Annotated in this window: 40 protein-coding genes, 3 tRNA genes and 1 other RNA gene (1 of these 44 cut by a window edge); 19 read left to right on the forward strand and 25 right to left on the reverse strand. The window is 62.8% G+C overall.

Features of this window, described 5'->3' with window-relative positions; genetic code table 11:
* The 9 genes from AB1781_09000 to AB1781_09040 all read right to left on the reverse strand — a co-directional run.
* A protein-coding gene (locus AB1781_09000) for a UDP-N-acetylmuramoyl-L-alanyl-D-glutamate--2,6-diaminopimelate ligase (protein ID MEW5704705.1) crosses the window boundary here: on the reverse strand, positions 1-398 show its 5' end (the start). Its footprint begins 1,036 nt before the window's first position; only the first 398 of its 1,434 coding nucleotides appear in the window; the start codon lies at positions 396-398; its stop codon lies off the left edge, out of view.
* A 28-nt stretch (positions 399-426) separates the two neighbouring features.
* Positions 427-2,121, reverse strand: a complete 1,695-nt coding sequence (locus AB1781_09005) for a penicillin-binding protein 2 (GenBank protein ID MEW5704706.1) — start codon at positions 2,119-2,121, stop codon at positions 427-429.
* A complete protein-coding gene (locus tag AB1781_09010) occupies positions 2,118-2,435 on the reverse strand; it encodes a hypothetical protein (GenBank protein MEW5704707.1) in 318 nt (105 codons plus the stop codon). The genes AB1781_09005 and AB1781_09010 overlap by 4 nt, the downstream gene beginning before the upstream one ends.
* Positions 2,432-3,418, reverse strand: a complete 987-nt coding sequence (rsmH, locus tag AB1781_09015; GenBank protein MEW5704708.1) for a 16S rRNA (cytosine(1402)-N(4))-methyltransferase RsmH — start codon at positions 3,416-3,418, stop codon at positions 2,432-2,434. Before rsmH ends, AB1781_09010 begins: the two co-directional genes overlap by 4 nt.
* Position 3,419: 1 nt before the next feature.
* Entirely contained in the window at positions 3,420-3,890 is a 471-nt protein-coding gene (gene mraZ / locus AB1781_09020) for a division/cell wall cluster transcriptional repressor MraZ (GenBank protein MEW5704709.1), read from the reverse strand.
* Between the two features lie 327 nt (positions 3,891-4,217).
* Positions 4,218-4,592: RNase P RNA component class A (rnpB, locus tag AB1781_09025), an RNA gene on the reverse strand.
* Positions 4,593-4,624: 32 nt separating this feature from the next.
* Positions 4,625-5,332, reverse strand: a complete 708-nt coding sequence (locus AB1781_09030) for an N-acetylmuramoyl-L-alanine amidase (GenBank protein MEW5704710.1) — start codon at positions 5,330-5,332, stop codon at positions 4,625-4,627.
* A gap of 1 nt (position 5,333) precedes the next feature.
* Positions 5,334-6,200, reverse strand: a complete 867-nt coding sequence (locus AB1781_09035; GenBank protein ID MEW5704711.1) for an EamA family transporter — start codon at positions 6,198-6,200, stop codon at positions 5,334-5,336.
* Positions 6,201-6,202: 2 nt separating this feature from the next.
* The gene (locus AB1781_09040; GenBank protein MEW5704712.1) at positions 6,203-7,195 is read right to left on the reverse strand and encodes a TerB family tellurite resistance protein; all 993 of its coding nucleotides are present in this window, start codon (positions 7,193-7,195) and stop codon (positions 6,203-6,205) included.
* Between AB1781_09040 and AB1781_09045 the strand changes: the two genes are divergently transcribed.
* Entirely contained in the window at positions 7,176-8,339 is a 1,164-nt protein-coding gene (locus AB1781_09045; protein MEW5704713.1) for a site-2 protease family protein, read from the forward strand. The two genes, AB1781_09040 and AB1781_09045, sit on opposite strands and share 20 nt — an antisense overlap.
* A 308-nt stretch (positions 8,340-8,647) precedes the next feature.
* Here AB1781_09045 and AB1781_09050 read toward each other — a convergent pair whose 3' ends face one another.
* From AB1781_09050 to AB1781_09065, 4 genes are all read right to left on the reverse strand, one after another.
* Entirely contained in the window at positions 8,648-10,099 is a 1,452-nt protein-coding gene (locus tag AB1781_09050; protein MEW5704714.1) for a HAMP domain-containing sensor histidine kinase, read from the reverse strand.
* Positions 10,092-10,769, reverse strand: coding sequence for a response regulator transcription factor (locus AB1781_09055; GenBank protein MEW5704715.1), 678 nt, complete (start codon positions 10,767-10,769; stop codon positions 10,092-10,094). Before AB1781_09055 ends, AB1781_09050 begins: the two co-directional genes overlap by 8 nt.
* A 140-nt stretch (positions 10,770-10,909) precedes the next feature.
* Positions 10,910-11,740, reverse strand: coding sequence for a substrate-binding domain-containing protein (locus AB1781_09060; protein ID MEW5704716.1), 831 nt, complete (start codon positions 11,738-11,740; stop codon positions 10,910-10,912).
* A gap of 21 nt (positions 11,741-11,761) precedes the next feature.
* Positions 11,762-11,835, reverse strand: a tRNA-Gly gene (locus AB1781_09065).
* Between the two features lie 309 nt (positions 11,836-12,144).
* On the opposite strand from AB1781_09065, the gene AB1781_09070 reads away from it, so the two are divergent.
* From AB1781_09070 to moaA, 4 genes are all read left to right on the forward strand, one after another.
* Positions 12,145-13,026, forward strand: coding sequence for a class I SAM-dependent methyltransferase (locus tag AB1781_09070; protein ID MEW5704717.1), 882 nt, complete (start codon positions 12,145-12,147; stop codon positions 13,024-13,026).
* A gap of 103 nt (positions 13,027-13,129) precedes the next feature.
* A complete protein-coding gene (locus AB1781_09075) occupies positions 13,130-13,837 on the forward strand; it encodes an ABC transporter permease (protein MEW5704718.1) in 708 nt (235 codons plus the stop codon).
* Positions 13,834-14,568, forward strand: a complete 735-nt coding sequence (locus AB1781_09080) for a phosphate ABC transporter ATP-binding protein (protein MEW5704719.1) — start codon at positions 13,834-13,836, stop codon at positions 14,566-14,568. The genes AB1781_09075 and AB1781_09080 overlap by 4 nt, the downstream gene beginning before the upstream one ends.
* Positions 14,569-14,684: 116 nt before the next feature.
* A complete protein-coding gene (gene moaA, locus AB1781_09085) occupies positions 14,685-15,674 on the forward strand; it encodes a GTP 3',8-cyclase MoaA (GenBank protein MEW5704720.1) in 990 nt (329 codons plus the stop codon).
* Here moaA and AB1781_09090 read toward each other — a convergent pair.
* From AB1781_09090 to AB1781_09115, 6 genes are all read right to left on the reverse strand, one after another.
* Positions 15,671-15,991: a hypothetical protein gene (locus AB1781_09090; GenBank protein MEW5704721.1), complete on the reverse strand. Its 321-nt coding sequence runs from the start codon at positions 15,989-15,991 to the stop codon at positions 15,671-15,673. The two genes, moaA and AB1781_09090, sit on opposite strands and share 4 nt — an antisense overlap.
* On the reverse strand, positions 15,988-16,239 hold the full coding sequence (locus tag AB1781_09095; protein ID MEW5704722.1) for a MoaD/ThiS family protein: 252 nt from the start codon (positions 16,237-16,239) through the stop codon (positions 15,988-15,990). The genes AB1781_09090 and AB1781_09095 overlap by 4 nt, the downstream gene beginning before the upstream one ends.
* A complete protein-coding gene (locus AB1781_09100; protein MEW5704723.1) occupies positions 16,236-17,501 on the reverse strand; it encodes an FAD-dependent oxidoreductase in 1,266 nt (421 codons plus the stop codon). The genes AB1781_09095 and AB1781_09100 overlap by 4 nt, the downstream gene beginning before the upstream one ends.
* A gap of 110 nt (positions 17,502-17,611) precedes the next feature.
* On the reverse strand, positions 17,612-19,459 hold the full coding sequence (locus AB1781_09105) for an aldehyde ferredoxin oxidoreductase family protein (GenBank protein ID MEW5704724.1): 1,848 nt from the start codon (positions 19,457-19,459) through the stop codon (positions 17,612-17,614).
* Between the two features lie 17 nt (positions 19,460-19,476).
* Positions 19,477-19,980 carry a 4Fe-4S dicluster domain-containing protein gene (locus AB1781_09110; protein MEW5704725.1) on the reverse strand — a complete coding sequence of 168 codons (504 nt, stop codon included), beginning with the start codon at positions 19,978-19,980 and terminating at the stop codon, positions 19,477-19,479.
* Positions 19,981-20,285: 305 nt separating this feature from the next.
* Positions 20,286-20,492 (reverse strand): hypothetical protein, encoded by a 207-nt coding sequence (locus AB1781_09115; GenBank protein ID MEW5704726.1) that lies wholly within the window; start codon positions 20,490-20,492, stop codon positions 20,286-20,288.
* A 167-nt stretch (positions 20,493-20,659) separates the two neighbouring features.
* Between AB1781_09115 and AB1781_09120 the strand changes: the two genes are divergently transcribed.
* On the forward strand, positions 20,660-21,814 hold the full coding sequence (locus AB1781_09120; protein ID MEW5704727.1) for a DUF2336 domain-containing protein: 1,155 nt from the start codon (positions 20,660-20,662) through the stop codon (positions 21,812-21,814).
* Positions 21,815-21,828: 14 nt separating this feature from the next.
* Here AB1781_09120 and AB1781_09125 read toward each other — a convergent pair whose 3' ends face one another.
* The 4 genes from AB1781_09125 to AB1781_09140 form a co-directional block, all read right to left on the reverse strand.
* Positions 21,829-23,775 (reverse strand): tetratricopeptide repeat protein, encoded by a 1,947-nt coding sequence (locus AB1781_09125; protein ID MEW5704728.1) that lies wholly within the window; start codon positions 23,773-23,775, stop codon positions 21,829-21,831.
* Between the two features lie 132 nt (positions 23,776-23,907).
* Positions 23,908-24,588: a hypothetical protein gene (locus AB1781_09130; GenBank protein ID MEW5704729.1), complete on the reverse strand. Its 681-nt coding sequence runs from the start codon at positions 24,586-24,588 to the stop codon at positions 23,908-23,910.
* Positions 24,589-24,738: 150 nt separating this feature from the next.
* Positions 24,739-24,815 (reverse strand) — tRNA-Pro (locus AB1781_09135).
* A gap of 61 nt (positions 24,816-24,876) precedes the next feature.
* On the reverse strand, positions 24,877-25,872 hold the full coding sequence (locus tag AB1781_09140; GenBank protein ID MEW5704730.1) for a polyprenyl synthetase family protein: 996 nt from the start codon (positions 25,870-25,872) through the stop codon (positions 24,877-24,879).
* 108 nt (positions 25,873-25,980) lie between these two features.
* Between AB1781_09140 and AB1781_09145 the strand changes: the two genes are divergently transcribed.
* From AB1781_09145 to ppdK, 6 genes are read left to right on the forward strand one after another with little or no spacing between them, the layout of a single operon-like run.
* A complete protein-coding gene (locus AB1781_09145) occupies positions 25,981-26,190 on the forward strand; it encodes a DUF2007 domain-containing protein (protein ID MEW5704731.1) in 210 nt (69 codons plus the stop codon).
* A complete protein-coding gene (locus tag AB1781_09150) occupies positions 26,190-26,957 on the forward strand; it encodes a methyltransferase (protein ID MEW5704732.1) in 768 nt (255 codons plus the stop codon). The genes AB1781_09145 and AB1781_09150 overlap by 1 nt, the downstream gene beginning before the upstream one ends.
* A gap of 44 nt (positions 26,958-27,001) precedes the next feature.
* A complete protein-coding gene (locus AB1781_09155; GenBank protein ID MEW5704733.1) occupies positions 27,002-27,208 on the forward strand; it encodes a hypothetical protein in 207 nt (68 codons plus the stop codon).
* Between the two features lie 8 nt (positions 27,209-27,216).
* Positions 27,217-28,092 carry a glycine--tRNA ligase subunit alpha gene (locus tag AB1781_09160; protein MEW5704734.1) on the forward strand — a complete coding sequence of 292 codons (876 nt, stop codon included), beginning with the start codon at positions 27,217-27,219 and terminating at the stop codon, positions 28,090-28,092.
* Positions 28,093-28,095: 3 nt separating this feature from the next.
* Positions 28,096-30,153 carry a glycine--tRNA ligase subunit beta gene (gene glyS / locus AB1781_09165; protein ID MEW5704735.1) on the forward strand — a complete coding sequence of 686 codons (2,058 nt, stop codon included), beginning with the start codon at positions 28,096-28,098 and terminating at the stop codon, positions 30,151-30,153.
* Entirely contained in the window at positions 30,150-32,834 is a 2,685-nt protein-coding gene (ppdK, locus tag AB1781_09170) for a pyruvate, phosphate dikinase (protein ID MEW5704736.1), read from the forward strand. The genes glyS and ppdK overlap by 4 nt, the downstream gene beginning before the upstream one ends.
* On the opposite strand, the gene AB1781_09175 is transcribed toward ppdK, so the two are convergent.
* On the reverse strand, positions 32,831-33,739 hold the full coding sequence (locus tag AB1781_09175; protein ID MEW5704737.1) for a folate-binding protein: 909 nt from the start codon (positions 33,737-33,739) through the stop codon (positions 32,831-32,833). The two genes, ppdK and AB1781_09175, sit on opposite strands and share 4 nt — an antisense overlap.
* Before the next feature lie 80 nt (positions 33,740-33,819).
* Here AB1781_09175 and AB1781_09180 point away from each other — a divergent pair, with 80 nt between their 5' ends.
* From AB1781_09180 to AB1781_09210, 7 genes are all read left to right on the forward strand, one after another.
* Positions 33,820-34,845 (forward strand): glycosyltransferase, encoded by a 1,026-nt coding sequence (locus tag AB1781_09180; protein MEW5704738.1) that lies wholly within the window; start codon positions 33,820-33,822, stop codon positions 34,843-34,845.
* The gene (gene asnB / locus AB1781_09185) at positions 34,845-36,608 is read left to right on the forward strand and encodes an asparagine synthase (glutamine-hydrolyzing) (GenBank protein ID MEW5704739.1); all 1,764 of its coding nucleotides are present in this window, start codon (positions 34,845-34,847) and stop codon (positions 36,606-36,608) included. Before AB1781_09180 ends, asnB begins: the two co-directional genes overlap by 1 nt.
* A 132-nt stretch (positions 36,609-36,740) precedes the next feature.
* On the forward strand, positions 36,741-38,366 hold the full coding sequence (locus AB1781_09190; GenBank protein ID MEW5704740.1) for an ATP-binding protein: 1,626 nt from the start codon (positions 36,741-36,743) through the stop codon (positions 38,364-38,366).
* Positions 38,367-38,462: 96 nt separating this feature from the next.
* Complete coding sequence (locus AB1781_09195) at positions 38,463-39,797, forward strand: dihydroorotase (protein ID MEW5704741.1); 1,335 nt, start codon at positions 38,463-38,465, stop codon at positions 39,795-39,797.
* Complete coding sequence (locus tag AB1781_09200) at positions 39,794-40,813, forward strand: MDR family oxidoreductase (GenBank protein MEW5704742.1); 1,020 nt, start codon at positions 39,794-39,796, stop codon at positions 40,811-40,813. Before AB1781_09195 ends, AB1781_09200 begins: the two co-directional genes overlap by 4 nt.
* Before the next feature lie 215 nt (positions 40,814-41,028).
* Entirely contained in the window at positions 41,029-41,619 is a 591-nt protein-coding gene (locus tag AB1781_09205; GenBank protein MEW5704743.1) for a tetratricopeptide repeat protein, read from the forward strand.
* A 778-nt stretch (positions 41,620-42,397) separates the two neighbouring features.
* A complete protein-coding gene (locus tag AB1781_09210; protein MEW5704744.1) occupies positions 42,398-43,741 on the forward strand; it encodes an SLC13 family permease in 1,344 nt (447 codons plus the stop codon).
* Positions 43,742-43,753: 12 nt separating this feature from the next.
* On the opposite strand, the gene AB1781_09215 is transcribed toward AB1781_09210, so the two are convergent.
* Positions 43,754-43,828 (reverse strand) — tRNA-Thr (locus tag AB1781_09215).
* Between the last annotated feature and the right edge of the window lie 229 nt (positions 43,829-44,057).

Raw genomic sequence — 44,057 nt, forward strand, 5'->3', positions numbered from 1 at the left:
GCAAGCGCCGGCTCCAGGCCAAGCGTTCCGAGGCTTGCCGCGGGCAGGCCGAGGCCTTCCCAGATCTGGCGGGCGAAACCGGCGACCGAGCTTTTCCCGTTGGTGCCGGTGACGGCGGCGACCGTCTCGGGCTGGGCGGCGTAGAAACGGGCGGCCAGCGTGGCGAAGGCCCGGCGCGGGTTTTCCGCGACGAGGAGGGCGGCGTTCTTCGGTGGCGCTTCTTTCAGTTTTGGCGCGCCGAGGATGGCGACAGCGCCCCGTCGCAAGGCTTCCGGGATGAACCGCGCACCGTCGGTTTGCGTGCCGGGAAGGGCGGCGAACAAAAAGCCGGGCGCGACGTGGCGGGAGTCGGCCGCAAGGCCGGTAATTGCCACGTCTTTTCCCATTCCTTCCAACATTTTCATTCCTTCTTGGCCGCCCAGGAGGTCAGTAAGACGCAAGCGCGTGTCCTCCTCGATAGGTTGCCTCGGCCGACGGCAGGTTATCCGTCGCCGGCGCCTCGTCGTTTGCAGGCGGAATGCCGACCAGCGGCGCCATGCGGGTGATCACGCGGCTCACCACCGGGGCGGCGACCCAGCCGCCGGTGGCGTAGCCAAACGTCTTTTCGTCCCCCTTCGGCTCGTCCAAGAGGACGAGAACGACGTAGCGCGGCGCCTCGATTGGAAAAACGCCGACGAAGGAGGACAAGAGCGTCTTCGATTCGTAACCGCTGAGATTGCTCTTTTCGGCGGTGCCGGTCTTGCCGCCCACGCGGTAACCCGTGGCCGCGCCATGCCCGCCAGTGCCCTCTTCGACGATGAGGCGGAGCAGCCACCGCATCTTCTCCGACGTCGATTCCGAAAGGACGCGTTCGCCGCCGGCCGGCCCGTCCGGCCGCCGCAAAAGCGTGGCGGGGTAGGCGACGCCGCCGTTTACGACCGTGGCAACGGCGCTCGCGAGCTGGAGGGGCGATACCGCAAGGCCGTGGCCATAGGAGATCGTCATCAGGTTGATTTCCCGCCACGGGTCCGGCAGAAGTGGCGCGCCGATCTCCGGCAATTCGATGGCCGGACGGTCAAGCAACCCAAACTTCGCAAGGTATGTTCGCTGGCGGCTGACGCCGACTTGCATCGCCATTTTCGCGGCGCCGATGTTCGATGAGTATTTGAGGATTTCCGGCACCGATAGCCAGCGGTTTTTTGGCTTGTAGTCCTCGATGAGAAAACGCGAAATGTGAATCGGCGTGGAGGCGTCGTACGTACTGTTCAGCGTTGCCGTGCCGCTATCCAGCGCCATCGCCGCCGTGAAAATCTTGAAGGTCGAACCCATTTCATAGGTGCCGAGCGTCGCCTGGTTGAAGGCGGCCTTGGACGATGTCTTGCCGGGGCGATTCGGATCGAAGTCGGGCAAGGAGACAAGGCCGATCACCTCGCCGTTCGTTACATCCATCACCACTCCGCTGGCGCCGGTCGCGCGGAAGCGCCGCATCGCCTTTGCCACCTCGTCGACGAGCAGGTGCTGAACCCGGAGGTCAATGGAAAGCCGAAGCGGCCCGTCTCCGGCGCGCAGCGCCGCATCGAAGGATTTCTCGATGCCGACCAGACCGCGGTTGTCGGTGCCGGTGAACCCGACGACATGGGCGGCAAGATGCCCCTGGGGATAGACCCGGCGTTCTTCTTGCTGAAAGTAAAGCCCGGGGATGCCGAGGCGGTTGACGGCGTATTGCTGCTGCGGCGTCAGGTGTCGGCGAATCCAAACGAACCGGCGCTTCGCGGTCAATCGCACAAGCGTATCGTCGCGGTTCAGATCCGGCAGGCTGCGCGCCAGGCGGCTGGCTGCCGCCTTGGGGTCCGACACCTGCGTCGGGTCGGCGTAAAGCGAGGCGGTGCGCAGGCTGGTCGCCAGGATCTCGCCGTTGCGGTCCAGGATTTCGGCGCGTTCGGTCTGCCAGGCGGCGGGCGGCGCGGTCTCGGCAAGCCGGGGCTCGCCCGCCTCTTGCAGCACCATGAGGTCGACGAGCCGGGCGCCGACGGCTAAGAAGGCGAGCAGGGCGAGCGTACCCATCAGGGCAAGCCGCGTGCGCCCGGTTTCGATGGCCTGACGGTGGGCGCGGGCGGCCTGGTGGCGGTGCTGCGGGTTCATTCTGATCCCCCAAGGCGGGCCGATTCCCCAAGACGGACAAAGCTGGGGGGAAGTTCCTGGGCCGTGCCGATATGTTCCACCGCCACGGGGCGAAGATCGAGAAGGCGCTCGCTCAAACTCTGGATGCGTTCCGGGCGGCTTAGGTAGGCCCATTCCGCCTGGAGCACGTGAATCTCTTCCTGGCGTGCGAGGATTATTCGGTTGAGGGACGCGAGCTCGGCCTCCAGTGTCTGCACTTCGTACTTCGCGAGGAAAAGGCCGAAGCAGACGCTGGCGGCGATCGGGAGCCAGAGGAAAGTAAGGCCGCGTTTCATGCGGGCATCTCCCACGGCGGGGCGGCCGTGCGTTCCGCTGCCCGCAGGCGCGCCGACCGCGCGCGCGGATTGGCGGCGAGCTCGGCCGCCGTCGGACGGATTGCCCGCCGGCTGAGCAGGCGAAAGCTTGGCGCTTGTGCCGTCTCGTGCCGAACGGGAAGGTGGCGGGAAGGGTGCCTGCCTTCCTCGCTTCGCAAGCGGAAGAAGGTTTTCACGGGGCGGTCTTCCAGCGAGTGAAAGGCGACGACGGCTATGCGCGCGGCCGGCTTCAGCAGGACCTCCGCCGCGCGAAGCCCGCGTTCGATCTCGCCCAACTCGTCGTTCACATAGATGCGGAGCGCCTGAAAGGTGCGTGTCGCCGGGTTGGTCCCATTCGGGGTCGGTTTCACGACGCTGGCGACAAGCTCGGCCAATTCGCGCGTCCGGGTGATGGGCTGGCGCACCCGCGCCTCGACGATGCGGCGGGCGATCCGGCGCGCTTTTCGTTCCTCGCCGTATTTCAGGAGGATGGCGACGAGTGTCTGTTCGTCCTCCTGGTTTACGACGTCGGCGGCGGAACGGCCCGCCTTCTCCATCCGCATGTCAAGCGGGCCATCCTCGCGAAAGGAAAAGCCGCGATCGGGTTGGTCGAGTTGCATCGAGGAAACGCCGAGGTCGAGCGCGATTCCGTCCACCCGGGTGACGCCTTTCTCCCGGAGAAGGGCTGCCATCTCTCCGAAGCGGCCCTGAAGAAGGTGCAAGCGCCGGCCGAAGGATTGGGCCAGCACGGCGCCGCTGGCGATCGCTTCCGGGTCGCGGTCAATTCCCCATACCGTGCAATTGGCCGTTTCCAGCAGTGCCTTCGCATAGCCGCCGCCGCCGAAGGTGCCGTCGATATAGGTTGCCCCATCCACCGGAGCGAGGGCGTCGAGCGTTTCGTCTAGAAGGACGGGTCGATGGCCCCCGCGCGCCTGCTTTTCTTGTGGCCGCGTCCGGGAAGGCATGTCAGTCGCCTCCCGGTGCGTCGGTGGGGCCCAAGCGAAGTGTCATGCCGCGGTCGAGGGCGCGCTTGCGCGCTTGCGCTTGATGGGCTTGGAAGGCTTGCGGCTCCCAAATCTGAAACGTCGTCCCCCGCCCGACGAAGGCGGCCTCCCCGCCGATCTTCGCATGCTCCGCCAATTCCTTGGACAGCAGGATGCGGCCTTCGCCATCGAAGGGAAGAGGCCGCGAATCGGCGAAGATCGTCGCAGCGAGATCGTCCTGGATGTCGGAGAAGAGGTCGAGAGCGTCGAGCCCGGCGCTCAGGCGTTCCATGCGGTCGATCGAGAACGCCTCAATCGCCGGCACCCGGTAGGAACGAAAAGCGACGATGCCGTGAAAATTCCGCCCGCCGACCGCGGCCCGAAAGGATGCCGGCACCGACACGCGGCCTTTTTTGTCGACCTTGTTCGTATATGTCGAAAGAAACAATGCCATGCCGGCCCCCCGTTCGCCGGTTCCCCTGGGCTGGTCGGCGCCCCTGGGCGGCGGGGAAATCCGGCACGGCCCGAATCGGGCATGGGCGCCCGATATGGGAAATTATGGGATAACATGGGTCTACATGGGTGTCAACGATATGGCGCAGTAAGACCTTCGTTCAAAAGGAAAAATCAAGATCACGCGGAAGTAGAGCGAAGTCGCTGTCAAAAGATTTGGACGGCGCTCTAGTTATGAGTACTGGATGAATGAAAAAACCGCCCGATTTTTAGAACATAAAGTGAACAAACTTTGTTTTCTGGCGAAGAAAGAAAAAGAAAAAGAAAAAATGCCAGACGGCCTATAAGCCGGGTTCTGTCCGCACTTGCGTGGGGATGACCATTCCTCTGGGGCGCCGGTTACCCGACGCCTCTAGCGACCGACCCGGGCGACGGCGCGGAAACTCGCCTGCTTTTCAGCGTGCCGCCCCTATTTGGTCTTGCTCCCGGTGGGGTTTACCCTGCCGTCTCCGTTACCGGAGACGCGGTGCGCTCTTACCGCACCCTTTCACCCTTACCGGCGGAAAACCACCGGCGGTTTGCTTTCTGTGGTACTTTCCCTGGGGTCGCCCCCGCCGGGCGTTAGCCGGCACCGTGTTTCCGTGGAGCCCGGACTTTCCTCCCCGTCCCTCGAAAGGAGCGAGGCGGTCATCCGGCCGTCTGGCCCTCTCTAGCTAGGCGCAAGGGCAGGGTCGGTCAAGGCTTCGCTTCCAGAAGGGCATAGAGGCGGGCGCAGGTTTCAGGATCGGCGACGCCGTCCACGCGGGTAGGGCGAAAGTGGCGCTGGAAAGCCAGGATCACGGCCTTTGTCTCCGGGTCCGCCCGCCCGGAAAGCGGGACGTCATAGCCGAAGCGGCGCAAAAGCCGTTGAATTTCGTCCATGGCAAGAGGGGGGGGCGTCTCCAAAGCCTCCGGCCAGCGCCCGATCCCGGCTCGCGCCAGTCGCGCCCAATCGAAGCGCTCGCCCGGGTCCTGCTTGCGGCCGGGTGCTATGTCGGAATGGCCGAGCACGCGTTCGGACGGGATCGGATGGCGGGCGAGGACGGCCTTCGCCAGCGCCTCGAGGGCCGCCATCTGGACTTCTGGGAAGGGGCGGTAGCCGAATTCGTGACCGGGGTTGACGAGTTCGATCCCGATCGAACGGTCGTTCAGGTTCCGCGCGCTCTGCCAGCAGGCTTCGCCCGCGTGCCAGGCCCGACGGTCTTCCGGCACCAGGGCGTAAGTGGCGCCGTCCTCATCGATCACGTAATGGGCGCTCACCTTGGCTTGCGGGGCGCAAAGCCGATCGAGCGCCTCTTGCGCCGTCTTCATGCCGGTGTAGTGGAAGATAAGGGTATCGATTGCGATCCCTTCCGGTCTCGGTTCGTGATTGGGCGACGGACACGGGCGGATCGCGATCGGCATGCTAAACCCCGGCCTCGACAACGTCTGGACGACGCAGAACGATAATAGCGACCCCGGCAAGCGTGGCAATCCCGCCCACGATCGTCCGCAGGCTTAAGGTTTCGTCCAACACGAGCACACCCGCCACGACGCCGAAGACCGGCATGAGCAGCGTAAAGGGCATCACCTGGTTGACCGGGTAGAGACTTATCAGGCGGTACCACAAGGCGAAGGTGCCGACGGTAACGACCCCAGCCAGGAAGAAAAGCGCCACCCACGCCCGCCAGTCGGCCGCCTGGACGGCCGCCATCTGGCCGGACTCCAGGAAGAAGGAGACGAGAAAAATCTGCGGAGTCATGAAGACGGCAATCCAGCCGTTGATCATGCTGCCGTCCATCAGCTTGAAATGCCGGATCTGCACGTTGCCGGCCGCCCAGAAGAAGATTCCGGTCAGGATAAGCAGCATGGGAAGAATTTCCGCTCGCATGTCGGGCTCGCCGATAATCAGCAGGATGCCGAAGAAGGCAATGACAAGACCCAAAATGCGCCGCCAACCGATCCGTTCGCCCAGAAACACGACGGCCAGCAGGACGGCGAAGGGGGCTTGCATCATGACGAGGATAATCGCCAGCGACGCGTCGACGTTTTGCAGGCCGACGAAGACCAGAGAATAATGCAGCGTGCCTATCCCAACCGACAGCAGCAGCAATTGACGAATATGTCCGCGGGGGATGTGCAGAAAGGGCAACAGGAACAGCGCGACGAGGGTGGAGCGCAGACCCGTGAAGAAGATGGGCGGGATTTGATTGACGCCGATCTTGCCGGCGACGAAGGCGAAACCCCAAACCGTCATGATGACAAGCGCAAGTATGAAATGCGCGGGTTTCATGCTTACGCCTGCCCGCGCCGTTTCTGGATCGCTGCGTAGGCGTCGTTGATGCGGGCCATTTTTTCATTCGCCACCGCGATGAATTCCGGCGGCATGCCTTGGGCGATCAGGCGGTCGGGGTGGTTCTCGCGGATGAGGCGGCGGTAGGCCTTCTTCAAGTCCTCGTTCGAGATATCGGCAGGGACGCCAAGAATTTCGTAAGGATCGCCTGTGGTGTCGTCGAGATGGCCGGCGGCGATCCGTTCGAAGGCGCTGCCTGCGAACCCGAAAATCTGCGCCACCTTTTTCAGATAGGCGATCTCTTCCGGGCTTACCCGGCCGTCGGCACGCGCGATATGGAAAAGGCCGTCGAGCAAATCCTCAAGCACGACCCGGTTGTGCGCAAAAAGAACGGCGATCTGATGGGCATAGGGTTCGAACCCGGCCGTTTCTTCCCGCGCCTGGTTGAAGAGTTTCCCGATATCCACCTCCGCTTCCTTCGGGACAGGAAAGATTTGACGGAAGGCGTGTATCTCGTCCTTCGTGACAACACCGTCCGCCTTTGCCATCTTCGCGGCCAGCACGACAACGGCAGTGGTGAAGGCGGCCTGGCGGGCGGCGATCGTATCCGTGAAACCCCGGCGGTAAGGTCCGCCGTGGCCATCCGCCTTCGAGCGGTCATAGGCGTGGCCGGCGATCGTGCCGAGGATGGCACCCAGCGGGCCGCCGAGGGCGAAACCGGCGGCTCCCCCGATCAATTTTCCCCAGATTCCCATGGCGGCTTTCTTGAAAAAATCGTGGCGGCGAACATAGACCGGATTGTTCACCCGCACCAGTGCAAGCAAGACGGCCAGGCCGCCGGCTTGCGCGTCGTCGCGTCCGTAACATTTTTCCCGGATGGGTGGAAAGGGCCCTTCGGCGGCGGCTTCGGAAAGAAAGCTTAAGGTAACCTCTTGGTATCGGGTAGGCTTGCGTGGAGGGGGGAGGAGCGCACCCATGTTTGGTCGGCAGATCACGCTTTTTCGCTTGCTTGGCTTCCGGGTCGGCATCGACTGGAGCTGGCTTGTTCTCGCCATTCTCATCACCTGGACGCTGGCGGTGGGATTCTTTCCCACCCTCTTTCCAGATCTCGAGGCGACCACCTATTGGTCGATGGGAATCGTCGGCGCGCTCGGTCTTTTCTTTTCGATCGTCTTTCACGAGCTTTCTCACTCGCTGGTGTCGCGTCGCTTCGACATGCCCATCCGCGGGATCACGCTTTTCATCTTCGGGGGTGTGGCCGAAATGGAAGGCGAACCAACAAGCCCGAAAGCGGAATTCCTGATGGCGATCGCAGGTCCGATCGCGAGCATGGTTCTCTCTGGTGGTTTCTTATTGGTGGGCTTGCTGGGCGATCGCATTGGCTGGCCGGTCGCCGTCGTCGGGGTGCTGTCTTATCTGTACTGGGTCAACGGCCTTCTCGCGCTTTTCAATCTGGTGCCCGCCTTTCCCCTGGATGGAGGGCGGGTTCTGCGCGCCGCGCTTTGGGGCTGGAAAAAGGATTACCGCTGGGCAACCAAGATCGCGTCGAACACCGGTAGTTTTTTCGGCCTCCTTCTGATCGCCCTCGGCATCGTAAGTTTCGTGACCGGCAATTTCGTGGGCGGGTTCTGGTGGTTTCTGCTTGGACTTTTCGTCCGCTTTGCGGCGAGTTCCTCTTATCACCAGGTCATCGTTCGGGAATCCTTAAGCGGCGTTCCGATCTCGGCCGTCATGACGTCGAATCCAATCGTCGTTCCGCCGTCGCTGACGGTGGCGGAGCTCGTCGAGGAGTATTTTTATCGCTACCATCACAAGATGTTTCCGGTGATGGAGAACGGCCGCTTCATGGGTGTGGTCAACCTGCGTAACGTGCAGGGATTGCCGCGCGCGTCTTGGGCGACGGCGCGGACCGCCGAAGTCCTGGAACCCCCTTCGGAAAAGACGGTTGTTTCTCTGCGGCTCGACGCGATGACGGTTCTTTCCTGGATGCAGAAGACGGGAAACGGCCGGCTTTGCGTCACCGACGGCGACCGTTTGGCCGGCGTCGTTACGCGCAAGGACGTGTTGGATCTGCTTGCGCTCAGGCTTGCCCTGGAGGAGGAAACGCACGGCCCGGCCCCCGGCTGGGGCCGGTCTTGAGGCCGAAACCACCGGTAAATTCGTAGCAACTGTTTGATACGAAACAATTTTTAACATTACAAAGAATTCATCTTCCAGCCATCCCCCTGCAAGGTGGGGAGATATAAAAACTACGCTGAAGAACAGGTCCTCTACATCGAAGCGGTCCCTAAGCGCTTTCGATGGCAAGCCCCCTGCGGATGCAACAGCGCCTGCGGAGGTTCCGGGCCCTAAGCTTCGGCTCCCTTTGACCGGCCGTGGGGTCGACAGAAGGCTCGGATGGGCGGCCCGTGAACTCCCTCACGGGCCGCCCTCGTTTTTCTTTGGCTTTATTCGGCGGCTTCGCGAGCCGACTCGTCTTGCGCGGCGCGGCGGAAGGCGAGCGTGATGCGCAGGCCCGGCGCCTCACCCCCCGGCTCGCTATCGCCAAGTTCGCTATCGCAAAGCTCCAAGGTCGCCCGATGCAGTTTCGCCACCGCCGCAACGAGGCTTAAGCCCAAGCCGGTGCCGGGCGTGTCCGCGTCTTTCTCCAGCCGGACGAAACGCTGCAGCACGCGCTCGCGGTCCGCCGTCGGAATGCCGGGGCCGTTGTCTTCGATGATAAAAAGAACGCGTTCTTCGTTCGCCGTCACCTGGAGGCGGATTCGCCCGCCCCGAGGGGTATATTTGATGGTGTTGTCGAAAAGGTTGGTCAGCGCCTGGGCGAGGGTCTGGCGGTTTGCCAGCACGGGCGCGGTGGGGGCGAGCGTCGCTTCGAAGCGAAGGTCGCGCTCGTGCGCCACCGGCTCGTAAAGCTCAAGCAGCTCGGCGGCCAGTTCCGTTAAATCCAGCGGCCTCATCTCGAAGCGCAGACCGCCAGCCTCGGCGCGCGCGATGTTGATCAGCGCATCGAACGTCGAACGGATGTGGTCCGTTTCGTTGATCGCCTGCCGCAAGGTTGAACGGTAAGTTTCCATATCCGGCTTTCCGCGCAGCGTCATCTCGATCCGGTTTTTCAGGCGCGTCAGCGGCGCGCCCAGGTCGTGGGCCACGCTGTCGGTGACCGCCCGCATGCCAACGAGCAGGCGCTCGATCTGGTCCAGCATTTCGTTGAAATTTTCCGAAACCCGGTCGAACTCGTCACCCGTGCCGCGCACCTTCACGCGTTGGGTAAGGTCGCCGTCAATGATCTGCCGGCTGGTTCGGGCGATGGCGTCCACCCGGCGCAGCATTTGGCGGCTTAGGAGCAATCCTCCGAAAAAGGCGAGCAGCACCGTGATGACGATCGACCAGGCCAGCGCAGCCCGGATCACTTCGCGGAAGCGTTCGCGTTCCTCGACGTCGCGGCCGATCAGCATGTGGTAGCCGCCCGGCAGGTCTATGACGCGCGCCCGCATCTGGCGGGATATCTTTTCCTCGCCCTGGCTGTGGCTGATGTCAAAATGAATCCAGATGCTATCCTCTTTGGCGATCAGCGGCGAATCGTCCGCATCGGCGGGCCAGGCGCTTAGGTTTCCGGTGAGGGGGTCGTAGCGTCGATTGACGAGCAGATAGATGGCGCCTGGCTCCTTCAGGTTCACGGAGCGGTGCTGGATAACGGCGGCAAGCCCTTGCAGGCCGAAGAGGCTGTATTGTTCGACGAGACCCTTCGTTTCAGCTTCGATGATCCGGTTCGTCTCGCGGTCGATCAACTCGACCGTCGTGTAGTAGATAAACCCCAGCAGGACGACGGCGGAAATACCGAAGAAGGCCATGTAAAGAACGGCCATTCGGAAGGTCGAGGTGCGGAAAAGCCTAGTCATCTGCACGTAGCGAATACCCCGCGCCGCGGATCGTATGGATCAGCGGCTTGTCAAAGCCCTTGTCGATTTTCTGGCGCAGCCGGCTTACCTGTGCGTCGATCACGTTTGTCTGGGGATCGAAGTGGTAGTCCCACACGCCTTCCAGCAGCATCGTCCGGGTGACGACCTGGCCGGCATGCCGCATCAAATATTCGAGCAACCGAAATTCCCGCGGCTTCAACTCGATCGTTCGGTCGGCCCGCTTCACGGTGCGGGTGATGAGATCCATTTCGAGGTCGCCGACGCTGAGGCGGCTTTGCTCGGCCCCCGGCTTCTCCCGCCGCAGTAACGCTTCGATTCGTGCGAGCAGTTCGGAAAAGGCATAGGGCTTGGAAAGGTAGTCGTCGGCGCCCGCCTTGAGGCCGGTCACGCGATCGTCCACCTGGCCGAGGGCGCTTAGGAGCAGGACACGGCTTTTCACGCCCTGTTCGCGCAGAAGCTTCACGATCGAGATGCCATCCGTGTTGGGAAGCATCCGGTCGACGATAAGCAGATCGAAATCTCCGGTCGCGGCCAGGAAAAGCCCCTCCCGGCCATCGGCGGCGTGGTCGACCGTATAGCCGTGCTCTTTCAGGCCCTTCATGAGATAGGCCGCCATCTCGCGGTCGTCTTCGATGATCAGAATATGCATCGGCCCTACTTTCGGCAGCGCGCGTTCTCCGGCCGCTGGATTATAGAGGGTCGGGGGCGAGAAAGGCAGTCGGCTGGAAGCGCCTTCATAAAGGGGTTCCCGCTCCCTCCGGCGCGTCTTTCTGGCAAGCCATGGGGCGTTCAAGGGCCGGCCGGCTTCGCATTTGGAAAGAAAAGACGCTCGCCGTTCACCTTGAAGTCGCCGATCGCACGCTGGCCTTCCTCGGAGGTGATCCATTCAACGAAAGCCTGCGCCCCTTCCGCGTTGACGTGGGGGAAACGCACCGGATTGACCAGGATCACGCCGTAATAATTATAAAGGTGTGGATCGTTCTCGACGAGAAGAACGAGGTCGCGGCGGTTCTGGAAGCTGAGCCAGGTGCCGCGGTCGGTGAGCGCGTAGGCGCCCATCGCGGCGGCCATGTTCAGTGTCGCCCCCATGCCGGAACCCGCCTCACGGTACCATGTACCGGAGGCCGATGTTACGTCGAGCCCCGCCTTCTTCCAAAGATCAAGTTCCATCTTGTGGGTGCCACTGTCGTCGCCGCGTGAAATGAAGGGGGCTTCCTTTTCGGCAATCCACTTCAACGCTTCGCTCGCCTTCTTCAATTTTCCGATGTTGGCCGGGTCGTTCCCGGGGCCGACAACGATGAAGTCGTTGTACATGACGTCGCGGCGCCCGGTTCCGAAGCCGTCGGCAACGAATTTGTCTTCCGACGCGCGGTGATGAACAAGCAGCACGTCGGCATCCCCGCGCTCGGCGATCTTGATGGCTTGGCCGGTGCCGACGGCGACGACACGGACTCTGATTCCGGTCTTTGCCGTGAAGATGGGAAGCAGGTAATCGTAAAGCCCGGAATTCTCCGTCGAAGTCGTCGAGGAGAGCGTAATCGACGTTTCGGCTGCCCAAGCCTGGCCGAAAAGAAAAAGAAAAAAGCCGAACAGGCAAAGGGTCGCGTTGCGAAAGCGCATCGGGGCCTCAGGGGGAAAGGGTGGAGCGGGCGAGGGGAATCGAACCCCCATCTAAAGCTTGGGAAGCTTTCATTCTACCATTGAACTACGCCCGCGAGAGCGGCTTACTTTAGGCAGGGGGTCGGGGCTTCGCAAGAGGCGACAACGCCTTTGCCGGCCGCATGGCGGATCGCCCGTTTCCCGTCACGGGTCCAAACGACCCGGCCCTTTCCAGGCGCTGGAAAGGGCGGTAGGTTTTTTTCTCGACCCGGCGCCTGCAGGAGACCCTTTGAACGGTTTTTCGTTCGCCTTCGCACTTGCCTTCGAAAGGATTGGCCCTTCGCCCGAACCCGGTAGAGTATTTTAGAGGTGCCCCATGGAGAACCGCATTTTGAAATCCTTAGTTTTCCAAAAAGGAGTTCCAAATGGGAATTGATATACACGCGTTAAATTTCTTGCTTTACGTAAAAACACTTCGCGATCTTGATGAGACGATTACGCTTGGCAGACAAGAGATATATGTAATCGAGCCTCTTCTGCGCAAGGCCGTTAACGCCGATTCTAAATACAAAAACGACGCGTATTGCGAGCAGCTTCTGCAAGACTATCTTGGCGCCAATACAGTAGATTCAATGGATTTTTCACGCTACGAAAACGCTTCAATAATTCACGATATGAATCAACCGTTGCCATCAGATGTTCAGTCAAAATACGACACGGTTATTGATGGTGGGTTTTTGGAACACATCTACGACATACCCCAAGCCTTAAAAAATTGCTCCCTTTTATGTAAACCTGGCGGGCAGATTCTTCATATCTTGCCAGCAAACAATTATTGCGGGCACGGTTTTTGGCAATTTTCTCCAGAACTATTTTTTTCTCTTTATTCAAATGAAAATGGGTATCAAGACACAGAGGTATTTTTAGTGAAATTTTCCAATGCGCGTAAATGGTTCAAGGTGAAGCCGCCAATGAATGGGCGGCGTGTAGAGGTTCACTCATCCACCGCACTATCTGTATTGGTTAGAACGGTTTTGAAGGGGGCGGATTTTTCACACGACAACGTTCAACAAAGCGATTACGTCCATGAATGGACGGATAGTTCAACAAAGGCGGCGCGCGAAATAACATCACAAAATCTCAACAGAATAAAAAAGTTTATAAAACAATCTCAGCTTTTCTATGCTCTGCTGTCTCCCCCATATTCGTACTATTTGCGCATGAAGAAAGCGACGGTTTCGAGGTTGTCAAATTCCAACCCTAACCTTGTTGAAATAAATGTCGCGTCGCTTTTGAAATCAAACTAGCTGCAATTATTCGCGACGACCTGACTATGGCGGCGTGATATGACTTTCGGTGCGCCAAAAAGCACAGTAGGTTTTTCTAGGCCCAGGGCTTGAAGGAGGCCCCTTGCACGACTTCACGGCCGCCTTTGCCCTTGCCTTCGGGATGATCGGGGCGTTCGATGCCGAGCTCGTCGAGATCGTCCTCCTTTCTCTCAAGGTAAGTTTCGCGGCGGTGGGGTTTGCCGCCTTGATCGGCTTGCCGCTGGGGGCGGCCGTCGCCCTTTTCCGCTTTCCGGGTTCCGGCGCGTTGACCATTCTGCTGAACGCGATGATGGGCTTGCCGCCCGTCGTCGTCGGCCTCGTCGTCTATCTGCTGATTTCGCGGGCGGGGCCGCTTGGCGTACTTGGCCTGCTTTTTACGCCGACGGCGATGATCATCGCCCAGGTTCTGCTCGTCATGCCGATCGTTGCGGCGCTCACCCGCCAGGTGATTCTCGATCTGTGGGAGGAATATGGCGAGTTGCTGCGCTCTCTCGGCGTCGGCCGCGGAAGGGCAATCGGAACCCTGCTGTGGGACGGCCGCTTCCGGGTGCTGACGGTCATGCTGGCGGGCTTGGGCCGCGCGATGGGAGAGGTCGGCGCCGTCATGATCGTCGGCGGAAACATCAACCACGTCACCCGCGTCATGACGACAACGATCGCATTGGAGACCAGCAAGGGAAATCTCACGCTGGCGTTGGCGCTCGGCATTGTCCTGCTCGTCCTTTCGCTCTTGATCAACGGCGCCATCTACCTCGTCGGCGAGACGGCGGCGCGGAGGGCGGCGGCGTGAACGGGACGATCTTTCCCCTCGTGCTGAAGGACCTTGTCTACGCAGCGGGGAACCGGGCCTTGCTCTGCGGGATTACGGCCGAGATCGCGGCCGGCCCGCGCACGGTCATCCTCGGCCCGAACGGGGCCGGAAAAAGCCTTCTGCTTCGTGTCTGCCACGGGCTGCTGCGGCCGACTGCCGGCCGGATCGAATGGCGGGGGCGGGCGGGAGCGGGAGCGGATGGCGTGGACGTGATCCGGAAGCAGGCGATGGTCTTCCAGCGCCCCGTCATGCTGCGCCGCTCGGTGGCCGGCAATATCGCCTACGCGCTTGCCGTTCGCGGCGTTTCCGGCGCGGAGCGAACGCGCCGGGTCGCCGAGATGCTGGCCCGCACCGGGCTTGGGACCAGGGCGAAAGTGCCGGCGCGCGTCCTTTCCGGCGGCGAGCAGCAGCGCCTCGCGCTGGCGCGCGCCTGGGCGCTCAGGCCGGAGGTGCTGTTCCTCGACGAACCGACCGCAAGCCTGGACCCGGCGGCGACGCGGACGGTCGAGGCCGTCATCCTGGAGATTCAGGCGAGCGGCACGAAGATCGTCATGACGACTCACGACTTGGGCCAGGCGCGCAGGCTCGGCGAGGAAATCCTCTTTCTTCACGACGGCCGCCTGGTTGAGCGGGGGCCGGCTGAGCGTTTCTTCGCCGGGCCGGAAAGCCCGGAGGCGGCGGCCTTTATCGAAGGGCGGCTTACGTGGTAGGTTTGAACCCAAGCCACATGGACTTTTAGGTAAAAAAGCGCTTTTTGGCGCTCGCGTGGCCCGTTTTGCCCCCATCTATAGGAAAAGGGCGAACCCCCGGGAGGAGAGAGGCCCCCATGATCGACCCCTTCGGACGCGAGGTCACCTATCTGCGGGTTTCCGTCACGGACCGTTGCGACCTGCGCTGCGTTTATTGCATGTCGGAGGACATGGTCTTCCTGCCGAAGCGGGAGATTTTGACGCTGGAGGAGCTCGACCGTCTTTGCAGCGCCTTCGTTTCCCTGGGCGTGCGGAAGCTTCGCATTACCGGCGGCGAGCCCCTGGTGCGCCGCGACATCCTGACGCTTTTCCATAGTCTGGGCCGCCACTTGAAAACCGGCGCCCTTGCCGAACTGGCGCTGACGACGAACGGCAACCACCTCGCCAAACACGCCGCAGCACTTTTCGAGGCCGGCGTGCGCCGCGTCAACGTTTCGCTCGACACGTTGGATGCGGGCCGCTTCCGTGCCATCACGCGGTGGGGGAAGATCGAAACCGTCCTCGAAGGCATCCGGGCGGCGCAGGAAGCGGGGCTGAAGATAAAGATCAACACCGTCGCGCTAAAGGGTGTCAACGAGGACGAATTCGACGATTTGCTTGCCTGGTGCGGGGCGGAAGGGTTCGACTGGACGTTGATCGAAACGATGCCGATGGGTGAGATCGACGCCGACCGGATGGACCAATATCTTCCGCTTGGGGATGTACGCCGGCGGCTCGAACAGCGTTGGACATTGCGCGACAGCGACCACCGGAGCGGCGGTCCTGCCCGCTATGTCGAAATTGGCGAAACCGGCGGCCGGGTCGGCTTCATCACGCCGCTTTCCCATAATTTCTGCGAATCCTGCAACCGGGTGCGCCTCACCTGCACCGGCAGGCTTTATATGTGCCTGGGTCAGGAGGACAAGGCCGACTTGCGAACGCCGCTTCGCTCGAGCGAGGGCGACGCCGCACTTATCGCCGCCATCCATGAAGCGATCGGACGGAAACCGAAGGGCCACGACTTCATTATTGAGCGCCGCGCCGCGCCGCCCACCGTTCGTCGCCATATGAGCGTTACCGGCGGTTAGCCGCCACCGCGCTGCGTGCGAAGGAGAAAGTGCCGCAGGAAGGCGTCCGCTTCGATTTCCGTATAGCCGTGGAAGGTGAAGTGGATATTCGTATCCTGAAGCGTGAATACGGCGCCGAGGCGCCGCGTGCGTTCCGGCTCCAACTCGACAGCGATCTTCTTTCCGCCGTCTTCGGCCGTAAGCCGCGTGCCCTCGATCCGGACGGGCATGGGCGCGAAGATTCTCGGAAAGACGTTGAAGAGTTCGCGATGGCTGTAAGCGATCTCGATCGAACGTCGGAGGCCCGCGCTTCCCTCATCTGTCTTTTCGGTCGTCACCCACCCGCCAGCGGCGGCCACATCGCCAAGGCGTCGCCGTCCTTGAGTTGTCGGGATGCAAAATCGCCGGGGGCCACATAGGCACCGTTCACCAAGGTCATGTGGACCATCTTCAAAGGGATATTCAGCTTGTTGACGATATCCTGGACGGAGGCCGGGCTGTCGGCTTCCATTTCCACGACGTTATCTTCCGCGCCTGCCGGCAGGAAGTCGGCGAGCGTGCTGAAGAATTTCAGGGTGATTTTCATGCCTTGGCCTGTGCCTGCGCTTGTGCCGTCGCCAGATAGGCGGGCATGATTTGGGTTGGATCGGCCATCAGTTTCTCCTTCCAAGGGCCCAGGTGGGTTTTCGTCTGAATGAGCCCCCGAAGGACGCCGATATGCTGGGTAAGTCCCAAAGCCTGGGCGCCGACCAGCACGTCGCCCTCAAACTCGAGGCGCAGATAGCGGAAGTTGTCCGCGTCCAGAAGCTCGGCGTGGTCGCCGCCCTCGACCCCCATCCACAGGCCGAAGGAGCTGGAGATGAGGCCGACGGTGTCTAAGACGTTCATATTCAGCGACCCTGGATGCGGGGTCTTGAGACCGGCCATGTTCTGGGCGGCGATGCGGCCGTGCTCGGTGGCCGTCGGCTGGATCGCTTGGACCTCGTAGCCGCCGGTCGAGAAATCCCGCCCTTCGGCGCAGTCGCCGGCGGCATAGACATCGGGGACGCTTGTTTCCATGAACGGGTTGATAAGGATGCCGCTGTTCATTTCGATGCCGCTTCCTTTGATGTAGGCAAGGGCGGGCGCTACCCCCGTCGAGGCGATGATGAGGTCGGCCTCCAGTTTCTTGCCATCCGCCGTGTGCAGAAGGTAGGCCGGCTTCTGGTCCTGCCGTTTCTCGATTTTGACGATCTTCGTCGAGGTGTGAACCCGGATGCCCTTTTCCTCGCACCAGCGCTTGATCAAGTTGCCGCACGTCTCGTTCATCATGCGTGGGACCATGCGGTCGCCCATCTCGACGATCGTAAGATCAACGCCGGTGAGCGCGATGGCCTCCATGATGATGCAGCCGATGAAGCCGGCACCCATCTGCACGACCTTCGTGCCTTTCTTGCATTTTTTGGCGATCAGGCGGGCGTCTTCGAGCGTCCAGCAGCCGGTGATGTCGGGGTCGTCGATGCCGGGGACCGGCGGCCGAATGGGGTAGGCGCCCGTCGCCAGCAGCAGCTTGTCGTAGCCCACCTTCTTGCCGTCCTTCAGGTGGACTTCCTTTTTCTTGGGGTCGAGTTTCGTGACCCAGCCCTGCTGATAGTCGATCCGTTTTTCCTTGTAGTAGTTGGCGTCCGTCTTGAGGTGGGTACCCTCTTCCTTGACGTTCCCGATCAGGTAGTAGGGGATCGCCATGCGGGAATAGGGCGGCTCGGGCTCGCCGCCGATCAGCTTGATCTCGGTTTTCGGGTCGAGCTTGCGCAGCATGGCGGCGGCGACCACGCCTGCCGGACCGGCGCCCACGATGACGTATTTCATGTTTTTTACCCTTCTCCCGCAGCTCTAGCCTATCCGCCGGAAACGAATCAGGGAAGGCGCGGCAAGGCACCTTCCCTGTTGTTTCGTTAGCCCAGACACCTGGAAAAGATTTAGATGCTGAGCCGCTTCAACGTATCGTTCGATGGCCGTCCGTCCTTCGTCCAGCCGCGAATCTCGTAATATTCCGGCAGCATCTCGTCGAGTTTTGCCACCAGACCCTTGCCGGGGCCGGTTTTTGCCGGTTCCTTGAGCAGGCGCTGCGGCAGCGTATCGTCCGCCTTTGTCAGCCCCGCCCGATCGTTGAACATCCGTTCTAGGTTCCAGATCCGCTCGCCGGTCTCCAGCATCTTCTCCATGGACCAGTCGCCCTCGCAGGCGGCCTGGACCTGCTGCTGGTATTCGTCGAGCGTCCAGCAGAAATTCGGGAACATGCAAAGGCCGGTCGAATCGATGACCGACGTTGTGTCCTGGGCGATCTTCAAAACTTCGGGCTTGCCTTCCGTCGTCAACGGATCGAGCTTGGCGCCGATGCCGAAGATTTCGACGGCGATCGTATAGCCGCGCAGGTGGCAGGCGCCGCGGTTGCTGGTCGCATAGGCCAGGGACATGCCTTGGGCGCCCCGCGGATCGTAGGCCGCGAATTCCTGGCCCTTGACGGTCATGGCGACTTCCGGGTGGCCGTATTTCTTGCAGAGAAGCCTCGACCCTAGGCCGATGTCGGCGCCGAAACCTTCACCCTTGCCGGTCAGTTCGACCGCCTGGACGAGGGCTTCCACCGAGCCGAAGTTGAGTTTGAGCCCGCCGGTTTCCTTTTCGGTGATGTAGCCCCGCTCGAAAAGTTCCATCGCCGCCGCCAGCGAAGCGCCGAAGGAGATCGTATCCATCCCCTGTTCGTTGCAGATGTAGTTCGCGTAGGTGAGCGCCTCGAGGTCGTCGACGCCGCAATCGCCACCCATCGCCCAGGAGGACTCGTATTCGAGACCGCCGGACGCGCCGTGGTAGCGCGGCTTGTCCTTCACGGAGAAGTGGCTCTTGTCGATCTTGGTGACCCGGCCGCAGGCGATCGTGCAGCCGAAACAGGCCGAGTTGCGGACCATGTTCGTCTGCCCGTCCGTCGGGCGCGGCTTGAACATCGCCTCGCCGCCAATCTTGTTGGCGCCTTCGAATTGGACGTCCTGGTGGTTGCGGGTCGGGTAAATGCCCGATTCGTTGATGACGCTGGTCACGCCTTGCGTGCCGTAGGCCGGCAGGCCCTGGCCGGTGAAGGCGCTTTCCTTGAGCTGCTTCTTCGTGGCGGCGGCAATCTCCATGAATTTCCGCGGGTTGGCCAACTTGACCCCCTTCGTGCCGCGGCAGGCGATTGCCTTCAAGTTTTTCGAGCCCATCACCGTGCCGACACCGGAACGGCCGGCCGCCCGATGCAGGTCGTTGACGACGCAGGCGTATTTCACGCCCTTCTCGCCGGAAATCCCGATCGAGGCGACGCGGATCAAGGGGTCCTGGTGGGTCTTCTTGATCCACTCTTCCGTATTCCAGACCGAGGTGCCCCAGATTTTGTCGGCCGGCAGCAGCTTCACTTCGTCGTCGTTGATCCAGAGGTAGACGGGCTTCGGCGCGCGGCCCTCCAGGATCACCATGTCGTAGCCCGCGAACTTGAGTTCGGCCCCGAAGAAACCGCCGGAGTTCGAGCAGGCGATTGCGTTGGTCAGCGCACCCTTCGTCACCACCGTATAGCGGCCGGAGGTCGAAGCGCTGGTGCCGGTGAGAGGGCCGGTCGCGAAAAGAAGCTTGTTATCGGGAGAGAGCGGATCGACGGCGGGGTCTATCTCTTCGTAAAGGTACTTCGTCGCCAGGCCACGAGAGCCCAGATACTGCTGCGCCCACTCCATGTTGAGGGGTTCGCTCTTGCACGTTCCCTTCGTCAGATTGACTCGCAGGATTTTCTTATGCCAGCCCATGGTGTCTCTCCTAAGGTTCAGTGCCCGGCGGGGGCTTGTGGCGCCTGCGCGGCCTGCGCGCCGGAATCCGTCTTGGCGGCCCAGGCGCGCATCTTCTCCAGGCCCGTCCAGTTCGCGTCGACATAGGTGATGGCTTCGGTCGGACAGGCCTTGGCGCAGGCCGGGTCGCCGCCGCAGAGGTCGCACTTGATGACCTTGCCGGACGCCTGGTTGTAGTTCACGGTGCCGAACGGGCAGGCGATCGTGCAGACCTTGCACCCGACGCAGGTCGCTTCGTCCACCACCTTCGCGCCGGTCTCGGCGTTCATCTTGATGGCGTCGACCGGGCAGGCGTGCAGGCACCACGCCTCGGCGCACTGGGTGCAGGTGTAAGGGACAAAGCGCCCCTGCTCTTCGAAATGGAAAATCTTGATCCGGGAATGGGCGGGGTTGAAGGAGCCTTCCAGTTCAAAGGCGCAGGCCATTTCGCACTGCAGGCAGCCGGTGCATTTGTTGGGATCGATGTTCAAGGATTTCTGCATTCCGGTTTCCCCTACCTTGTTGGTATCTCCCCGTGGCGCTTTTGACGGCAGCACCTTGTTCTCGTTAGAAAATTAGAAGCCGTAGGCGCTCCTGTCAACGCAGGCCAATGCCTTCGTGCGAGCCGCAGATGACGGTGGTGTTACGTTACACGCGCCATTGCCGGCATTATATAGTGGGTATCGGGTCGGATATAACGCCAAAGTATTTGTGGTTTTTGCCGCCGTCTCCGGCGCGAGCCATTGAAATCTGCGAGACCTTGCCAGATCCCTTCGGCCTTCTTGCAGCGGGAGCGGCGGCTGCCCTTTTAATAGCCGGTTTCGAGCTCGGCCAAGGCTTCCTCGTCCAGCTCGAAGGACTCTCCGCAATGCGGGCAGAGAAACTTGCCCTCCTTCCGCGGCGTCTGCCGCAAGGGGTAGCGGTAGGTGCAGTGCTTGCACTTGTAAAGAATGTCCGGAAGGTCTTCACCCGTTTCCTGAGATGGCGGCTCTTGCGATGGAATGTCGGGCGTCAAAACGTGCCTCCGCCGGATGGATGTATGCAAAAGCATAAATCCGTATGCAGTGGATGGCAATTGGCCTTTCGGCGGTAAAATAAAACGTAAGGCTTTGGCGAAAACCGCAAGCCGTCCTAACACTATCTTAACCGTCTGTGCGCAAATTTCACCAAAGCAGGCGGTGTTTGTCGAAATTACCAGGTTCCGTTTCCGGCATGGCGCAGCTCACGAAAAAAGACGTCGAAAAACTTCTCAACGACCCCTCCGATGCGGTGCGGGCGCACACGGCGGAAAAAATCGCCGCCGAGTTCGACTCCGGCCAACTGACCGCCATGGAGCGCGGTCTTGCCGAGGAGATCTTCCGCGTCATGGCCCGCGACGCAGCCGTGCGAGTCCGCGAGGCGCTTTCCAGGCAGTTGAGGGCCTGTCCCTTCGTGCCGCGCGATATCGCGCTGACGCTAGCCATGGACGTTGAATCGGTCGGGGTCCCGATGCTCGAAGCGAGCGGGGTGCTGACGGACCGCGATCTCGTTGAAATCGTACGCAGTCAAGGTGTTGGCAAGCGGCTTGCCATTTCCCGGCGGGCGGCCGTTTCGGAGGAGGTTTCCGACGTCCTCGTGGAAACGGGACCGGAATCCGTTGTCGTCAGCCTGGTCGGCAACCGGGGGGCGGCACTTTCCGAGCGGACCCTGCACAAGGTAATCGACACTTTCGGCGAGAACGAGGCGATCCAAGCGCCGATCATTCATCGCGCGACCCTGCCGGCTTCGATCGCCGAGCGGCTCGTGAAGCTGGCTTCCGACAACCTGCTTGCGGATCTCGTCGCCCGCCACGACCTCTCGCCCGAGGTGGCGAGCGCGCTCGTCCTGCAGACCCGTGAACGCGCGACCCTTGGCCTGCTCGATCCGAAAGGCGGCGGGCCGTCGGCGGAAGACCTCGTCCATCAGTTGCACCAGAACGATCGCCTGACGCCCAGCATCATCCTGCGCGCCGTCTGCACCGGGGACATTGACTTCTTCGTCGCCAGCCTGGCGCGGCGCACCGGCATCGCGGTCACCAGCGCCTACCAGCTGGTCTTCGACAAGGGGCCCCTGGGCTTGAAGGCGATCTATATGCGAAGCGGCCTGCCGGAGAATTTGTACCCGGCGTTTCGCGTGGCGGTCGAGGTCGCCGAGGAAACGGGCTATGACGGCGGGGACTTCGATCGCGAGCGCCACTGCCGGCGCATCATCGAGCGCATCCTCACCCAATACGAGGATATGTGCAGCGACGACATCGAATTTCTCCTCGGCCGGCTTGCGCATTTGAGCCTGGAAACCGGCGGCGCCGCGCACCCCTAAAGCGTAAGCCGCCGTCAGGGGGTTGCCGGTTTCACGCAGCCAAACTGGTACATGTTGACGAAGGTGGCGGGGAATTCGTCTTCGAAGCGGTCCCAGTTGTGCAAGTTGCGCATCTCGGGGTCGTCCGGGAAGCGCGCCGCATAGGCCCGCCGGACCTCGGGGTCTTCCAGATGAAAACCCGTGAAGCGAAGGCCGAGACGATCGAGAATCTCGCCGATCTCGGGTAGCCGGAAGCGGTGCTCCCGGACGTGAAAGAGCAGGTCGCGGCAGCCGTTCAGGTCAAACAGATCGTGGCATGCCTTGAAGTACCCCAAGTCCGGCGCAGCGTCGCCGGCCGCGTGAAAAAGAACGCGCTGCCGAAGTTCGCGCATGGCGTGGGCGGTCGGCGTAAGCCCGAGCCCCGCGATCCATTGCCGCGCCTTGACGATCGGCTGGCGCGCTTTCTCGCTATAGAGGCCGACGAACAGGACGCCGCCCGGGCGGAGAAGGTCCGCGAGCACGGTCCAACCGGCAACCGGGTCCTCGAGGTGGTGGAGGACGCCGCCGCATTCGATGACCGGAAATTTCTTCTTCAGCGCACCGAGATTAAGAACGTCGGCCTGGCCGAAGTCGATATTCCGGAGGCTGAACTGGCGGGCCATCCGGATAGCGTAGGCGAGGCTCGCGCGGCTTAAGTCAACGGCGGTGATGTGGGCGTTCGGCGAAGCGAGCGCGCGCAGGACGGCCTGCTGGCCGGTGCCGCAGCCGGCGATCAGGATTTCGTTCCGGGCGTCGGCGTCGGCTAGGACGGGCGGGCGTGCCGCCGGCATCGACGGCGGGCGGCGGTCAACGGAAAGCCAGCGCGGGTAGGGGTTTTCTTCGTACTGGTTCTGCACGGCGCGGGACGTTGCGTCCGCGATGGCGGTGAGCGTCGGGATGCCGTGCGCGATCGCTTCCTCCTCCAAACGGTCCTCCAGCGTCTTCCGGATAATCGGCCGGAGGTGGGAAGGTGCGTCCGCCCCGCGCAACTTCTCGGCGCCGCGCAACGTGCGAAGGGGGGCGTAAAGCGCGAAGAGAAGCAGTTTCTGCCAGAGGGGCGGCGTCAGCCGCGTGGCGGACTCGATCTTGGACTCAATCTCAGTCTTTAGCGCCGCAAGCCCGGCTTCCTCTTCCGCCGTCGCGTAGAAAACATAGGCGTTGTTGGACCCTTGTTCAGCCAGCGCGGCGAGAAAGGAAAACGCCTTTTCGGGCGCCTCCCCGGCCAGGAAGAAGCGCGCCCGCAGACCGGTGAGAAGGCGCTCGAATGCCGGGTCGAAATTGATCGTCTTGGCGAGCAGCGCGAGAAGAAGCGGGTCTTCCAGAAGGGCGCTTTCTTCGTCTTGCGACGGGCTCCCCGCAAGGCATGCCGGGTATTTGAGGCGGAGCAGATCGGCGGTAACGAGCGCCAGCTTCTGATGGCCGACGGCCGGCGAGGCGAAGCATTTCAAGAGCAGGCTTTCGAGGTTCGCCCGGTAGGCGCTGGGCACGAAAAATTGCAGGACATGCGCGAGGCCGACCAACGGAACCTCTGGAAAAGGGGGGTTGAGCACAAGGGCCTGCTCGTAATGGAAAATAGCGTTCTTCCCTTCGCCTTGCTCGTGGGCGAGGGTGGCGAGGTTGCAATGGGCCTCGGCGAAATCGGGCTGATAGAAAAGCGCCTTCTTGTAGGCGCGCCGCGCCTTGGCGGGTTCGCCCAGCTCGCGGAGCACGTTGCCGAGGTGGTTGTGGTAGCTGGGCGCGTCCGGCTTGGCGGAGATCGCTTGCTGGATAAGGTCGGCCGCCGCCGCCTTTTCGCCTAGCTGGTGGGTGAGCACGCCCAGAAGGTGCAGCGCGTCGGGCTGCCGGGGTTGGCTTTTCAGGACGTCGCGGTAAAGCGCCTCCGCCCGCGCCAGGTCGCCGGCCTGATGGTGCTGAAGGGCTTCGGCAAGGATCTCGATGCGCATGATTCTCGTGCCGGGCGTGCCGGAGGCGGGGAATGGTCGGAGTGAGAGGATTCGAACCTCCGACCCCAGAAGGCTTAATTGTAGCGCCGCTCAAAAACGGTTCAAATGAACCTCTGAGCACCGCCTCTTTCCTCATTCTTTAGGGTAATAAGTCTGCATGCATTTTTCGAACTTTTCTTGAAGTATCCGCTCTCTTTTAAGATCGTCGAAATACCTGCTTACTGATGCGACCGCATGATTTGCGAATGACGTAATATCTACTCTGAGCAGATGGTCGTAGTAGACATCCCAGGGAAGACCGGGGGCAGGTATAGATAGTTTTTCCTTCCCTGTTGGTATTAGGGTCAACGTTTGCAGACGATCTTCGTAGAAGCCTACTTCCCAAGTAATTCTTTTAGGATCTTTATTTAATTTTTTTGAATTCCCCTTCTTCTGCTTATCCGGATCCGGGAAACGTGTGACATAATAAGGATGAGAAAGGTGTGCAACTTTGTGACGAAGTGTTTCATAAAGTATATCTAATGCTTCTTCGTATTCTGTAACTTCTTTCTCAAGCCACATATATTTTTTTGCATATTGGAGAAATATTTTTTTCCTGCCGCAGAGATTACCTTCGTATAAGCACCCAAGCATTTCGATAAACCCAACTAATGTCATGAGAGCTGGAAAATACGCTGGCTTGCCTCCGGGGACGCCAGGCGTAATGCAAGCGGCAATATCTTTCCGCAGCCTTCCCGTCTGACCCGATAGAAATTGTTCGGCGAAACTGATTAATTGTTTGGGGTCACCGAAGCCCGTTTTTGAATTTGCCATATACATCCACCTTGGTGGCGATTTGCTTCAATTGAACAAACAGACCCCTGTCTCTCGTAATCTAACCCATTGAAATTATCGGCTGGTTCATTTGAACCACCGAGCACTGTTTCTGTGCCAGTTTTTTCAAGTTAAGTCTTTGAAAAATATTGGTCGGAGTGAGAGGATTCGAACCTCCGACCCCCGCCTCCCGAAGGCGGTGCTCTACCAGGCTGAGCTACACTCCGATCGAGGGCCGCCTTATACCCTTAAAGGCCGCCGCCCGACAAGCAAGACCCCAAGCGGCGTCTAATAGGCGCGCTCGATGCAGAAATCGACGAGGTCGGTCAGCGCCGCCTTGGCCGCGCCGTTCGGGAAGATGCCAAGGGCGTCGCGCGCTACGGCGCCGTAGTGGCGGGCCCGCGCGATGGTGTCGGTAAGGGCGTCCCGCGCCTTCATGATCTCGATGGCGCGTTCGAGGTCGCCCTCCCGCTGCTCCAGGTCCTCCACCGTCCGGCACCAGAAGCGGCGCTCGTCCGCGCTGCCCCGGCGAAAGGCGAGGACGATGGGCAGCGTGATCTTGCCTTCCCGGAAATCGTCGCCAATCGTCTTGCCAAGGATCGCCTGCTGGGCGGAATAGTCGAGAACGTCGTCCACCAGTTGGAAGGCGGTGCCCAGGTTGAGGCCGTAGCTGCGGAGCGCCTCCTCCTCGACCTTCGGGCGGTCCGCCAGCACGGCGCCCACTTCGCAGGCGGCGGCGAAAAGGGTCGCGGTTTTTGCCTGGATGACATCGAGATAGTTGGCCTCGCTGGTCTCCGGGTCGTTCGCGGTGGAAAGCTGCAGGACCTCGCCTTCCGCGATGACGGCCGCCGCGTGCGAAAGGATGGCGAGCACCTTGAGGGAGCCGTCCGCCACCATGAGCCGGAAGGCCTGCGCGAAGAGGAAGTCGCCGACCAGCACGCTCGATTCGTTTCCCCACAGCGCGTTCGCCGAGGCTGCCCCGCGGCGAAGGGTGCTGTCATCCACAACGTCGTCGTGGAGGAGCGTCGCCGTGTGGATGCACTCGACGCTGGCCGCAAGGCCTATGTGGCGTGTCCCGTCGTAGCCGCACATGCGGGCCGCGGCCAAGGTGAGGATGGGGCGCAGGCGCTTGCCGCCCGAGGCGATCAGGTAATGGGCAAGCTGGGGGATTAAAGGGACGCGGCTCTGGAGGGCGCCGAGGATGACCTGGTTGACCGCCTCAAGGTCGTCACGAACCAGCGCGCCGATCCGGTCGAAGGTGGCCCCCGCCTTTTGTTCGGCCATGCTCAAGTTGACGACAATGCCCACGGCCATCCCTTGGGTTGCTTGACATCCCGCCGATTTCGGCGAGCATAGAAGTTCCCTTCCGCCTCGGTCAAGCTGCTACGCCCCATGAAGGAATTGCTGCGCACGAACGATCCGGTGCTTCTCTCCTGGCTGATGGCGCGGCTGGAGGAGGCGGCCATCGAAGCCGTCGTCTTCGATGCGCATATGAGCGTACTCGAAGGCAGCATCGGCGTTCTCCCGCGGCGGCTGATGGTGATGGATGAGGATTTTGCGCGCGCCCAGGCGATCGTCGAAGAAGCGGAAGGCATCGGATAATGGAAGCCGCATACGAATGGCAGGAAGACTCGCTGCTCGGCGGGCGCCTCCGTTTCGCCCAGCCGGTGCGGGGGTACCGCGTGGCGATCGATCCCGTCCTGCTGGCCGCCGCCGTCCCGGCAACGGCGGGGGAGCGCGCGTTCGAGATCGGAATGGGAAGTGCGGCGGCGGCGCTTTGCCTGGCCCTTCGGGTGCCGGGTCTGGTCATCGACGGGATCGAGTTGCAGGCGGATTTGTGTGCGCTTGCCCGATGGAACGCCCGCCTGAACCGGCTCGACGACCGCGTTCGCGTGACGGAGGGCGACCTGCTGACGCCCCCGGCGGCCTTTCTGGAAGGCGCTTACGATCACGTCTTTGCGAATCCGCCGCACCTCGAGGCGGAAAAGACGGACCCGCCGAAGGAAAGAACGCGCGCGATCGCCCATGTCGAAGGGTATGGGGGGGGAAGCGCGAGGCTTGCCGAGTGGGTCGGCTTCGCCCTTCGCCTGGCGAAGCCGGGAGGCACGCTCACCTTCCTTCATCGGATGGACCGCCTTGAGGAACTTTTGGAAAATTTGCGCGGCGGCGTGGGCGCGCTTGCCGCTTTTCCGCTGCTGTCCGCCGCCGGCCGGCCGGCCAAGCGCGTTCTCGTGCAGGGGCGAAAAGGCGGCCCGCCGAGCCTGGCGCGGCAGGCGGGGCTTGTTCTCCACGACGGAACCGGCGCCTACACGGCCGAGGCGGAGGCAGTCCTGCGCGACGGCAAGGCGTTGCACCTAGTGGGGGCCTGAACGCCGCCAGTTGGCAAGGCGCGGGCGGCACCGTATGGTGCGGCATGTTCGCGCTCAACCTCGTCAAGCTTTTCGTCGTTGCCGTCATTGTCGCGGTCCTGTGGTACGGCTTCAAGGCGTTCCGCCGGGCCATGAAGCCCGGCCGTGACGGGGCGCCGGACGCGCTCGAAATGCAGGAATGCCCGGTTTGCAAGACATACCGGGCAGCCGGGGCGGAGGCCTGCGAGCGGGAAGACTGTCCCTACCGGTAGAAGAAAAAATGACGAAGCCGCCTTCCTTTCAGGATCTGATCTTGCGGCTCCAGGCGTTCTGGGCGGAGGAGGGCTGCGTCCTTTTGCAGCCCTACGACATGGAAATGGGCGCCGGCACCTTTCACCCGGCGACGACGCTGCGCGCGCTGGGGCCCAAGCCGTGGCGGGCCGCCTATGTGCAGCCCTCCCGCCGGCCGGCGGACGGGCGCTATGGGGAGAACCCGAACCGGCTGCAGCACTACTACCAGTTCCAGGTTATCCTGAAGCCCTCGCCCGAGGACGTGCAGGGCACCTATTTGCGGAGTCTCGCGCATCTCGGCATCGATCCCCTGCGCCACGACATCCGCTTCGTCGAGGACGACTGGGAAAGCCCGACGCTGGGCGCCTGGGGACTGGGCTGGGAGGTGTGGTGCGACGGGATGGAAGTGACGCAGTTCACCTACTTCCAGCAGGTGGGCGGAATCGAGTGCGATCCGGTTTCGGTGGAGCTGACCTACGGAATGGAACGGCTTGCCATGTATGTTCAGAAGGTCGAGAACGTCTTCGATCTCGACTGGAACGGAAAACCCGGCGCGGAAGGCGTTCGCTACGGCGATGTCTTCCTGACGAACGAGCGTGAATACTCGGCCTACAATTTCGAGCACGCCAATACCGAACGCTTGCTTCGCCAGTTCACGGACGCCGAAAGCGAATGCCGAGACCTTCTCGGACACAAGCTTTCCCTGCCGGCCTATGACCAGTGCATCAAGGCAAGCCACATCTTCAATCTGCTGGACGCCCGCGGCGTCATCAGCGTCGCCGAGCGCGCCGTCTATATCGCGCGCGTCCGTCAGCTGGCGAAGGCCTGCTGCGAAACCTGGCTTGCCAGCGAGGGAAGGCTTTAAGCGATGGCGGGGCTTTTGCTCGAGCTTTTATCGGAGGAAATCCCCGCCCGCATGCAAGGGCGCGCCGCGGCCGACCTCGAGCGGATCGTCTCGGAAAAACTTGCGGCGGCAGAGCTTCCCTTCGATCGGATCAAGACGTACGTCACGCCGAGACGGCTTGCGCTGCACGTCGAAGGTCTTCCCAAGGCCCAGGCTGACGCCGTGGAAGAGAAGAAGGGCCCCCGCGTGGACGCCGCCCAGAAAGCGATCGAAGGGTTCCTTTCTTCCGTCGGGCTTGCGCTGGAGGCCTGCGAGAGGCGAAAGACGGAAAAGGGCGAGTTCTATTTCGCGAAGATCGAACGGAGGGGCCGGCCGACGGCGGAAGTTCTTGCCGCGCTTCTGCCGGAAATCCTCGGCAATTTCCCGTGGCCGAAATCCATGCGCTGGGGGGCCGGGAAGATCCGCTGGGTCCGCCCCCTGCACGGCCTTCTCTGCCTTTTCGACGGTAAGACGGTGCCGATTGCCTTCGGGCCGTTGCAGGCGACGGACTCGACGGCCGGTCATCGCTTTCTAGCGCCGAAGCCCTTCAAGGTGAAGGACTTCGCCGACTACCGGGAACGCCTGCGCGCGGCCTACGTCATGCTGGACGCCGTGGAGCGGGCGGCGGCGATCGCGGCGGACGCCGTCCTGGCCGCCAAGAACGAGGGGCTTCTTCTGGAAAAGGAGGAAGGCCTTCTGGAAGAAGTCGCCGGCCTCGTCGAATGGCCGGTCGTGCTTCTGGGCGATATTGAACCGGGTTTCATGGCGCTGCCGCGGGAAGTGCTGACGACGGCGATGCGAACGCACCAGAAATATTTCTCGCTTCTTACGAGGGAAGGAAAGCTCGCCCCCCGCTTCCTCGTCGTTTCGAACATGCAGGCCGCCGACGGCGGCCGGGAGATCGTCGCCGGGAACGAACGTGTGCTGCGGGCGCGCCTTCAGGACGCGAAATTTTTCTGGGACCATGACCGGAAGAAGAAGCTGGTGGACTGGTTCCCCGGCCTTCACGACGTTGTCTTCCATGCCAGGCTCGGCACCCAGGCGGAACGCGCCTTCCGGCTGCAGGAGCTGGCGGACCGTCTGGCCGGGCAGGTTGGGGCGAAACCGGAGCTGGCGCGCCGCGCCGGCCAGCTTGCGAAATGCGATTTGCTTTCCGGCATGGTCCGCGAGTTCCCCGAGCTGCAGGGGGTGATGGGGCGTTACTACGCGCTGGCCAGCGGCGAACCGACGGAAGTGGCCGACGCCATCGCCGAGCACTATGCGCCCAAGGGCCCAAGCGACGCCTGCCCGGTGAAGCCGGTGAGCCTTGCCCTTGCCCTGGCCGACAAGATCGACCAGCTCGTCGGCTTCTTCGCGATCGGCGAGAAGCCGACCGGCTCGAAGGACCCGTTCGCGCTCCGCCGCGCCGCGCTTGGCGTCATTCGCCTGATCCTCGAAAACCGCCTGCACCTTTCCCTGCGCGCCGCGTTCGAGGCGGCCGCCGGCCGCCTGCCCGTAAAGGCGCCGGCCGGGCTGGCGGACGCGTTGCTCGATTTCTTCGCCGATCGCCTGAAGGTGCATTTACGCGAAAAAGGCGTGCGCCATGACCACGTCGCCGCCGTCTTCGCGCGGACCGGCGAGGACGATCTCGTTCGTCTGCTCGAACGGGTCGAGGCGCTGCGCGGCTTCCTGGAAAGCGAGGACGGCGCCAACCTGCTCACCGCCTACCGTCGGGCACGGAACATCGTCCACATCGAGGAAAAGAACGACAAGACCGTCTATGACGGCGATGTCGCGGAGGAAAAGCTCGTCGAGAAGGAAGAGCGCGAGCTTCAAAACCGCCTCAAGGAAGTTCGGAAACTGGCCGATGCCGCCTTGAAGAACGAAGAATTCTCGGTTGCGATGTCGGCGCTTGCGCGCCTGCGCGTGCCGGTGGACGCCTTCTTCGATCGCGTCACGGTCAACACGGAGGAGAAGGATTTGCGGCGGAACCGCCTGCACCTACTGGCCGATATCCGGCGCACGCTGGAAGCGGTTGCGGATTTTTCGAAGGTCGAAGGATGAAGTTCGGAAAAGCAAAAGCGCGATGGGTATACGGCTTCGGCGTCGGGCACGCCGACGGCAACGCCGGCATGAAGGACCTGCTCGGCGGCAAGGGGGCAAACCTGGCCGAGATGAGCAACTTAGGCCTGCCCGTGCCGCCCGGCTTCACGCTCTCTACGGAGGTCTGCGCCCATTACTACGCGAACGACCACGCCTATCCGGACGGCCTTCTGGCCGAGGTAAAAAAGGCCCTTCGGCGGGTCGAGAAGATCGCCGGCGCCAAATTCGGCGATCCGAAAAACCCCCTTCTGCTTTCCGTGCGGTCCGGCGGGCGCGCCTCGATGCCGGGCATGATGGACACTGTCCTCAACATCGGCCTCAACGACGCGACGGCCGAAAGGCTGGCGGAGTTGAGCGGGGACAAGCGCTTCGCCTATGACACCTACCGGCGTTTTCTCCAGATGTATGGCAACGTCGTGCTGGGCGTGCCCCACCACCTCTTCGAGGAGATCCTCGAACTTTATAAGGAGGAACACGGCCACACCCTCGACACCGACCTCAGCGCCGAGGACTGGGTGGCGGTTACCGGTGCCTTCCAGCGCAAAATCGAAGAAACGCTGGACGCCCCTTTCCCCCAGGACCCGCATGCCCAGGTCTGGGGCGCCATTGGGGCGGTCTTCGCCAGCTGGATGAACCCGCGCGCGACCATCTATCGCAGGCTGCACGACATTCCCGAGGATTGGGGGACGGCGGTGAACGTGCAGGCGATGGTGTTCGGGAATATGGGCGAGGATTGCGCGACCGGGGTCGCCTTCACCCGCAACCCGGCGACCGGCGGGAAGGAATTCTATGGCGAGTTTCTGATCAACGCCCAGGGCGAAGACGTTGTCGCCGGCATCCGCACGCCGCAGCCGCTGGCAAAGCGCGCCCAAGACATGGCGGGGGGCGACAAACGGCCTTCGCTCGAGGAAGCGATGCCCGACGTTTTCGCCCAACTCCTGGCGATCCGCACCGAGCTCGAATCCCATTACCGCGACATGCAGGACATCGAGTTTACGGTGCAGAAGAAGAAGCTCTGGATGCTGCAGACCCGCAACGGCAAGCGGACGATCCACGCCGCGCTAAAGATCGCCGTCGACATGTCGGAAGAAGGGCTGATCACCCACGAGGAGGCGATCCGGCGGATCGACCCGGCCGCTCTCGACCAGCTTCTGCACCCGACACTCGACCCGGAGACTCCGCAAGAGGTGCTGGCGACCGGCCTGCCCGCTTCGCCAGGCGCGGCGTCCGGCGCCATCGTCTTCACGGCGGCCGAGGCCGGGATCGAGGCGGGGCGCGGCAAGGACGTCATCCTGGTGCGGGTCGAGACCAGCCCGGAGGACATCCAGGGCATGCACGCCGCCGTCGGCATCCTGACGACTCGCGGCGGGCTTACCAGCCACGCCGCCGTCGTCGCCCGCGGCATGGGACGGCCCTGCGTTTCCGGCGCCGGCGAGATTCGCCTCGACGAGGCCGCCGGCGAGATGCGAATCCGCGGTCGCCTCTTCAAGCGGGGCGACGTCATCACCATCGACGGCGCGAACGGGCGCGTGCTCGCCGGCCAGGTGCCAATGCGCCGGCCCGAGCTTTCCGGCGATTTCGTAACCCTGATGCGCTGGGCCGACGGCATCCGCCGGCTCGGCGTCCGCGCCAACGCGGAGACGCCGCAGGATGCCGCAACCGCGCGGCGTTTCGGGGCGGAAGGGATCGGCCTTTGCCGGACCGAACATATGTTCTTCGATACCGGGCGTATTCTCGCGGTGCGCGAGATGATTCTCGCCAAGGACGCCGAAGCCCGGCGCAAGGCGCTGGCGAAACTCCGGCCCATGCAGCGGGACGACTTCGCCGAGATCTTCCGCATCATGGCGGGCCTGCCGGTGACGATCCGGCTTTTAGATCCGCCGCTGCACGAATTTTTGCCCAAGACCGGGCCGGAGATCGAAGAGCTTGCGAAAAGCATCGGCGCCGAGGCGGTGGACGTCAAGGCCCGCGCCGAGCAGCTGCGCGAGGTGAACCCGATGCTTGGCCATCGCGGTTGCCGCCTCGGCATCACCTACCCGGAAATCTACGAGATGCAGGCCCAGGCGATTTTCGAGGCGGCGACACTGGTCGCCAAGGAGACCGGCGCGGCGATCGTGCCGGAGATCATGATCCCGCTCGTCGCCACCAAGGAAGAATTCGACTTTCTGAAGGCGGTTGTGGACAAGGTCGCGGACGGCATCGCCGCCGCCAGCGGGGTTCGGATCACCTACCGGGTCGGCACCATGATCGAGCTGCCCCGCGCCGCGCTTCTCGCCGGTCAGATCGCCCGGTCGGCGGAATTCTTCAGCTTCGGCACCAACGACCTTACCCAGACCACCTTCGGCATCTCGCGGGACGACGCCGGCGGGTTCCTGAAGTCCTATCTCGACAAGGGCCTGCTTCGGAAAGACCCGTTCGCGACGCTCGACGTGGAAGGGGTGGGCGAGTTGATCCGCATCGCCGCCGAGCGCGGCCGCGCCGCCCGCGGCAATCTCCATCTCGGCATCTGCGGCGAGCATGGCGGCGACCCCGCCTCGGTCGCCTTCTGCGAGCGCATCGGCCTCGACTACGTTTCCTGCTCGCCCTACCGGGTGCCGATCGCAAGGCTCGCCGCGGCGCATGCCGCGCTTAAGGCGAGTTAAGCCCGCATCCAGGAAGGCCGATGAGGCGTGAGCCGCGTCGCACCGGCGAGGAGCGGCGCGTTGCCGCCGCCGGCGTCTTCGACCGCGGCAAGCTGTAAAAGGGCAAGGCCCATTCCTTCCGCCGCCGAGCACAGCACGCCGACCTCGCGGCCTTCGTGGAGGACCGGCGTGCCGGCGGGTGGCGGGTCGCCAGCGAAGGTGACCGGCAGCAGACGCTTCCGCACGAGGCCGCGGTGCTTCATGCGGGCGGTTACTTCCTGGCCTATATAGCAGCCCTTCCGCCAGTCGATGCCATTGAGCTCGTCAAAGCCGTATTCGAGGAGGGTGGATTTCTCCGGCGCCAGATCGCGGCTGCCGTCGGGGAGGCCGAGGCTCATGCGGAAACGGTCGTAGGTTGCGAAGTCGCTTGCCGCAAAGCCAGCCGCCTGTGGGGTCGCGTGCACGGGCAAGGCGGCCCTGGCGCCGGCCGCGGCAAGCCTCGGGTCCGCATAGAGGAGGCCCCCTTCGAAGGGTTTCGCGGCCCCTTCTTCCTCCGGCAGGCCAAGCTTCGCCAGCGCGCCTTCGCCGAAGAAGGCATGAACGCGAAAGGCTTCCGCTTCCTCGATCGTCACCTTGGCGCGAAGCTTGTAAAGCGTGAGCCGCTTCTTGAGGTCGGCAAGCCTGGCCTTCTCGCCGTCCAGGTAGAAGTCGCCGTTCAGGGCAAAGACGAAGAAATCAAAGAGGTATTTGCCTTGAGGCGTCAACAGCGCGCCAAAGACCGCGCGGTGCGCGCTGACCTTGCGGACATCGGTCGAGACGACGCCTTGCAGGAAAACCGTCGCGTCTTCGCCCGAAAGCCGCAACAGACCGCGGTTTTCGAGGGGAGCGATGGAAGGCGGCGTGGCAGAAGAACGCGTTAGTGGCATCCCTTTCAGTTTAGACCGGCGTTTCCGTTCCGCAAGGGGATCGCTTGGCAAGGGGAGGGGGGCTTCGTATAAAGCCTCGGATGACAAGGGTGCTTCAATGCATTGCGGGTGCCGCGCATGGCGGTGCCGAGACGTTCTTCGTAAGCCTCGTGCTCGCCCTTCACGAAGCCGGCCTCGAACAGCGTGTCGTCATGCGTCCGAACGCGCTTCGCCGCGCCCGTCTCGAGGCGGGCGGGATTACGCCCGTCGAGCTTCCCTTCGGCGGCTTCCTCGACCGGCGGACCGGCCCCGGCCTGCGGCGGGAGGCGCAAGCCTTCGGCGCCGACATCGTGCTGAGTTGGATGAACCGGGCCTCCCGCAAATGCCCGCACGGGCCCTATGTCCATGCCGCGCGGCTCGGCGGCTATTACAATCTCAAATATTACAAGACCTGCGACTGGCTGATCGGGAACACGCCGGATATTGTCGCCTACACCGTGCGGAACGGCTGGCCTGAGGCGCGCGCGGTCTATCTTCCGAATTTTGCGATTCCCGAAGCGGCCCCCCCCGTTGCGCGCGCCGCCTTCGACACGCCGGAGGACGTGCCGCTTCTCTTTTCCCTGGGCAGAATGCACCCGGCGAAGGGATTCGACGTTTTGCTGCAAGCCCTGACGCAGGTACCCGCCGCCTATCTGTGGCTGGCCGGCGAAGGACCGGCGCGGGCCGATATCGAGGCCTTGGCCAGAAAGCTGGGCGTCGCGCCGCGGGTGCGTTTCCTCGGCTGGCGCGAGGATAAGGCGGCCCTTTTCGCCACCGCCGACGTCGCCATCTTTCCTTCCCGCTACGAGCCCTTCGGTACGGTGACGCTTGAGGCCTGGGCCTACGGCGCGCCGCTGGTCGCCGCCGCTTCCGCCGGCCCCGCCGGCGTCATCACGGATGGAAAGGACGCGCTGCTCGTGCCCATCGAGGACGCCGCCGCCTTGGCCGCCGCCCTCAACCGGCTGATCGGGGACGCGACGCTCCGCCAGGCCCTAGTCGCCGGAGGAAAGGCGACGTTCGAGGCAAATTTCACGAAGGCCGCCGTCGTTCGCCGTTACCTCGACTTCTTCGAGCGGATCAAGGCCTGATGTGCGGGATCGCCGGCATCTTCCGAACGGATGGCGTCTCGCCCGCGCCCGCTCGCCTGGACGGGCTGGCGGACAGCCTTGGCCATCGCGGACCGGACGGCCGCGGACGCTATGTGAAGGGGCCGGTCGGCCTGGTCCACACCCGTCTTGCGATCATCGACCTTGAGACGGGCGATCAGCCGCTTTTGCACCCGAACGGGTGTGTCCTGATCGCCAACGGCGAGATTTACAATTACGTTGAACTGCGCGAGGCGTTGCCGGGAGCGGTTTTCCGCACGCGCTCGGATTGCGAGCCGTTGCTTCACCTCTACGCGAAGGAAGGCCTCGGCTTTGTCGGCCGCTTGCGCGGGATGTACGGGCTTGCCCTTTACGATCCGACGGAAGAAAGGCTCGTCCTCGCCCGCGATCCCTTCGGCATCAAACCGCTTTACTATGCGGAAACAGCGGAAGGCTTTGTCTTCGCCTCCGAGCCGCAAGCCCTGATCAAAAGCGGTTGCGTGGCACCTAACCTGCGTCCGCAAAGCCAGCGCGAGCTTCTTCAGCTCCAGTTTACAACCGGGGCCGAGACGATCTTCGAAGGCATCCGCCGCGTGCTGCCGGGCGAGCTTCTCGTCGTCGAGAAGGGCCGCCTCACCCATCGCCAGCGTCTGGCCGCCCTTCCCGAAGGCGCGCCGCAGCCGATGGCGGAAGCGGAAGCCCTGGACCGGCTGGAGACGGCGCTTCGCGGCAGCGTCGAGGTGCACCAGCGTTCCGACGTGCCCTACGGCCTTTTCTTTTCCGGCGGCATCGACTCCTCGGCCATCCTCGCCCTTATGGCGGAGTTGAATGAACGGCCCGTCGCCGCTTTCACGGCCGGCTTTCCCGATACGCGCGCGAAGGACGAACGCGATCACGCGCGTGCGCTGGCCGGAACCGTCGGCGCCGAATTCGTCGAGGTTGAGTTTACGGAAAACGACTTCTGGCGGCATCTGCCGGAGATTGTGGCGGCGATGGACGATCCGGCCGCCGATTACGCGATTCTGCCCACCTGGAAGCTTGCCGCGCAGGCAAGCCACGGGCTTAAGGTCGTGCTGTGCGGGGAAGGCGGCGACGAAATTTTCGGCGGCTATGGCCGCTATCGAAGTGCCATGCGCCCGGCCTGGCTGGGCGGTCGCCGCCTTCGCACGCGCGGGGTTTTCGACGGGCTGGGCGTGCTCCGCGCCGCGCCCAAAGGCTGGCGGGACGGCCTCGCGGCGGCCGAGGCGGCAAGCCTGTCCGGCGGCCGCACGCGGTTGCAGGCGGCGCAGGCCCTCGACTGCGCGGACTGGCTGCCGAATGACCTGCTGACCAAACTCGACCGTTGCCTGATGATTCACGGGGTCGAAGGGCGGACCCCTTTCCTTGACCGCGAGGTGGCGGCGGCGGCCTTCCGCCTGCCCGACGATCTGAAGGTGCGGGGGGGTCTCGGCAAATGGGCGCTTCGGAAATGGCTGGCCGGAAAGCTGCCGTCCGCCAAGCCCTTTTCCGAAAAGCGCGGCTTCACGGTGCCGGTCGCCGAATGGATTTCGCGGCAAGGTACGAGACTCGGGCCACTGGTTGCCGCCCGCCCCGCCATCCGGGAGCTTTGCGCGGCGGGTGCCGTTGAGGATCTGTTCCGGGCCCGGGAGAAGCGGGCCGGTTTCGCCGCCTGGCTTCTCCTTTTCTATGCGCTTTGGCATCGCCGGCACGTCGAGGGCCTGGAAGACCGGGGCGATGTCTTCGAAATTCTGGGGCAGCGGCCGTGAAGCGTTTCAGGAAAAATTAAACTTCCAAGCGTACCTAATGGGGAGGCGTACCTCCGCCATCGCTGGAAACGTCGCGGAAGGGAACGTCGGTCGTTAACCTATGTGCTAGGCCGGACCGGCCGGGGTGAGAGCATGCGCCGCCCATTGAGCTTGCGTCGGCTTGTTTCGCAGCCGCTGCTGCGCGCGATGGTTCTTTTGAACCTGGCCGTCGTCGCAAGCCTGCTGGTGATCACCGTGCATCGCTTCTTGGGCGAATTCAGGGAAGTGCTGGACAACGGTCAGGCGCTGGACTGGGCGACCCGGTGGGAGTCGCTTGGTTTTTGGCAGCAATATTTGGGCGACGATTTTGACTACTTCGTCGCGTTCGGCTTCATCCCCCTCATCATGCTCTTGCTGCTGCAAATCCCCGCCTATCTTTTTCTCGTCCGCCCGCTTCGCCGGCTCGATCAAAGGGTTGCGCGTATTCGTGCCGGAGACCTGACGGAGCCTCTCGCGCCCATCTTGGGTCCGAAGGAAATCGTCGAACTGAACGAAGGGGTCGAAACCATGCGCGCCTCCCTTCAAAGGCTGACGGAAAGCCTGACCGCCGAGGTGAAGGCGCGCACGGCGGAACTTGCCGAACGCAATGCCCAGCTTGACCTCACCCTTGCCAACATGGCGCGTGGGGTCATCCTGTACGAGCCGAACGGGGACGTCACGGTCTGCAACCGGAAGCTTCTGGAGATGTTCGATTTTCCGGAGGAGTCTTGCCGGCCAGGCAGCAATATCCGCGAGCTTATCGAACGGATTGCCGAACGCTACGCCCGGCCATCGGATATGACGGACAGGGATCTGGTCCGTCTTCTGAAAGGGCTCGGCGCTGGCAGCGTCCAAGAATTCACGCTGCCGCTTCGCAACGGACGGACGATCCATGTCATCTATAAGCCAATCGAAAATGGTGGATTCATTCACACGTGCGACGACATCACCGAACGCTTGAACTACGAGAAGGTCTTGCAGGAAAGCCGGGACGATGCGGAAAAGGCGAACGCGGTGAAGTCGCAGTTTCTTGCCAACATGAGTCACGAATTGCGTACGCCGCTGAACGCCATCATCGGATTCTCGGAGCTGATCCTCGGCGGGTCGGTCGGCAAGATCGATAATCCGAAAATACGGGATTACCTCGAGGACCTCCACCAATGCGGCCGCCACCTGCTTTCCCTGGTCAACGACACGCTGGACTTGAGCAAGGCCGAGGCCGGCCGCCTTGAGATCGAATGGCAATCCGTGGACGCCGGCAGGGCGGCGCAGGATTGCGTGCGAATCATGTCGGAAACGGCGCGCAAGCAGGGTGTCGAGTTGGTTTGCGAAGTCGAGCCGAATTTGCCGGCCATCTGGAGCAACACGCGACGGCTTCGACAAATTCTGCTGAACCTGCTTTCGAACGCCATCAAATTCACGATGGAAGGCGGGCGGGTGACGGTGAAGGCCGGCATGCTCGAGTCCGGCGACATCGAACTCACGATCGTCGACACCGGGATCGGCATGACCGAGCGGGAAATGGAAAAAGCCTTCAATGAGTTCCAGCAAATCGAATCCTCGTTGTCCAGGCAATACCAGGGAACGGGCCTTGGGCTTTCGCTGACCAAGCGTCTCGTCGAGCTTCTTTTCGGCCAGATGGCGGTCGAGAGCGTGCCCGGCAGGGGCACGACGCTTCGCGTGCGGTTTTCCACTTCCAATTTTCCGATGGTCGACGCCCAGCGCAAGGCAACTGGCTAGCTTCCGGAAAGCGCTTGCAGCTTCGATTTGACCGTCTAGAATTCGCCGTCCCATTGAATCCGGAAGGACGGTCCTCCCAATGAAGCCAAAGCGCCAGTGACGGAAACCAGTTTTGATCTTGTGCTCACCGGCGGCACCTGCGTGACGCCGAAGGGGATTCTCCGCGCAGACGTCGGTGTCCGAGAGGGGAAAATCGCCGCTATCGGCGAACTTCGGCGGCAGAAGGCCCAGACGACGATCGACGTTTCCGGTCTGCACGTGTTGCCCGGTGTCATCGATGCCCAGGTCCATTTCCGCGAGCCGGGAATGGAACACAAGGAAACCATCGCGACCGGCACCCGTGGCGCCGTGAAAGGCGGCGTCACCACCGTTTTCGAGATGCCGAACACCAACCCGCCGACGGTGGGGGAGGCGGAGCTTGCCGACAAAATCGCCCGCGCTCGCGGGCGGGCTTGGTGCGACATCGCGTTTTTCGTCGGCGCCACGCCGGAAAACGCCGACCGTTTGGGCACGCTGGAGCGGTTGCCGGGGACGGCGGGGGTCAAGCTTTTCATGGGCAGTTCGACTGGCAAGCTGCTGGTCGCCGAGGACGCGGCGATCGAACGCGTGCTGCGTTCCGGCTCGCGCCGGGTTGCCGCCCATTGTGAGGACGAGGCCCGCCTTAAGGATCGCTACGCCTTGGCCGTCGAAGGGGGCGAAGCGCGTTTCCATCCCGTCTGGCGGGACGAGGAAACCGCTCTCCGCGCGACGCAGCGCTTGATTGGGCTGGCGCGGAAATGCGGCCGCAAGGTGCACGTGCTTCACGTGACGACGGCGGAGGAAATGGCGTTTTTGGCGACGGCCAGGGAAATTGCCAGCGTCGAGGTGACGCCCCAGCATCTGACCCTGGCGGCGCCGGACTGTTACGATCGGCTGGGCACGCTCGCCCAGATGAACCCGCCGATCCGCGACGCTTCTCACCGCGAGGCGCTGTGGCGGGCCGTCGTAGCCGGCGTCGTCGACGTCGTAGGCTCCGACCACGCGCCGCACACGCTTGAGGAAAAAGCGAAACCCTATCCCCAAAGCCCCGCCGGCATGCCCGGCGTGCAGACCCTCGTCCCGATTCTTCTCGATCACCTGCACAAGGGCCGGCTTTCTCTCGAACGGCTGGTCGAGCTTACGAGTAAGCGCGCGGCTGAGATGTACCGCATCCGGGGAAAGGGCGCCGTCGCGATCGGCTTCGACGCGGATTTCACGGTCGTCGATCTTCTGGCCGAACGGGAGATTACGAACGCCTGGATTGAAAGCCGGGTGGGGTGGACGCCGTTCGATGGGATGAAGGTGACCGGCTGGCCGCGCATGACGATCCTGCGCGGTCGTCGCGTCATGTGCGACGACGAGATTCTCGGCGAGGCGGCAGGCGACCTCGTTCGCTTCGAAGAGACGGCATGACGGAGGGCGCTTTCACGGCGCTTGTTCTGGAGGACGAGAAAGGCAAGGTCCGCGCTTCCGTCAAAAAGTTGCCCGAAACGTCACTGCCCGCAGGCGATGTCACCGTCGCGGTCGCCTACTCGACGCTCAACTACAAGGACGGCATGATCGTGAACGGCCTTGGGCACATGGTGAAAAGCTATCCCCATGTGCCGGGAATCGACTTCGTCGGCACGGTCGAAGAATCGTCCTCGCCTCGCTTCCGGCCGGGCGATGAGGTGATCCTCACCGGCTGGCGCGTGGGCGAGGTCCACTGGGGCGGGTTCGCCCAGAAGGCGCGCGTGCGGGCGGAATGGCTGGTGCCCTTGCCGAAGGGGCTCAGCCCAAAACGGGCGATGGCGATCGGCACGGCGGGCTTCACCGCCATGCTGGCCCTGATGGCGCTCGAGGAACATGGGCTTACGCCGGCCGCCGGCGAGGTCATCGTGACCGGGGCTTCCGGGGGCCTCGGCAGCGTCGCGGTGGCGCTGCTTGCCGCCTGTGGCTACCGGGTCGCCGCCTCGACCGGCCGGCCGGAACTGCATGGCTATCTCAAGGAGCTGGGCGCGGCGGTCATCCTCGACCGGGCCGAGCTGGCACCTTCGCGTTTCGTCGAGGGGGGCAAGCTCGGCCAGCCTCTGGGCTCCGAACATTGGGTTGGCGCCATCGATACGGTGGGGGGCGCTACGCTCACGACATTGATCGCCACGATGAAACACTGGTCCAGCATTGCCGTTTGCGGACTGGCCTCGGGGAACGAGTTGCACGCGTCGCTGATTCCCTTTCTGATCCGGGGCATCAATCTTCTCGGCATTGAATCGGCGACCTGCCGAACCCAGCGCCGGCAAACGGCGTGGGAACGGCTGGTCCGTGATCTGCCGATGGAAGCGCTCGACCGCATGACGCAAACCGCGGCGTTGAAGGACATTCCAAAACTTGCCTCGGAGATTCTGTTGGGAAGGGTGCGGGGACGCACGGTGATCGACGTCAACGCCTAAAGCCGGGCGCTTTTCGGATGAAGTCATTGATATATTAATAATATCAATGGACTAGATGATCCGCGGAAAGGCTATTATATTTAGAAAGACAGGGAAGTTGAGCGATAAAGGCGAAGAAATAGGAAGCGATTCAGCGGCGTAACCGTTTGCCGGTCAGCAGCATCAAAAAAAGCGTGGGGCGCACGCCGCGCTGCACTAGGAACATGGAGAGATCAATGCGGAAGCTTGTTACGCTCGCGGCCACGTTGGCCGTCCTGGTTGCCCTTCTCGGAACGGTGTGGGTGGTCCGTGAGCTCGGTAAAAAGGAAGCGGAGGAAGCCGTCCTCGCCAACCGTGTCGCAACCGATTCGGAAGCCGCGGTAACGGCCGACGGCAAGGTGGATCACCTGAAGGCCGGCTATGCCGCCTATCACAGCGGCCGGCTCGTCGAAGCGGCGGCGGAATACCAGATCGCCGCCGATGAGGGCGATCCCGTCGCCCAGCGGAACCTGGGATTCCTCTATGAGCATGGTCACGGCGTGAACCCGGATTATTTGCAGGCCATGGCCTGGTATCAGAAAGCGGCCGATCAGGGGCATCGGGCGGCCTTTAACAATATCGGCTTCCTGTACGTGGCGGGGCTGGGTGTCGAGCAGGACTTCGTCCAAGCACACTATTGGTACACGAAGGCGGTTGTTGCGGGCAGCGCGGAAGGCAAGCGTCTGCGTGAGGTGATCCGGAAAAAGATGACGGAGGAACAGATCGCCACAGCCGAGAAATTGGCGAAGGACAACGGCCTCAAGGAAGAGGGCGTTTTCGGTTTCTGACCGGCCCCTTCCAGGCGGTGCCGAACGCGGGCCCGCCGACGCCCACGAGGCGCCTCACAATCGAACGGGCAGGCGGGTCGGGATGCGTCTGCGCAGCCTAACGCCCCAGACCGTCGGACGAATTCCGGAAAGCGTGTCATTGAAAGCGGCCTGCCGGGTTTCTGCCTGGGCTGTCTTGCGGCCTTTCTTGCCCGCTTTGCCGCCTTTGCCGTCTAACCGTCATGAAACCGTCTTCCGGCGGTCATGAAATTGTCAACGGCTGGCGGCAAAATGGCGTACATGGAGAACGAAACCCTGATCCTCACTTGTCTCGCCAGCGGCTTCGCGGGCTGGTGGCTGGGGGCGCTCTTTGTTTTTCAACTAAGGACGGGGGGCCACGCTTGTGGGCCGACAGGTCATGGCGCATACCCCCTTCACGAAGGCTCCGCCGGGCACCTTGCCGGCACCCGTTCCATCGGGTCGCGGCAGTGGAACCCGAAAGCCGACGTAGAGGATTTCGAGCCTATTCCGCCCGCCTTTCTTTAAGTCCGCTGGATAAGACTGGATAAGAAGGGTAAAGCGACAGAGGGCCGCTTGCGCCCGTCCCGCCCTTAAAGAGGCATTGCGTTTCGCCCGCTTTTTTGCATCATACTGACGTTTCCTGAACGGTAACGAAGGTTCCAGAAGCGGACCTTGATCGTTATTTCTGTTTTCCCGGAAATTTCGCTGGCATGGGAGACGGCAGGCGTGCCCTCGCCGGTTTTTTCGTGGGCGGACCGATGGAAAGGTGGCAGACGCTATGGGATGGGCATCCGTCGATCTCCTGATCGTTCTCGGGCTGGTGGTGGTCATCTTCTTCGGTTTCGTCCGGGAATGGCTGCCGACGTGGGGCGTGGTCCTTGGTGCGATCGGGGTCTTGCTGGCGACCGGCATCCTGAATGTCGGCGAGGTCTTTCGCGCCTTTACGAACGACGCGCCGGTCACGATCGGCGCGATGTTCATCCTGAGCGCGGCGCTGGCGCGGACGGGCGTCGTGGAAAGCCTGGGCCGCGCCGTTCTGAAGGCGGCCGATTTTTCTCCGGTTCGCGCCTTGACCTTGCTCATGCTGGCCGCGATGGGGCTTTCCGCCTTCATCAACAACACGCCGGTCGTCGTCGTCCTGACGCCGGTCGTCATCGCGCTGGCGCGCGCGATGGGGGAGGCGCCCTCGAAGTTGCTCATCCCCCTTTCCTTCGCGGCCATTCTTGGCGGGACGATGACCCTGATCGGCACCTCGACGAACCTGCTGGTCGATGGCGTGGCGCGTCAGGCCGGGCTGCAAGCTTTCGGTGTCTTCGAGATCACGCTGGCCGGCCTTGTCCTGGGCGGCGTCGGCACCGTCTACTTTCTGCTCATCGGCCGTCATTTACTTCCCCGCCGCGAGCCGGAGGCGTCCCCGTTGCCGAAGCTTTCAGAGCAAGGCTTCCTGGCCGACATCTTCGTGCCAAGCCGCTCCCAGCTGCTTGCCGGGGAAGGGCCCAGGAGCGAGCCTCCGCTCCGGCGGGAGAAGGCGCCAATCGCGATCGGCGCGGTTTTGCTGGTGGTGACGTTGGCGGCTTTCGGCACGCTGCCCATCGCCATTCTTGCCCTGGGCGCCGCGCTCACCGTCCTCGCTTTCGGATGCCTGACCTTGCGGGAGGCCCACGCCGCCATCCACTGGAATATTCTGATACTGATCATTGGGATGCTCGCCTTGAGCTTGGCACTTCAGAAGACGGGTGCCGCGGAACTGCTGGCGAGTGAACTGCTTGGCGTAATGGGCGCCTTCGGGCCGCTCGTCGCGCTGTCGGCGGTTTACCTGATCACGTCGTTGCTCACCGAGTTCATGAGCAACAACGCCACCGGCGTTCTGCTCACGCCGATCGCGATCGGGCTTGCCCACCAGCTCGGCCTCGACCCCAGGCCATTCGTCGTCGCCGTCATGTTCGCCGCCTCGGCCAGCTTCGCGACGCCGATCGGCTACCAGACGAACACTTATGTGTACAAGGCAGGCGGTTACCGCTTCCTCGACTTCGTGAAGGTGGGGCTGCCGCTGAACCTGCTTCTATGGGTGACGGCGAGCTTCGTCATCCCGATCTTCTGGCCGCTCGTCCCGTCGAATTAGATTGAGAAGAAGTGGTGCCGCCGGCGTGGATTGAACACGCGACCTCACCCTTACCAAGGGTGCGCTCTACCACTGAGCTACGGCGGCGAGGCGGCGACCATGCCACATTCGCCTTAAGAAAAGAAGCTCCCGCGAGGCGTGCGGGAGCTTCTTTCGATGGCGGGAAGCCTTAAGGGGTTGGCGTCTTAGAAGCCGAGGCTTGCGCGGAACGCCCGCGTGGCTTTCTTTGCTTCCTTGGCGCCGTCGGGGTTGTCGGGAAGGGCGGCGCAGAAGGCGTCCACCGCCTTCTCGGCCAGCGGCACCCATTTGTCGAACC

The sequence above is a fragment of the Pseudomonadota bacterium genome (assembly GCA_040752895.1).
In the GTDB taxonomy this organism is placed as follows: Bacteria; Pseudomonadota; Alphaproteobacteria.

Excerpts from the sequence above, each read along its gene's own strand:
- AB1781_09005 (MEW5704706.1), bottom strand. The coding sequence starts at position 2,121 with ATGAACCCGCAGCACCGCCACCAGGCCGCCCGCGCCCACCGTCAGGCC.
- AB1781_09010 (MEW5704707.1), bottom strand. The coding sequence starts at position 2,435 with ATGAAACGCGGCCTTACTTTCCTCTGGCTCCCGATCGCCGCCAGCGTC.
- rsmH (MEW5704708.1), bottom strand. The coding sequence starts at position 3,418 with ATGCCTTCCCGGACGCGGCCACAAGAAAAGCAGGCGCGCGGGGGCCAT.
- mraZ (MEW5704709.1), bottom strand. The coding sequence starts at position 3,890 with ATGGCATTGTTTCTTTCGACATATACGAACAAGGTCGACAAAAAAGGC.
- AB1781_09030 (MEW5704710.1), bottom strand. The coding sequence starts at position 5,332 with ATGCCGATCGCGATCCGCCCGTGTCCGTCGCCCAATCACGAACCGAGA.
- AB1781_09035 (MEW5704711.1), bottom strand. The coding sequence starts at position 6,200 with ATGAAACCCGCGCATTTCATACTTGCGCTTGTCATCATGACGGTTTGG.
- AB1781_09045 (MEW5704713.1), top strand. The coding sequence starts at position 7,176 with ATGTTTGGTCGGCAGATCACGCTTTTTCGCTTGCTTGGCTTCCGGGTC.
- AB1781_09050 (MEW5704714.1), bottom strand. The coding sequence starts at position 10,099 with ATGACTAGGCTTTTCCGCACCTCGACCTTCCGAATGGCCGTTCTTTAC.
- AB1781_09055 (MEW5704715.1), bottom strand. The coding sequence starts at position 10,769 with ATGCATATTCTGATCATCGAAGACGACCGCGAGATGGCGGCCTATCTC.
- AB1781_09060 (MEW5704716.1), bottom strand. The coding sequence starts at position 11,740 with ATGCGCTTTCGCAACGCGACCCTTTGCCTGTTCGGCTTTTTTCTTTTT.
- AB1781_09070 (MEW5704717.1), top strand. The coding sequence starts at position 12,145 with ATGGGAATTGATATACACGCGTTAAATTTCTTGCTTTACGTAAAAACA.
- moaA (MEW5704720.1), top strand. The coding sequence starts at position 14,685 with ATGATCGACCCCTTCGGACGCGAGGTCACCTATCTGCGGGTTTCCGTC.
- AB1781_09095 (MEW5704722.1), bottom strand. The coding sequence starts at position 16,239 with ATGAAAATCACCCTGAAATTCTTCAGCACGCTCGCCGACTTCCTGCCG.
- AB1781_09100 (MEW5704723.1), bottom strand. The coding sequence starts at position 17,501 with ATGAAATACGTCATCGTGGGCGCCGGTCCGGCAGGCGTGGTCGCCGCC.
- AB1781_09105 (MEW5704724.1), bottom strand. The coding sequence starts at position 19,459 with ATGGGCTGGCATAAGAAAATCCTGCGAGTCAATCTGACGAAGGGAACG.
- AB1781_09110 (MEW5704725.1), bottom strand. The coding sequence starts at position 19,980 with ATGCAGAAATCCTTGAACATCGATCCCAACAAATGCACCGGCTGCCTG.
- AB1781_09125 (MEW5704728.1), bottom strand. The coding sequence starts at position 23,775 with ATGCGCATCGAGATCCTTGCCGAAGCCCTTCAGCACCATCAGGCCGGC.
- AB1781_09130 (MEW5704729.1), bottom strand. The coding sequence starts at position 24,588 with ATGGCAAATTCAAAAACGGGCTTCGGTGACCCCAAACAATTAATCAGT.
- AB1781_09140 (MEW5704730.1), bottom strand. The coding sequence starts at position 25,872 with ATGGCCGAACAAAAGGCGGGGGCCACCTTCGACCGGATCGGCGCGCTG.
- AB1781_09145 (MEW5704731.1), top strand. The coding sequence starts at position 25,981 with ATGAAGGAATTGCTGCGCACGAACGATCCGGTGCTTCTCTCCTGGCTG.
- AB1781_09150 (MEW5704732.1), top strand. The coding sequence starts at position 26,190 with ATGGAAGCCGCATACGAATGGCAGGAAGACTCGCTGCTCGGCGGGCGC.
- AB1781_09155 (MEW5704733.1), top strand. The coding sequence starts at position 27,002 with ATGTTCGCGCTCAACCTCGTCAAGCTTTTCGTCGTTGCCGTCATTGTC.
- AB1781_09160 (MEW5704734.1), top strand. The coding sequence starts at position 27,217 with ATGACGAAGCCGCCTTCCTTTCAGGATCTGATCTTGCGGCTCCAGGCG.
- glyS (MEW5704735.1), top strand. The coding sequence starts at position 28,096 with ATGGCGGGGCTTTTGCTCGAGCTTTTATCGGAGGAAATCCCCGCCCGC.
- ppdK (MEW5704736.1), top strand. The coding sequence starts at position 30,150 with ATGAAGTTCGGAAAAGCAAAAGCGCGATGGGTATACGGCTTCGGCGTC.
- AB1781_09175 (MEW5704737.1), bottom strand. The coding sequence starts at position 33,739 with ATGCCACTAACGCGTTCTTCTGCCACGCCGCCTTCCATCGCTCCCCTC.
- AB1781_09180 (MEW5704738.1), top strand. The coding sequence starts at position 33,820 with ATGACAAGGGTGCTTCAATGCATTGCGGGTGCCGCGCATGGCGGTGCC.
- asnB (MEW5704739.1), top strand. The coding sequence starts at position 34,845 with ATGTGCGGGATCGCCGGCATCTTCCGAACGGATGGCGTCTCGCCCGCG.
- AB1781_09190 (MEW5704740.1), top strand. The coding sequence starts at position 36,741 with ATGCGCCGCCCATTGAGCTTGCGTCGGCTTGTTTCGCAGCCGCTGCTG.
- AB1781_09200 (MEW5704742.1), top strand. The coding sequence starts at position 39,794 with ATGACGGAGGGCGCTTTCACGGCGCTTGTTCTGGAGGACGAGAAAGGC.
- AB1781_09205 (MEW5704743.1), top strand. The coding sequence starts at position 41,029 with ATGCGGAAGCTTGTTACGCTCGCGGCCACGTTGGCCGTCCTGGTTGCC.
- AB1781_09210 (MEW5704744.1), top strand. The coding sequence starts at position 42,398 with ATGGGATGGGCATCCGTCGATCTCCTGATCGTTCTCGGGCTGGTGGTG.